General features: G+C 62.4%; 61 protein-coding genes and 1 riboswitch (1 of these 62 cut by a window edge). Of the genes, 32 read left to right on the plus strand and 29 right to left on the minus strand.

Annotated features, from left to right (window positions below):
- Both ABH939_RS19905 and ABH939_RS19910 read right to left on the minus strand, forming a co-directional pair.
- Positions 1-294, minus strand: the 5' portion of a protein-coding gene (locus ABH939_RS19905; RefSeq protein ID WP_003944339.1) for a MarR family winged helix-turn-helix transcriptional regulator. 150 nt of this gene lie to the left of the window's left edge; 294 of the gene's 444 nt are visible here — the first part of the coding sequence; its start codon is at positions 292-294; its stop codon lies off the left edge, out of view.
- A 33-nt stretch (positions 295-327) separates the two neighbouring features.
- Complete coding sequence (locus ABH939_RS19910; protein ID WP_007726755.1) at positions 328-891, minus strand: TetR/AcrR family transcriptional regulator; 564 nt, start codon at positions 889-891, stop codon at positions 328-330.
- A gap of 63 nt (positions 892-954) precedes the next feature.
- Here ABH939_RS19910 and ABH939_RS19915 point away from each other — a divergent pair, with 63 nt between their 5' ends.
- On the plus strand, positions 955-1635 hold the full coding sequence (locus tag ABH939_RS19915) for a 1-acyl-sn-glycerol-3-phosphate acyltransferase (RefSeq protein WP_003944312.1): 681 nt from the start codon (positions 955-957) through the stop codon (positions 1633-1635).
- 49 nt (positions 1636-1684) lie between these two features.
- On the plus strand, positions 1685-2398 hold the full coding sequence (locus ABH939_RS19920) for a lysoplasmalogenase (protein WP_007726757.1): 714 nt from the start codon (positions 1685-1687) through the stop codon (positions 2396-2398).
- 4 nt (positions 2399-2402) lie between these two features.
- Here ABH939_RS19920 and ABH939_RS19925 read toward each other — a convergent pair whose 3' ends face one another.
- Complete coding sequence (locus ABH939_RS19925; protein ID WP_007726759.1) at positions 2403-2846, minus strand: hypothetical protein; 444 nt, start codon at positions 2844-2846, stop codon at positions 2403-2405.
- 34 nt (positions 2847-2880) lie between these two features.
- Between ABH939_RS19925 and ABH939_RS19930 the strand changes: the two genes are divergently transcribed.
- The 5 genes from ABH939_RS19930 (at position 2881) to ABH939_RS19950 (ending at position 6920) form a co-directional block, all read left to right on the plus strand.
- On the plus strand, positions 2881-3663 hold the full coding sequence (locus ABH939_RS19930; RefSeq protein WP_003944309.1) for an SDR family oxidoreductase: 783 nt from the start codon (positions 2881-2883) through the stop codon (positions 3661-3663).
- Between the two features lie 67 nt (positions 3664-3730).
- Entirely contained in the window at positions 3731-4330 is a 600-nt protein-coding gene (locus ABH939_RS19935) for a DUF6636 domain-containing protein (protein ID WP_003944380.1), read from the plus strand.
- Positions 4330-5022, plus strand: coding sequence for a TrmH family RNA methyltransferase (locus ABH939_RS19940; protein WP_081557522.1), 693 nt, complete (start codon positions 4330-4332; stop codon positions 5020-5022). Before ABH939_RS19935 ends, ABH939_RS19940 begins: the two co-directional genes overlap by 1 nt.
- 57 nt (positions 5023-5079) lie before the next feature.
- Complete coding sequence (locus tag ABH939_RS19945) at positions 5080-6201, plus strand: glycoside hydrolase family 76 protein (RefSeq protein WP_003944321.1); 1122 nt, start codon at positions 5080-5082, stop codon at positions 6199-6201.
- 11 nt (positions 6202-6212) lie between these two features.
- Positions 6213-6920, plus strand: a complete 708-nt coding sequence (locus tag ABH939_RS19950; protein WP_064074648.1) for an alpha/beta fold hydrolase — start codon at positions 6213-6215, stop codon at positions 6918-6920.
- On the opposite strand, the gene ABH939_RS19955 is transcribed toward ABH939_RS19950, so the two are convergent.
- A complete protein-coding gene (locus tag ABH939_RS19955; protein WP_231915013.1) occupies positions 6883-7881 on the minus strand; it encodes a GNAT family N-acetyltransferase in 999 nt (332 codons plus the stop codon). The two genes, ABH939_RS19950 and ABH939_RS19955, sit on opposite strands and share 38 nt — an antisense overlap.
- Positions 7882-7972: 91 nt before the next feature.
- Here ABH939_RS19955 and ABH939_RS19960 point away from each other — a divergent pair, with 91 nt between their 5' ends.
- Positions 7973-9325 (plus strand): LLM class flavin-dependent oxidoreductase, encoded by a 1353-nt coding sequence (locus ABH939_RS19960; RefSeq protein ID WP_064074650.1) that lies wholly within the window; start codon positions 7973-7975, stop codon positions 9323-9325.
- 44 nt (positions 9326-9369) lie between these two features.
- On the plus strand, positions 9370-10497 hold the full coding sequence (locus tag ABH939_RS19965; protein ID WP_404650009.1) for a GTP-binding protein: 1128 nt from the start codon (positions 9370-9372) through the stop codon (positions 10495-10497).
- An 11-nt stretch (positions 10498-10508) separates the two neighbouring features.
- Here ABH939_RS19965 and ABH939_RS19970 read toward each other — a convergent pair whose 3' ends face one another.
- A complete protein-coding gene (locus tag ABH939_RS19970; RefSeq protein ID WP_003944306.1) occupies positions 10509-11171 on the minus strand; it encodes a DedA family protein in 663 nt (220 codons plus the stop codon).
- 29 nt (positions 11172-11200) lie between these two features.
- Positions 11201-11938, minus strand: a complete 738-nt coding sequence (locus ABH939_RS19975) for a VTT domain-containing protein (RefSeq protein WP_003944390.1) — start codon at positions 11936-11938, stop codon at positions 11201-11203.
- A gap of 181 nt (positions 11939-12119) precedes the next feature.
- Here ABH939_RS19975 and fbaA point away from each other — a divergent pair, with 181 nt between their 5' ends.
- Complete coding sequence (gene fbaA, locus ABH939_RS19980; protein WP_007726777.1) at positions 12120-13157, plus strand: class II fructose-bisphosphate aldolase; 1038 nt, start codon at positions 12120-12122, stop codon at positions 13155-13157.
- A 79-nt stretch (positions 13158-13236) separates the two neighbouring features.
- On the opposite strand, the gene ABH939_RS19985 is transcribed toward fbaA, so the two are convergent.
- Entirely contained in the window at positions 13237-14091 is an 855-nt protein-coding gene (locus tag ABH939_RS19985; RefSeq protein ID WP_064074652.1) for a nuclear transport factor 2 family protein, read from the minus strand.
- A gap of 125 nt (positions 14092-14216) precedes the next feature.
- Between ABH939_RS19985 and ABH939_RS19990 the strand changes: the two genes are divergently transcribed.
- From ABH939_RS19990 to ABH939_RS20000, 3 genes are all read left to right on the plus strand, one after another.
- On the plus strand, positions 14217-14633 hold the full coding sequence (locus ABH939_RS19990; RefSeq protein WP_007726781.1) for a DUF3151 domain-containing protein: 417 nt from the start codon (positions 14217-14219) through the stop codon (positions 14631-14633).
- On the plus strand, positions 14620-15765 hold the full coding sequence (locus ABH939_RS19995; protein WP_019749453.1) for an aromatic acid exporter family protein: 1146 nt from the start codon (positions 14620-14622) through the stop codon (positions 15763-15765). The genes ABH939_RS19990 and ABH939_RS19995 overlap by 14 nt, the downstream gene beginning before the upstream one ends.
- Positions 15766-15856: 91 nt before the next feature.
- Entirely contained in the window at positions 15857-16786 is a 930-nt protein-coding gene (locus ABH939_RS20000) for a cation diffusion facilitator family transporter (RefSeq protein WP_007726784.1), read from the plus strand.
- On the opposite strand, the gene ABH939_RS20005 is transcribed toward ABH939_RS20000, so the two are convergent.
- Positions 16776-17240, minus strand: a complete 465-nt coding sequence (locus ABH939_RS20005; protein ID WP_404650032.1) for a pyridoxamine 5'-phosphate oxidase family protein — start codon at positions 17238-17240, stop codon at positions 16776-16778. The two genes, ABH939_RS20000 and ABH939_RS20005, sit on opposite strands and share 11 nt — an antisense overlap.
- 64 nt (positions 17241-17304) lie before the next feature.
- Here ABH939_RS20005 and ABH939_RS20010 point away from each other — a divergent pair, with 64 nt between their 5' ends.
- Positions 17305-18258 carry a YafY family protein gene (locus tag ABH939_RS20010; protein WP_064074653.1) on the plus strand — a complete coding sequence of 318 codons (954 nt, stop codon included), beginning with the start codon at positions 17305-17307 and terminating at the stop codon, positions 18256-18258.
- On the opposite strand, the gene ABH939_RS20015 is transcribed toward ABH939_RS20010, so the two are convergent.
- Positions 18255-19196, minus strand: coding sequence for a DUF808 domain-containing protein (locus ABH939_RS20015; protein WP_007726787.1), 942 nt, complete (start codon positions 19194-19196; stop codon positions 18255-18257). The genes ABH939_RS20010 and ABH939_RS20015 overlap by 4 nt on opposite strands.
- Positions 19197-19436: 240 nt before the next feature.
- Here ABH939_RS20015 and ABH939_RS20020 point away from each other — a divergent pair, with 240 nt between their 5' ends.
- Positions 19437-20093, plus strand: a complete 657-nt coding sequence (locus tag ABH939_RS20020) for a class I SAM-dependent methyltransferase (RefSeq protein WP_042452162.1) — start codon at positions 19437-19439, stop codon at positions 20091-20093.
- A gap of 28 nt (positions 20094-20121) precedes the next feature.
- On the opposite strand, the gene ABH939_RS20025 is transcribed toward ABH939_RS20020, so the two are convergent.
- Positions 20122-21291: a thiolase family protein gene (locus ABH939_RS20025; RefSeq protein WP_404650010.1), complete on the minus strand. Its 1170-nt coding sequence runs from the start codon at positions 21289-21291 to the stop codon at positions 20122-20124.
- Positions 21288-22703 carry an MFS transporter gene (locus ABH939_RS20030; protein ID WP_042452157.1) on the minus strand — a complete coding sequence of 472 codons (1416 nt, stop codon included), beginning with the start codon at positions 22701-22703 and terminating at the stop codon, positions 21288-21290. The genes ABH939_RS20025 and ABH939_RS20030 overlap by 4 nt, the downstream gene beginning before the upstream one ends.
- Positions 22704-22761: 58 nt before the next feature.
- Here ABH939_RS20030 and ABH939_RS20035 point away from each other — a divergent pair, with 58 nt between their 5' ends.
- The gene (locus ABH939_RS20035) at positions 22762-23259 is read left to right on the plus strand and encodes a helix-turn-helix domain-containing protein (RefSeq protein WP_336504948.1); all 498 of its coding nucleotides are present in this window, start codon (positions 22762-22764) and stop codon (positions 23257-23259) included.
- A 92-nt stretch (positions 23260-23351) separates the two neighbouring features.
- Positions 23352-24590: a DUF222 domain-containing protein gene (locus ABH939_RS20040; RefSeq protein ID WP_404650011.1), complete on the plus strand. Its 1239-nt coding sequence runs from the start codon at positions 23352-23354 to the stop codon at positions 24588-24590.
- Positions 24591-24690: 100 nt separating this feature from the next.
- Here ABH939_RS20040 and ABH939_RS20045 read toward each other — a convergent pair whose 3' ends face one another.
- The 3 genes from ABH939_RS20045 to ABH939_RS20055 form a co-directional block, all read right to left on the minus strand.
- On the minus strand, positions 24691-25179 hold the full coding sequence (locus ABH939_RS20045; protein WP_003944410.1) for a GNAT family N-acetyltransferase: 489 nt from the start codon (positions 25177-25179) through the stop codon (positions 24691-24693).
- A gap of 70 nt (positions 25180-25249) precedes the next feature.
- Positions 25250-26020: a site-2 protease family protein gene (locus tag ABH939_RS20050; protein WP_003944319.1), complete on the minus strand. Its 771-nt coding sequence runs from the start codon at positions 26018-26020 to the stop codon at positions 25250-25252.
- The gene (locus ABH939_RS20055) at positions 26017-26691 is read right to left on the minus strand and encodes a hypothetical protein (RefSeq protein ID WP_080961056.1); all 675 of its coding nucleotides are present in this window, start codon (positions 26689-26691) and stop codon (positions 26017-26019) included. Before ABH939_RS20055 ends, ABH939_RS20050 begins: the two co-directional genes overlap by 4 nt.
- 282 nt (positions 26692-26973) lie before the next feature.
- Here ABH939_RS20055 and ABH939_RS20060 point away from each other — a divergent pair, with 282 nt between their 5' ends.
- A complete protein-coding gene (locus ABH939_RS20060) occupies positions 26974-28263 on the plus strand; it encodes an adenylosuccinate synthase (protein WP_003944351.1) in 1290 nt (429 codons plus the stop codon).
- Between the two features lie 52 nt (positions 28264-28315).
- On the opposite strand, the gene ABH939_RS20065 is transcribed toward ABH939_RS20060, so the two are convergent.
- Positions 28316-28786, minus strand: a complete 471-nt coding sequence (locus ABH939_RS20065) for a 5' nucleotidase, NT5C type (protein ID WP_042951097.1) — start codon at positions 28784-28786, stop codon at positions 28316-28318.
- A gap of 45 nt (positions 28787-28831) precedes the next feature.
- Positions 28832-29062, minus strand: a complete 231-nt coding sequence (locus ABH939_RS20070; protein WP_039972704.1) for a hypothetical protein — start codon at positions 29060-29062, stop codon at positions 28832-28834.
- Between the two features lie 61 nt (positions 29063-29123).
- On the opposite strand from ABH939_RS20070, the gene ABH939_RS20075 reads away from it, so the two are divergent.
- Positions 29124-30599, plus strand: a complete 1476-nt coding sequence (locus tag ABH939_RS20075; RefSeq protein WP_404650012.1) for a PLP-dependent aminotransferase family protein — start codon at positions 29124-29126, stop codon at positions 30597-30599.
- A gap of 47 nt (positions 30600-30646) precedes the next feature.
- Entirely contained in the window at positions 30647-31750 is a 1104-nt protein-coding gene (locus tag ABH939_RS20080; protein WP_404650014.1) for a class I SAM-dependent methyltransferase, read from the plus strand.
- Positions 31751-31810: 60 nt separating this feature from the next.
- Here ABH939_RS20080 and ABH939_RS20085 read toward each other — a convergent pair whose 3' ends face one another.
- The 3 genes from ABH939_RS20085 to ABH939_RS20095 all read right to left on the minus strand — a co-directional run bounded on the left by ABH939_RS20085 (position 31811) and on the right by ABH939_RS20095 (position 36815).
- On the minus strand, positions 31811-32911 hold the full coding sequence (locus ABH939_RS20085; RefSeq protein WP_042924245.1) for a CaiB/BaiF CoA-transferase family protein: 1101 nt from the start codon (positions 32909-32911) through the stop codon (positions 31811-31813).
- Between the two features lie 107 nt (positions 32912-33018).
- Complete coding sequence (locus tag ABH939_RS20090; RefSeq protein WP_003944426.1) at positions 33019-35085, minus strand: ABC transporter ATP-binding protein; 2067 nt, start codon at positions 35083-35085, stop codon at positions 33019-33021.
- Positions 35082-36815 carry an ABC transporter ATP-binding protein gene (locus tag ABH939_RS20095; protein WP_007726810.1) on the minus strand — a complete coding sequence of 578 codons (1734 nt, stop codon included), beginning with the start codon at positions 36813-36815 and terminating at the stop codon, positions 35082-35084. Before ABH939_RS20095 ends, ABH939_RS20090 begins: the two co-directional genes overlap by 4 nt.
- A 320-nt stretch (positions 36816-37135) precedes the next feature.
- On the opposite strand from ABH939_RS20095, the gene ABH939_RS20100 reads away from it, so the two are divergent.
- The 6 genes from ABH939_RS20100 (at position 37136) to ABH939_RS20125 (ending at position 41601) form a co-directional block, all read left to right on the plus strand.
- On the plus strand, positions 37136-37258 hold the full coding sequence (locus tag ABH939_RS20100) for a hypothetical protein (RefSeq protein ID WP_003944443.1): 123 nt from the start codon (positions 37136-37138) through the stop codon (positions 37256-37258).
- Between the two features lie 210 nt (positions 37259-37468).
- Complete coding sequence (locus ABH939_RS20105) at positions 37469-37591, plus strand: hypothetical protein (RefSeq protein ID WP_019749478.1); 123 nt, start codon at positions 37469-37471, stop codon at positions 37589-37591.
- A gap of 362 nt (positions 37592-37953) precedes the next feature.
- Positions 37954-38100 carry a hypothetical protein gene (locus ABH939_RS20110; RefSeq protein ID WP_007726811.1) on the plus strand — a complete coding sequence of 49 codons (147 nt, stop codon included), beginning with the start codon at positions 37954-37956 and terminating at the stop codon, positions 38098-38100.
- Between the two features lie 240 nt (positions 38101-38340).
- Positions 38341-39846, plus strand: a complete 1506-nt coding sequence (locus ABH939_RS20115) for a GGDEF domain-containing protein (RefSeq protein WP_223304638.1) — start codon at positions 38341-38343, stop codon at positions 39844-39846.
- 40 nt (positions 39847-39886) lie between these two features.
- Positions 39887-41122 (plus strand): formate-dependent phosphoribosylglycinamide formyltransferase, encoded by a 1236-nt coding sequence (purT, locus tag ABH939_RS20120; protein ID WP_404650015.1) that lies wholly within the window; start codon positions 39887-39889, stop codon positions 41120-41122.
- Positions 41119-41601 carry a DUF456 domain-containing protein gene (locus tag ABH939_RS20125; RefSeq protein WP_019749482.1) on the plus strand — a complete coding sequence of 161 codons (483 nt, stop codon included), beginning with the start codon at positions 41119-41121 and terminating at the stop codon, positions 41599-41601. The genes purT and ABH939_RS20125 overlap by 4 nt, the downstream gene beginning before the upstream one ends.
- Here ABH939_RS20125 and ABH939_RS20130 read toward each other — a convergent pair.
- Positions 41505-42344, minus strand: coding sequence for an amidohydrolase family protein (locus ABH939_RS20130; protein WP_223304639.1), 840 nt, complete (start codon positions 42342-42344; stop codon positions 41505-41507). The genes ABH939_RS20125 and ABH939_RS20130 overlap by 97 nt on opposite strands.
- A 109-nt stretch (positions 42345-42453) precedes the next feature.
- Entirely contained in the window at positions 42454-43851 is a 1398-nt protein-coding gene (locus ABH939_RS20135; protein ID WP_003944405.1) for an FAD-dependent oxidoreductase, read from the minus strand.
- Between the two features lie 230 nt (positions 43852-44081).
- Between ABH939_RS20135 and ABH939_RS20140 the strand changes: the two genes are divergently transcribed.
- Genes ABH939_RS20140 through ABH939_RS20150 form a run of 3 tightly spaced genes read left to right on the plus strand, consistent with a single transcriptional unit; the run spans position 44082 to position 46202 of the window.
- Complete coding sequence (locus ABH939_RS20140; protein ID WP_007726820.1) at positions 44082-44507, plus strand: hypothetical protein; 426 nt, start codon at positions 44082-44084, stop codon at positions 44505-44507.
- 46 nt (positions 44508-44553) lie between these two features.
- Positions 44554-44982 (plus strand): rhodanese-like domain-containing protein, encoded by a 429-nt coding sequence (locus ABH939_RS20145; RefSeq protein ID WP_007726822.1) that lies wholly within the window; start codon positions 44554-44556, stop codon positions 44980-44982.
- Positions 44979-46202, plus strand: coding sequence for an O-succinylhomoserine sulfhydrylase (locus ABH939_RS20150; RefSeq protein WP_404650017.1), 1224 nt, complete (start codon positions 44979-44981; stop codon positions 46200-46202). The genes ABH939_RS20145 and ABH939_RS20150 overlap by 4 nt, the downstream gene beginning before the upstream one ends.
- 43 nt (positions 46203-46245) lie before the next feature.
- Here ABH939_RS20150 and ABH939_RS20155 read toward each other — a convergent pair whose 3' ends face one another.
- The 8 genes from ABH939_RS20155 to ABH939_RS20190 all read right to left on the minus strand — a co-directional run bounded on the left by ABH939_RS20155 (position 46246) and on the right by ABH939_RS20190 (position 52715).
- The gene (locus ABH939_RS20155; RefSeq protein WP_054782213.1) at positions 46246-46842 is read right to left on the minus strand and encodes an alternate-type signal peptide domain-containing protein; all 597 of its coding nucleotides are present in this window, start codon (positions 46840-46842) and stop codon (positions 46246-46248) included.
- Positions 46842-48443, minus strand: coding sequence for a signal peptidase I (locus ABH939_RS20160; protein ID WP_404650018.1), 1602 nt, complete (start codon positions 48441-48443; stop codon positions 46842-46844). Before ABH939_RS20160 ends, ABH939_RS20155 begins: the two co-directional genes overlap by 1 nt.
- Before the next feature lie 5 nt (positions 48444-48448).
- The gene (locus ABH939_RS20165; protein ID WP_063314824.1) at positions 48449-49051 is read right to left on the minus strand and encodes a SipW-dependent-type signal peptide-containing protein; all 603 of its coding nucleotides are present in this window, start codon (positions 49049-49051) and stop codon (positions 48449-48451) included.
- A complete protein-coding gene (locus ABH939_RS20170; RefSeq protein WP_214514580.1) occupies positions 49035-49679 on the minus strand; it encodes a signal peptidase I in 645 nt (214 codons plus the stop codon). Before ABH939_RS20170 ends, ABH939_RS20165 begins: the two co-directional genes overlap by 17 nt.
- Positions 49676-50242: a hypothetical protein gene (locus tag ABH939_RS20175; RefSeq protein ID WP_404650019.1), complete on the minus strand. Its 567-nt coding sequence runs from the start codon at positions 50240-50242 to the stop codon at positions 49676-49678. The genes ABH939_RS20170 and ABH939_RS20175 overlap by 4 nt, the downstream gene beginning before the upstream one ends.
- A gap of 4 nt (positions 50243-50246) precedes the next feature.
- Positions 50247-50804, minus strand: a complete 558-nt coding sequence (locus tag ABH939_RS20180) for an alternate-type signal peptide domain-containing protein (RefSeq protein ID WP_047269467.1) — start codon at positions 50802-50804, stop codon at positions 50247-50249.
- A gap of 290 nt (positions 50805-51094) precedes the next feature.
- The gene (locus tag ABH939_RS20185; protein WP_003944345.1) at positions 51095-51910 is read right to left on the minus strand and encodes an HAD-IIA family hydrolase; all 816 of its coding nucleotides are present in this window, start codon (positions 51908-51910) and stop codon (positions 51095-51097) included.
- A 37-nt stretch (positions 51911-51947) separates the two neighbouring features.
- Complete coding sequence (locus ABH939_RS20190) at positions 51948-52715, minus strand: sulfite exporter TauE/SafE family protein (RefSeq protein WP_003944404.1); 768 nt, start codon at positions 52713-52715, stop codon at positions 51948-51950.
- 199 nt (positions 52716-52914) lie between these two features.
- Positions 52915-53009, plus strand: a riboswitch (SAM riboswitch).
- Between the two features lie 7 nt (positions 53010-53016).
- On the opposite strand from ABH939_RS20190, the gene ABH939_RS20195 reads away from it, so the two are divergent.
- From ABH939_RS20195 to ABH939_RS20205, 3 genes are all read left to right on the plus strand, one after another.
- On the plus strand, positions 53017-53094 hold the full coding sequence (locus tag ABH939_RS20195) for a putative leader peptide (protein ID WP_350318888.1): 78 nt from the start codon (positions 53017-53019) through the stop codon (positions 53092-53094).
- Positions 53095-53204: 110 nt separating this feature from the next.
- Entirely contained in the window at positions 53205-54179 is a 975-nt protein-coding gene (locus tag ABH939_RS20200) for an amino acid ABC transporter permease (protein WP_003944440.1), read from the plus strand.
- A complete protein-coding gene (locus ABH939_RS20205; protein WP_192712077.1) occupies positions 54176-54961 on the plus strand; it encodes an amino acid ABC transporter ATP-binding protein in 786 nt (261 codons plus the stop codon). The genes ABH939_RS20200 and ABH939_RS20205 overlap by 4 nt, the downstream gene beginning before the upstream one ends.
- Positions 54962-54968: the final 7 nt, after the last annotated feature.

Raw genomic sequence — 54968 nt, forward strand, 5'->3', positions numbered from 1 at the left:
GTCCGTCATGGCCACTCGAACTGCCCGGGCGTCTTCGGGGTCGGCGCGGCGTTCGACGTAACCGTTCTCGCCGAGTTTGCGCAGTAGTGCAGTGGCAGAGGGCTGCGAGCTTCTGTCGAGTCGAGCGAAGTCGCTGATCCGCATTTCGCCGTATTCCTCGAGTAACGAGAGTGCGCGCAGCCAGGCGCGTGGGTACTGATCGGACGCGAAGGAGCCTGCCAGCTTCGCGAAGCGGTGCGTATTGCTCACGAGGTCGACGAGTAGTTCGTGCAGTTGCTGTTCTTCGTCTGTCACGAAGAATATTATTGCATAGGTTAACTATGTAAATCAACGAGTCCGTGGAAGGTGGTCCGTCACGGCGGTGGCTACCAGCGACGGCACATCGAGGTCGGGTGCGACGAGTGCGAGGCTTCGATTTGCCGCCAGCACTGCGATGCCGTGGGTTCCGGTCCAGATGTTCAACGCAGATGTGGTGGGATCGGAGGCGTCGGCCTCTTCGGTCAGGGATTGCAGGGCGGCGAAGAGTGGGAGAGAAGACTCTCGGAGGTTGCTGCCTGCGCCCTCGAGGAGGTCGTGGCGAAACATCAACTCGAACATCGCCGGTCGCTCCTGGGCGAATGACACGTATTCGATTGCTGCCGAGATCAATCGGCTACGAGCGGATTGTTTGCCGGCGAGGACGGGATCGAGTCTGTCGGCGAGATCGCGCAGGCCGTGTGAGGCAATTGCGGCTAGCAGGCTGTTGTGGGTCGGAAAGTATCTCCGCGGGGCGCCGTGCGACACGCCCGCCCGACGCGCTATCTCCCGTAGCGTCAGTTCTGTGGCGCCGTCGGCATCGAGAATCTCGACGCCGGTGGCGACGAGTGTTTCGCGAAGGCTGCTGACAGTCATGGAAGACAGTGTCTACTATTCTTGTCGTAGACACTGTCTACTAGACGGAAAAGGTGATGCCCTGTGCTCTATTGGCTGTTCAAATACGTCCTGATCGGCCCGGTCCTCTGGCTGTTCGGGCGGCCGACGATCGAGGGTCAGCACCACATCCCCAAGAAAGGGCCGGTGATTCTCGCCGGCAACCATCGGGCAGTCGTCGACTCGTTCTTCCTGGTTCTCATGGTGCGCCGACGCATCACCTTCGTCGCGAAGAGTGAATATTTCACCGGGACCGGTGTGAAGGGCGCGATGCAGCGCTGGTTCTTCGGTGGGGCCGGTCAGGTGCCGATCGACCGTAGCGGCGCCGACGCCTCCCGTGCGGCGTTGGACACGGCCATCGGGATTCTCGACAAGGGTGGTGTCTGGGGGATCTACCCCGAGGGAACACGATCACCCGACGGTTGCCTGTACAAGGGAAAGACCGGAGCGATTCGAGTTGCCTTGGAAACCGGGGCGCCGGTCATTCCCGTCGTCGTACACGGCGGCGACGCAGTCAACCCGCCGGGTACGCGGATGTGGCGCTTCAGCAAGGTCCGGATCACGGTAGGGGAGCCGATCGACTTCTCTCGGTACCGCGAACTTCGTGGCTACCAGGCCGTCGTGCGTGCGGCGACGGACGAATTGATGGCAGTGCTCTGTGACCAGTCGGGGCAGGAATACGTCGATGTCTACGGCGCGGACGTCAAATCCGGCGATGCCGCCTGAGTGACCCAGTACGGTCGCTGTTGGACGTGTAACCAACAGGAGGATTGTGATGGCGGGCAAGTGGGGCATCGAGCACGCAGTTTTTGCGGCGGCGACGGCAGCGACAGTGGTCGGGGCAGTAGTCGGTAACGAGCGGGTTCAGCAGATCGCGAAGCCGTTGATCGCACCCGCTCTGGCCGCCCGAGTGCTGCGCAAGCGCTCGGAGACGGAAACTGCCGATACCGCACTGCTTCTGGCCGGTCTCGCCGCTGCAACTGTCGGCGACGTGTTCATGATCGACCCGGACAACGATGCTCGTCTGATCAAGGGCGCGTCCTCGTTCGCGGTGATGCAGGCCAGTTACTCGGCGCTCCTGCTGCGGCGCGGCGCTCGGCCGACCCGCGCTGCCCTGCGGCCCCGCATCAGCGGTTGGTCGACGGCGTCCGGACTGCTCCGTGCCAAGGCCCCGAGCGTGTCGACGCCGCTCACCGGATACGGATTGATGTTGGGAACCACCTCGACGTTGTCGGCGGACCCCGCTCTGGCACCGCAGTCAAAGGCCGTGCTCGACGTAGTCGTCCCGAACAAGGATCGACGCTCCTGGCTCGGATTGGGCGGAGTGCTCTTCACCGCATCCGACGGACTGATCGTGGTGCGTCGTCTGTTCATCCGCGGGACCGCCGGCCGCGCTGCTGCCGAGGGTGTGATCCTGGCGTCGTACGCGGGAGCGCAGCTGATGCTGGTGGAAGGCATGTTGGCGCTGGGACGCAAGAAGAGCGTCTAGTCTTTCACGGGCACAGCATGATTCGGTCTCGGTTCTTCGGGTCCACCATGACGGTGACCGTGGATCCGGGAGTGATCTTGTCTTTGTACTCGGGTCGGATCTCGTACTCGATCCGGCCCGAGTACGAATCGGAACCTGGAACCGTGAGGTGGAGTGCGAGCTTGGCCAATTCACCGTCGACGGTTCGGCGCAGGGGTGTGACGGTGTCGATTCGTGCCCACCCTTCGAGGCCGTGCTTTTCGAGTTTGCGCTCGGCGCGGGTCGGGCGGTTGGCCCATGCCATTCCGAATCCGAGAACCGAGCCGAAAGCGGCGAGCAGCCCGCCGATCTGATAGGGCAGCGTGCCAGGTGGGGTGTGCTCGACCAGCCATCCGAGCCACACGGCGAGCACGATCAGATACCCCACCGCGATGAAACACACGGTGTGTACGACGCGACGGTGATTCATCAGATTTCCTCCACATCCAGGATAGCCTGACCGGATGAGCGAACCGAACGTCTTCATCACCGGTGCTGCGGCTGGAATCGGGCGGGAGACGTCGCTGTTGTTCGCGCGCAACGGATACCGCGTCGGCGCGTTCGACATCGACGACGCCGGCCTTGCCTCCTTGAAGGCCGAGATCGACGGTTTCGGTGGGAGCGTCGTGACAGGTGTCCTGGACGTCACCGATCCGGCCGGATGGGCGCAGTGTCTGGCCGATTTTGCCGGGGAGTCCGGGCGTCTGGACATCCTGATCAACAATGCGGGCGTGCTCTCGTCGGGACGGTTCGAGGATATTTCTCTTGCGGCGCATCGCCGAATGGTCGACATCAACATCACCGGCACCCTCAACGGCACGCACACGGCTTTCCCGTACCTCCGCGATACCGTCGGCGCCCAGGTGGTCAATCTGTGCTCCGCTTCGGCGATCTACGGCCAGCCCGAACTGGCGACGTACGGTGCAACCAAGTTCGCGATCCGCGGCCTGACCGAGGCGCTCGATCTGGAATGGGCACAGCACGACATCCGTGTTCTCGCGCTCTGGCCGTTGTTCGTCCAGACCGCGATGGTCACTGGAATGGACACCGGAGCCACCAGATCGTTGGGTATCAAGCTGACTGCAACCGACGTCGCGCAGGAACTGTGGGCGGCCACACGCGGCGCCGGACGGATGCACAAGGTTCACTACCCGGTCGGAACTCAGGCGAAGCTCTTCCTCAGCGCGTCGCGGTTCTCGCCCGCGTGGCTCTCACGGCTGATGAACAAGCGCGTCACCAGCACTTAGTCGACCACACGATAGAGTGCACTGTCGGCTGTTGCTGGGCCAAGATGACGTGTGTGGAGGTAGTCGGGTGGTTCGTGTTCGGGTGGGGTTCGTCTTGTTGGGCGTCGGGTCGGCGCTCGTGCTCGCAGGGTGCAGCGGGGAGGCGGATTCAGCGCCGACCGTAGCGGCGCAGCCCAGTTCGTCCACCACTACCGCAGTGCCGACGACAACCACCACCGTCGCGCCCGTCGTCCCCACGACCACCGAACCACCGACCACGACGCTGCCACCGACGACGACGCTCACGGATGTGCAGTTCGAGCGCAACGAGTCGTACTACTTCACCACTCCCGACGGAAACTTCCAGTGCGGCATCATCAAGTTGCCCACCAGAATCGAAGCCGGGTGCGAGGGAACGACCACTCCCGTTCCGCCGCGGCCGGAGAGCTGCATGGTCAACTGGGGCAACGGTATTCGCGTCACCGACGAGGGTGAGGGTGCTTTCATGTGTTCGGGCGGAGAGGTGTACACCTCTGGCGGCCCCGACGCCGATCCGGTGTTGGCGGCCGGTCAACCGCTGAGCAAACTGGGTTTCACCTGTACGACCACCGCGACAGACGTCTCGTGTGTCAACGATCAGACCACGCACGGCTTCACCGTGGCTGCAGATTCCAACGAGGTGTTCTGATGACCGAAGTCGCAGCTGACGACGTGTCCGGCGGGGCCAGTGAACCGGGACCCACCGAGTGGGGCGAGAATCCCAACGGCGTCGGACCCTGGGCCGAGGAGCGCGACACGGAAGCGCCGACCGACGCGCGCTACGACCCGGTACTTCTGGCCGAGGGTGATCGTCGAAACGTCTTGGACGAGTATCGGTACTGGACGCGGGAAGCGATCGTCGAGGACATCGACTCGCGCCGTCACACGATGCATGTCGCCATCGAAAACTTCGCGCACGACGCCAACATCGGCACGGTGGTCCGCACGGCCAACGCGTTTGCCGCGGCCGCGGTCCACATCGTGGGGCGTCGGCGCTGGAATCGGCGGGGCGCCATGGTGACCGATCGATACCAGCACATCGTTCACCACGCAGACATCAGCGAGCTCGTCGAGTATGCCCGTGAGAATTCACTCACGATCGTGGCCGTCGACAACACCCCGGGGTCGGTGCCGCTGGAAACGGCAAGCCTGCCGCGGGAGTGCATCCTGCTGTTCGGTCAAGAAGGCCCCGGAGTGACCGATCATGCGAAAGAGGTTGCGTCCATGACGGTCTCGATCGCACAATTCGGTTCGACTCGCAGCATCAACGCCGGTGTCGCGGCCGGCATCGCGATGCACGCGTGGGTACGTGAGCATGCCGATCTCGCCGATTCCCGCTGATCTCGCTCGCGAATTCCGGCTAGCGTGTAGCGCCTCGACCAGACAGGATAGGTAGTTATGCAGGAAGTGTGGGCAGAGCGGGCCGATGCGGCTGAGGGCGCGATAGTCAGTCGTCACCTTCGGCGCCTGTGGGGAATGCCCCGGACAGCACTCGGCGTGGTTGCCTGGCCTGCTGTTCGACGCGAGCGGATGTTCAAGCCGTGGCACTACTGGTGGCAAGCGCACCTGCTCGATACTGCGATCGACGCACTCGAACGTGACCCGACCCCCAAGCGTCGTCGCCGGGTCGCGAAGGTTGCCCGCAGTGTGCGGGTCCGCAACGTCTCGGCGTGGACCAACAACTACTACGACGACATGGCGTGGCTGGGCCTCTCGCTCGAACGTGCGCAACGCATGTTCTCGGTCGATCACCGAACTGCGGTTCAGGCGCTCGAATCGCAACTCTTCGATTCGTGGTCCCCGGCCGACGGCGGCGGTATTCCGTGGTGCAAAGGCTCCGATTTCTACAACACACCGGCAAACGGACCCGCCGGAATCATGCTGGCGCGCACCGGAAAACTCTGGCGTGCGCAGGCAACGGCCGACTGGATCGACGAGACACTGCGGGATCCGGACTCCGGACTGATCTTCGACGGTATCCGCCGCGACGGCACCCTCGAGCGCGCGATCTATTCGTACTGTCAGGGCGTCACGCTGGGGTTGGAAACCGAGTTGTCGACGCGATTGGGCGAGCCGCGTCACCGCGAGCGAGTCCACAAACTCGTCGACGCGGTGTACGACGGAATGACCGAGTACGGAGTCATCACGGGCGGTGGCGGAGGGGACGGCGGACTGTTCAACGCAATCCTGGCTCGCTACCTCGCGTTCGTGGTGGTGAACCTGTCCTGGGAGACTCACGAGGACCTGCGAGCGCGCGAACTCGCAGCGCAGATCGTTCTCTCCTCCGCGGAAGCTGCCTGGAACAACAGACTGCAGATCGAAGGCCTGCCGCTGTTCGGGCACGACTGGACCAAGGATGCTCAGTTGCCGAGTCTGTCCGGCGACATCGCCACCTTCGCCGCCGGAACCGTGCGCTCGTCGAGCGTGCCCGAGCGAGACCTCTCGGTGCAGGTAGGTGGGTGGATGCTCATGGAGGCAGCCTTTGTCGTCTCGGCGGCTGGATACCCGCGTAAGCGTTAGGCTTTTTCCTCATGGAATCCCGGCACGTGGTCGACACGGACGGCGTACGTCTTCACATCGATGTCGGTGGGGCAGGGGCGGACGTTCTGGTTCTCTCCGGCGGCCCGGGATGCGTTCACTATCTTGCTCACGACGAGCTGGTTCCGGAAGGAATGCGCGCGTGGTGCCCTGAGCCACGCGGAGTCGGCCGGTCCGGTGGCGGCGCTCATACGATGGCGCAGGCCGTTGCGGACCTCGAACTCGTCCGACGCACGTTCGAGGTCGACAGCTGGGTCGTGCTGGGGCACTCGTGGGGATCCGACTTGGCGGTGCGGTACGCACTCGACTGTCCGGAATCGGTGTCCGGCGTCGTCGGCATCGCGGGGCACGGCCTCCACAAGGACCGGACATGGTCGAAGCAGTACGAAGCGGGAATCGAGCCGGACCCGCAGATACCTTGGGAACCTGTTGTCTGGCAATCGCTTCAAGAATCGTTCATCGAATGGATCCATGAACCACAGCTGTTTCGGCAGTTGGCCGACTCACCAGTGCCCATGACATTTCTCGCGGCGGCCGACGACATTCGCCCGTCGTGGCCGTTGCAGCAACTGGCCGAGCTCGTGCCTAACGGTAGTTTCGAGGTCGTCGACGGTGTCGCGCACAACTTCTGGCAGTCTCACCCGCTCCTGTGGAGGAAGATCGTCACCGAGGCTTGTGCTGCGCACTCTCGGCTCTCCTGATTTCCACCAGGATCCGCTCCGCGACGGTCTGGTATCCCAGGCTCCGATTGACGGTCAGCATCGGGTGATTCTCCGCGTTCACCGTTGTGTAAATCTTTCGCACGGAGGGAAATTCAGCTGCCAACACAGACGCTTGTTGCTCCTTGACCCACTGAGCGAGACCGTGTCCGCGGTGCTGGGGAAGTACCACGGTGTCGTGCTGCGATGCGTGGGTGCTGTCATGTTCGTCCACCGTCACCACTGTCGCTGCGGCTACTTCGCCGACGCTGTCGTCGACCGCGCAGCACACCAGGAGTACTTGAGAGCCACCCGTCATCTTCTGTTCCCACGATCTGACCTCGTCGGCTCCCCAATTACGTTCGGGCACCTGCAGTTCAGCGCCCGGCGCGTCGAGGAGTCGGTTCAATGCCTCCGAGAAGGAGTGGATCAGCTCGTCCGGGGTTCGGTTGCGCCAACTGACGATTCGATAGCCGGGGCGGGTGCTGTGTGCGGTGGGAGGGCTGAGGTGCTGAACCTGGTTGGCCAACCGAAGCAACACGCGGTGACCGTCGAACGATCGCAGGAAATGCTCGGCTGCGCTTCCGACGAGCGCCGTCACTCTGATTCTTCGCACGCCGAACCCGGCGATGTCGACTTCGACGAGTTCGGCAAGCGCTCGTCCTACCCCTCGTCGCTGCGCGTGGGGTGTCACGTACATCCGAAACTCTGCGAGATCGGCTTCGGCCGAGTTGCGTCGTGCCTGGGCGATGCCGAGGACCTCGTCGGTGCCGGCGTCGCGTGCAATCCAACGCCGTACATCGGCCGAATTGTCCTCGGCCTCGATCATTTCCATCAGCGCAGTCGCTGTCGGCGCAGTCCCGGACAGGTGACGCTGGCCTTCGGCGAACACCTCACACCACTGATGAAGAACAGTTGCTGTCGCTCCGGACGGTACGAACTCGGCTACAACTACGCGGCTCACCCATGTGACGATACCGACCTGCCCACCCTGAGTTGGAATCACGCGAACCCTAACCCTGTCGGACTGCGGCGGCAGTTGCCAGCATTCAGGCATGTCTGATTCTCCGCGCCAACTGAGCCTCAACGCGTTCATCCACCCCGCCGGTCATCACGAAGCGGCGTGGCGTCATCCGTGGACAACCCCGGAACGTCTGTTCGACGTCACGTATTTCCAGGAGATCGCTCGCACTGCTGAGGCGGCGAAGTTCGACGGAATCTTCTTCGCCGACGGTCCCGCGTTGCGCAGCGACGTCGAGCACGGTCCCGCAGGGACATTGGAGCCGATCACCTTGTTGACGGCCATTGCAGTGGTGACCGAGCGAATCGGATTGATCGCGACGGCGTCGACCACGTACTACGAGCCGTACAACCTGGCTCGGCTGTTCGCCTCGCTCGACCACATCTCGAACGGACGCGCGGGGTGGAACATCGTCACCACGGGTACGGATCTGGCGGCAGCCAACTTCGGGCTGGCCAAGCACCCGGATCACGGGGACCGGTATTCGCGTGCAAGGGAATTCGTCGACGCGGTGGTGCGGTTGTGGGACAGCTGGGAGGACGACGCGATCAGTCTGGACCGGGAGAACGGAATCTACGCGGACAGAAACAAGATTCACGAGATCAACTACGTCGGGCGGCATCTTCGGGTGCGGGGACCGTTCAACGCACCGCGAACGCCGCAGGGATACCCGGTGCTGGTGCAGGCCGGTGCGTCCAACGACGGTCGCGCGTTTGCCGGTCAGTATGCGGAGGCGATTTTCACAGCGCACCAGAGACTTTCCGATGCGCAGGCGTTCTACACCGACATCAAGTCGAGGGCTGCGCAGTTCGGGCGCAACCCCGATCATGTCAAGATTCTGCCGGGAATCAGCCCGTTCATCGGTGACACCGAGGAACAAGCCAAGGCGCTCGAGCGAGAATTCAACGAGTTGACCTCGCCGGAGTACGGGCTCGCGCAACTCGGTGCACTCACCGGGACCGATGTTCGGAATCTGGAACTGGATGCACCGGTTCCCGTCGAATTGTTCGCGGCGGCAGGTGATGTCACCGACAACAAGCAAAGTAGATTGCAGGTGATCGCCGGCATCGTCGAGCGTGAGCGTCCGACGGTTCGGGGACTGCTTCATCGTTTGGCGGGTGCGCGCGGACACCGGGTGTTTGCCGGAACCGCCGAGCAGGTGGCTGACACGATCGAGGAATGGTTCACCAGCGGTGCTGCTGACGGCTTCAACGTCATGCCGCCGTACTACCCGGGTGGGCTCGAGATCTTCACCGAGCGTGTGGTCCCGATCCTGCAGGATCGCGGTCTTTTCCGGACTGAATACACGGGTACGACCCTTCGTGATCATTTCGGTTTGCCGAGGCCCGAGAGCCAGTTCTCGGGTAGTGCCTCTGCAGCGCAGTAGGCCCGCCTGCTGTTGTCGATAATGACAATGGTTACCATTAAGGAATGAAGCAGCTACCGGTAACCGTGCTGTCCGGATTTCTGGGCGCAGGCAAGACCACACTCCTCAACCACATTCTCGCCAATCGCGATGGCCGTAGGGTCGCCGTCATCGTCAACGACATGAGCGAGATCAACATCGACGCGGCCCTCGTCGCGGGCCAGGGTCATCTCGACCGCACGGAAGAGAAGTTGGTCGAGCTGACCAACGGATGCATCTGCTGCACGCTGCGTGAGGATCTGATCGACGCCGTCGGCGCCCTGGCCCGAGAGGGGCGATTCGATCAGTTGGTGATCGAGTCCACCGGCATCTCCGAACCGATGCCGGTGGCGGCCACCTTCGACTGGGAATTCGAGGACGGTTTCAGCCTCGGCTCGCTCGCGAAGCTCGACACCATGGTGACCGTGGTGGACGCGTCGACCTTCCTCGGCGAGCTGGCAAAAGGCGAACGACTGGACGAGCGCAACCTCGAAGCCGGGGAGGGGGACGGACGCAGCATCTCCGATCTCCTGGTCGATCAGGTGGAGTTCGCCGACGTCATCTTGCTGAACAAAACCGACCTGGTGAGCCCGCGGGCGGCAGGAACCGTCGAGGCGACGCTTCGTAGGCTCAACCCCACCGCTCAACTGATTCGAACAGATCACGGCAACGTCACCCTCGACCGTGTCCTCGAAACCGGTCTCTACAACCCGGAACTTGCTGCGCAGGTACCCGGTTGGGACGAGGAACTGGCCGGTGGGCACACCCCGGAAACCGAGGAATACGGAATACGCAGCGTCACATACCGCGCCTCGCGACCCTTTCATCCGGCGCGACTCGAGGCCGCGCTCGGTCAGTTCGCCGGACTCCTGCGGAGCAAGGGATTCTGCTGGATCGCCAGTCGGCCCGAGTTCGCCGCGATCTGGTCGCAGGCAGGCCCCAACCTCGTCATCGAACCGGCTCAACTGTGGGCGTCGGCGGCGGAGGTGCCAGGGCAGGAGATCGTGTTCATCGGAGTGAAACTGGACCCGGCGGAGCCGTCACGAATCCTCGATCCGGCTCTGCTGACCGGTGACGAACTACGTGAAGGACCGCGGGCATGGACTCGCTACGAAGACCCGCTGCCGGCGTGGGACCAGAGCCACCTGCACTGAGCAGTCAGCTTCTAGTCGAGGACTTCTTCGACCTCGACGTCTTCGGCCGGTCGGGCCATCTCCTTGCGGTACTGCCAGATTCCCAGCGCAGTACCGATGACCAAGCTGACCATCATCACGATCAGCACGGCGGGCAGCAACCACGGCACGCGATCGAGGAACGAGCCACCGTAGAAACCGAGTAGCAGGAGCACGGGCGCCCAGATGATCGCGCCGATGGTGCTCGCGATGGTGTAGCGCGTGTGGTTCATCTTGGCTGCGCCCGCGACCATCGGGCACAGGGTGCGCACCCACGGAACCCAGCGAGCAATCAGGACCGCCCAGAACCCGTGTTTTTCCAACAGGATGTTCACGCGGTGCAGGTTCTTCTCGGTGAAGTACTTGCCGCCCTTACGGGCTTTGATGTGATTGCCGGTCCGGTGGCCGATGACGTACCCGACCTGGTTGCCGGCAATGGCCGCGATCATCGCACCGACAGACAACGCCCACACGTGGCCCGCGCCGGATTCGTGGCCGGCAAGAACGATTCCGGCTGTGATCAGAAGCGAATCACCGGGGAGAAACAACCCGAGGATGATCGCGCACTCGATGAAGACGAACGTGACGACGATGATCCAGACCAACAGAGGCCCGGCAGTCTCGAGCGGGGAGAAACTGCCGGATGCGAGCGTCATCGTCGTCAGTTCTTCGCCTCGTTCTGCAATCAGGGGGTGGGGTCTTCGGGGACTGTCACCGTCGAATTGTCCGTAGTGGAAGTATTCGCCGTTTCACCACGTCTCGACGCCAGAATTCGTTTCCCGATTTCGAAGACGATCGGCAGAACCGACACCAGGACGATCAAGATGAAGATGTAGTCGACATTGTCGCGGATGAATTCGATCTGCCCCAGGAGGTAGCCGAGCAAAGTCACGCCGGCACCCCACAGGATGCCGCCGACGATGTTGTACGTCAGGAACAGTGAGTACTTCATCTTCGAAGCGCCGGCGACAACCGGAGCAAAAGTACGCACGATCGGCACGAACCGAGCCAGGATAATGGTGATCGGGCCGTGCTTTTCGAAGAAGGCGTGTGACTCGTCGATGTACTTCTTCTTGAAGAACCGCGCGTCGTCCGTCTTGAACAGGGCAGTTCCGCCCTTGGCGCCGATGTAGAACCCGACTTGGTCACCCAGAATCGCGGCGATCGGAATGGTCACCAGGAGCACCCACAGCGGCGCGAACGGTTCGATCTCGGTGGACTTGGACGCCGCGATCAGCCCTGCGGTGAAGAGGAGCGAATCGCCGGGCAAGAGCGGAAACAGCAGGCCTGATTCGATGAAGACCACCAGAAGCAATCCCACCAGAACCCACGTTCCGAAGGAATTCAAGAGGTTCACGGGATCGAGGAAGCCGGGCAGCAAGGCCAGGTTCGTCACGGATTCAGTTGCTGCCTGCACATTCACGGTGGCCAGAGTACCGGCCGAATCTGAGTGTTTCCCACCACCGCAGGTCATCGCGTCGGTGGCGGCGGGCCGAGACCGCAAAGAGACGTGACGAGTCGGACTTGCCATACTGCTAGGACCACACGAAGCGCTTTCACATCGCCGAGCGCTCCGAACGACACGTATATGGAGGACTCCCGCCGTGCCTATCGCAACTCCCGAGGTCTATGCCGAGATGCTTGGTCGGGCCAAGGAGCATTCCTTTGCCTTCCCCGCCATCAACTGTGTCGGCTCCGAATCCATCAACGCAGCCATCAAGGGCTTCGCGGACGCCGGCAGTGACGGCATCATCCAGTTCTCGACGGGCGGCGCCGAGTTCGGTTCCGGTTTGGGCGTCAAGGACATGGTCACCGGCGCTGTTGCGCTCGCCGAGTTCGCACACGTGATCGCGGCAAAGTACGACGTCACCATCGCGCTGCACACCGATCACTGCCCGAAGGACAAGCTGGACACCTACGTGCGTCCGCTGCTCGCGATCTCGCAGGAGCGCGTCGACGCCGGTCGCAACCCGCTGTTCCAGTCGCACATGTGGGACGGCTCGGCTATCCCGATCGACGAGAACCTGGCCATCGCCAAGGAACTGCTCGCCCTCTCGAAGGCTGCACGCATCATCCTCGAGGTCGAGATCGGTGTCGTCGGCGGCGAAGAAGACGGCGTCGAAGCCGAGATCAACGACAAGCTCTACACCTCGAGCGAAGACTTCGAGAAGACGGTCGATGCTCTGGGCATCGGCGAACAGGGCAAGTACCTCCTTGCCGCCACCTTCGGCAACGTCCACGGCGTCTACAAGCCGGGCAACGTCAAGCTCAAGCCCGAGGTTCTCGAAGAGGGCCAGAAGGTCGCCGCCGCCAAGCTCGGCCTGGCTTCCGGTTCGCAGCCCTTCGACTTCGTCTTCCACGGTGGATCGGGATCGTTGAAGTCGGAGATCGAGGACTCGCTGAACTTCGGCGTCGTCAAGATGAACGTCGACACCGACACCCAGTACGCGTTCTCCCGTCCGATCGCCGGACACTTCTTCACCAACTACGACGGCGTCCTCAAGGTCGACGGCGAGGTCGGAAACAAGAAGGCATACGACCCGCGCAGCTACCTCAAGAAGGCCGAAGCCGGCATGACGGCTCGCGTCGTCGAGGCGTGCAACGACCTGAAGTCGGCCGGACGCTCGGTGTCGGCAGGCTGATCGGTTTCACAACTGCGCTTCACAGAACAAAATGCGCGCCGGCGAAATTCTCGCCGGCGCGCATTTTCTGTTCAGGTACCTACTTGCTGGGATCGCAGACCTTCCACGTGCCGTCCTGGCGCTCGAGGTCGAACGTGCGCCACGACTGCTCGCCCGTGCTCGGCAAACTCGCCTGGACCTGAGCGATCGCGGTGTCGTCGGTGATGCGCACCGCGTCGACGGCTCCGACCTGCGGGATCGTCTTCTGAGCGACGGCATTGTCGTGGACCTGAGCGAACGCTGCGTCGGGAATGGTGCGGTAGTACTCGCCCAACGCCCCACAGGTCGACGTTCGCAGCGTTGCCAGATCGCCGGTCTGCAGAGCGTCGACATACGTCGAGATGGCGGTCTGGACCTGAGCTTCGGGTGAGCTTTCACCGCTACCGCTGTTGGACGAGACGAATACGGCGACGCCGATCGCCGCGAGGACGGCGACGCCGGCCGCTGCTGCCGCGATGTACCAGCCCTTGCCGCTGCGCTTGGTCTTCTCCGGCGCGGCGGGCTCGATGCGAGTCGGCATCGGCTGAGCCGGCGGTGGGGTCGCTGCGACACCCACACGTTGAGGCGCGGCGCGCTGCGGTGGTTGAGGCGCGGCGCGCTGCGGTGGTGGTGGGGTCGGAGCCTGCCGGGGTGGTGGTGTCGGCTGCGTGGCTTTCGGAATCGCGACGGTGGCAGGCTCCGGCTTGGGCCGGGGTGTCGGTGCTGCTGTGGTTGCCTGAGTTGCCTTGGGGATCGCGACGGTTGGTGCGCTGGCAGTTTTGGCGTCGCCGTCCGCTTTCGAGGCCTTGTCTGTCTTCTGGATCGCCACAGTCGCAGGTTCGGTCGGGGCCGACTTCTCGGGCGCACCCTTCGGTGCTGCGCTCTTTTTCGAGTTGTCGTCTTTCGAGTCCGGCACGGGTAACCCTTCGGTCTTATGCAGCAATGACCATGTCAGGGTAACGACCGGTATGTAGCCTGCATAACTCCGACCGTCGGCGAGGCGGTCCTGTGGCAGAAAGGCGTAGCGGGCACAATGAGCGCATGACCCAATTCGGTGACCTGCTCGGACCCAAGCCCACTCTGCTTCCCGGCGACGACGACGCGGAATCGGCACTGCTCAACCACGCTGAACCGGCCCAGGTAGCGGCCGACCACCCCACTGCCTCCATTGCGTGGGCCTACCTGGCCGAGGCTGCCCTGGACAAGGGCGAAACCATCACGGCCTACGCCTACGCGCGTACCGGATACCACCGCGGACTCGACCAACTGCGTCGCAACGGTTGGAAGGGTTTCGGTCCCGTGCCCTACAGCCATGAACCGAACCGTGGTTTCCTGCGTTGCGTCGCAGTCCTGGCAAAGGCCGCGAAGACGATCGGTGAAGCCGACGAGTACGCGCGTTGCCTCGATCTGCTCGAAGACTGCGATCCCAACGCCGCCGAAGCGCTTGGCCTCGGTTAGCAGTTTCCGTCCGAGCCGGGCCGGCATCAAGGACCGGGCTCGCAAATCGGTGCGTCGGCTTCAGACGTCGGCGCTACCGATCATTCAATGTGCCTTGGCGGCCGGATTGGCGTGGTGGGTTGCCACCACGGTGATCGGGCACCACGCGCCGTTCTTCGCGCCGATTGCCGCTGTGGTCTCGCTCGGTCTGTCGTTGGGTGCACGACTACGACGCTCGTTCGAGTTGGTTGCGGGAGTCACGGTCGGTATCGGAATCGGTGATCTGATCATCTCCGGTATCGGGAGCGGACCGTGGCAGATCAGTTTGGTTGTCGTGCTGGCGATGTCCGTCGCGGTGCTTCTCAACAGCGGGCCGATCTTCTCCATGCAGGCGGGAAACTCGGCTGTGCTGGTGGCGACGCTGATCCCGCCGGGCGGCAGCGGCGGTCCCGATCGCATGATCGATGCCCTTGTCGGTGGTCTGGTGGGTATCGCGGTGGTCGCGATCATCCCCACCCACCCGGTACGACGCGCGCGCAAGGATGCTGCATCGATCCTCGGAACAGCTTCCGAGGTACTGCAATTGGTGGCAGACGGCCTCGTCGCGAATGACCCGGACCCGATCGTCAAGGCACTGCAGAAGGCGCGCGCAACTCAGGGTGCCATCGACGGGTTGCGCAGTAACCTTCTCGGCGGTCGCGAGATCAGTCGAATCTCCCCGCTGTACTGGAACAGTCGGCCTCGCCTCGAAAGGCTCATGGCGACAGCCGATCCCATCGACAACGCGATGCGCAACATTCGAGTGCTCGCGCGTCGTTCGTTGACGTTGGTCAGGGACGACGAGATCCTCGATCCGCGTCTGGTGGCTCAGGTCGAGCGCTTGTCGAAAGCCGTCGAAGTTCTCAAGGACATGATCCTGGCGGAGCCGGGGGAGCAGCCTGATCAGGCCGAAGCAGCGCGCGTCCTGCGCTCGGTCGCGAAGGAACTGAAACCGGCGATAGTGGAGAACGCGGGCTTGTCCTCGACGGTGGTGTTCGCCCAGATTCGATCGCTGGTCGTCGACCTGTTGCAGGTCGCGGGCATGAAGCGAATCTCGTCGATCGCCACTCTGCCGCCCACCGTGCCTCATCCCGCCTACGAGCCGGATCACTGACCTCTGCCGTTTCCCGCTCACTGAGCAACTCATTGTATGTATGCGAATGTATGCATATGCTCTGAGAAGGACTTGGGAGGGAACAGGACAAATGGGAGCAGGGCACGGTCATTCACATGGCCACTCGGCAGCAGATTCGGTCGGCGTAGGACCGTCACCGCAACGCATCAGAAAAATGGCGATCGCGCTTGCGATCCTCGTTGCGTTCCTCGTACTCGAGGCCACGGTCGGTATCCTGATCAACTCGTTGGCTCTGCTTGCCGACGCCGGTCACATGCTCACAGACGTGGTGGGTATGGCCATGGGACTGACGGCGCTGCTGCTCGCGAAGAGGGGCAGCACCACCGCGGCCAGGACCTTCGGTTGGCACCGCGCCGAAGTGCTGACCGCCATGGCCAATGCGGTGATGCTGCTGGCCGTCGCCGCCTGGGTCTTCTACGAGGCAATCGGCCGCATCGGTAACGAACCCGAGATCCCGGGCGGCGCCCTGATCATCACGGCGGCTGCCGGATTGGCCGCGAACATCGTCGTGATGCTGATGCTGCGCGGCGATTCCAAGGACAGCCTGGCCGTGCGTGGCGCCTACCTCGAGGTGCTTGCCGACGCCGTCGGTAGCGTCGGCGTTCTGATCGCCGGTGGCCTTGTCCTGCTGTTCAACTGGACGTGGGCAGACGTCGTCGTCGGTGTTCTCATCTCGCTGTGGGTGGTGCCGCGTGCGATCAAACTGGCCGCAGCATCGCTGCGCATTCTGACGCAGGCTTCGCCGGCCGACGTCGACGTCGAAGCGGTCGAGGCCGACCTGGCGGCGCTGCCGAGCGTGATGGGTGTTCACGACCTACACGTCTGGACGCTCACCACCGGCATGGATGTCGCGACAGTCCACCTGACCAGTGACGCGAATTCGTCGAACGTTCTGGAATCCGCGCGCACCGTCCTCGAGAGTCACGGTCTTTCCCACGCCACCGTTCAGGTGGAATCGTGTGCCAACGGCGAGCACTGCGAGAAGAACGTCACTTGGTGAAGCGGGTGATCTCCTTGCCCGGCTTCCAGAGATCGACATACATGTGTTCGTCGTCGATGGTCGTGTGCACCACCTCGTCGATGTCGAGGACAAAGAGGTGCAGAGGCTTCGGAACTTCGTAGGTGTAGCTTGCGAGCACGGCTTCGAACTCGTCGCCGGTCACCTCGCGTGCGAGTCCGGCGATCTTCGCGTCACCGCCCTCCATGGTGTGCTCGCCGGGATTGCTGTGGAGGGCGTAGCGCCCGTCACGGATGAGATCCTTCGCCTTGAGTGCGCCGAACATCGAACCGAGCACCAGACGCCCGTCGAGGATTTCGACTTCGGTGCCGCTGACCCGTGGTGAGCCGTCCTTGCGCAGCGTTGCGAGGACGTGATGCTTGTGGGCTTTGAACCGCGCTAGGACCGCGTCGGCAAGAGCGGGTACTTCTTCGGAGAACTGCTTCCAGGTGACCATGACGGTCATTGTGCACCCCTATTCCTGACAACTTCTGTCAGTGATTCTCGGTAATGTTCGGTCCATGAGATCCGCGCGGTTACTCCAACTCATGCTGCGTTTGCAGGGGAGTCGCGGCGTCGTCGCCGAGCAGTTGGCCGACGAGTTCGGTGTGTCAGTGCGGACGATCTACCGCGACGTGGCCTCGTTGTCGGCTGCCGGTGTGCCGATCTGGACCGAGAGCGGCCCCGGTGGTGGCATCCGTCTGCTCGACGGTTGGCAATCCAAGTTGTCCGGCATGACGGACGACGAGACGTCCGCACTCATGCTGTTGGGTGTGCCGTCCATCGCTGCAGATCTCGGACGATCAGACGCCGTCGGTTCGGCGGGCGCCAAACTGCTCCGCTCCCTGCCCGGTCCGCTGCGCGAGAGCGCACGGTTGTGGCAGGACCGCATTCTCGTGGACGTTCCGGGTTGGTTCGGCGGCGTCGACGACATCTCTGCGCTTCCGATCGTCACATCCGCTGTGCTGGACTCGCGTCGACTGCGCTTCGCCTATCGCGATCGCGAGCGGACGGTCGATCCGCTGGGTCTGGTCATCAAAGCCGGTGTTTGGTATCTGGTGGCGGGGATGAACGGTCGAACGCTGTCGTTTCGAGTCGGGCGCATCAAAAATGCCGTGGTAGAAGATGATTCGTTCACTCGGCCGGTGGATTTCGACCTGCCGTCGTGGTGGGCGGCGTCGATGGCCGAGTTCGACCGGTCGCTGCTTCGCTTCGAGTGTCGCGTGCGATTGACACCAGAGGGCAGGCGCCGGCTCCCCGATGTGGTGGGCGAGCTTGCCGCTGCAGTCGAAGTGGGGCCAGAGGACAACGACGGATGGGTCAGTGCCGAGCTGAAACTCGAGAGCGAAGCTGTCGCGCTCTCGCAGCTGATCGGGCTGGGAGCCGACGTCGAGGTGCTCGAACCCTCGTCTTTGCGTGACGGGATACGCACCGTGGCGGAGCAGATGGTGCTCCGCCACGGGCACGACAGCTAAGCCGTCGCAGAACGCTTTGCGAGCATGCGGGTGATACCCAGTTGAGCGGCGACGATAACGGCGCCAACCACCAGGCCCAGTGCTGCCGAGGCAAGTGTGTTGACGATCCACGCCAGCACGCCACCGACTCCGGCGATGTCACTGACTGCTTCTTCGCCGTGATGAACGGCGTCGTAGAGCGGGTGGAAGCCCAGTTCGTCGATGCCGACCAACAGGATGTGGCCACCGACCCACAACATCGCGGCGGTTCCCACGACCGAGAGCACTGACATCACGTGAGGCATGCCGCGAACGAGGCCTCGGCCGACCTTGTGGGTGAAGCCAGACGACGTCTCGGCGATCTTCAATCCGATGTCGTCCATCTTCACGATCAGTCCGACGACGCCGTAGACGACCACGGTGATGACGACCGCCACGACGGCAAGGATCACCAATCGGCTCCAGAAGCCTTCGCCTGCGATGGTGTTGAGTGCGATCACCATGATCTCGGCGGACAGGATCAGGTCGGTGCGGACGGCGCCCGAAACCACTGCTTCTTCGTCGCGAGGATGCTCGTCAGCGGCCTCGTGGTGGTCACCGTGGCCGAAGATTGCACCCCAGATCTTGTGAACCGCTTCGTAGCTGAGGTAACAGCCGCCGACCATCAACAGTGGCGTCAGCAGCCAGGGGAGGAACTGACTCAGCAGCAGAGCGATCGGAAGGATGATCAGCAGCTTGTTGCGCAACGATCCGATGGCGATGCGCTTGATGATGGGCAACTCGCGTTCGGCTGCGAGCCCACGGACGTACTGCGGCGTGACGGCTGCGTCGTCGATGACGACGCCGGCCGCTTTGGCGGTCGCCTTACCGGTTGCGGCGGCAACGTCGTCGATCGAGGCGGCAGCCATACGAGCCAGGGCTGCGACGTCGTCGAGCAGGGCGAAGAGTCCGCCGGCCATCACAGACCTCCAGTGGAATCAGTGGAAAAAGGTGGCCGGACCGAACCGGTGACGCAGTTACTTGATCGCACGAGGTCTCTATCCATGATCGTCGTAGGTGAGGTCAGGTCACCTGGAACGATACCGGGGGCATCCGTCAGGGACGACCTCGCGAGGTCGGTTGCCCTTCGTCACGAAAGGTCTTCCCGACCCGGTGCCCGCGTGTAAGACTGCACAGAAGATCGATCGAAACGGGGCACTATGCGTGAACCAGACACTGCACAGGTCGCCAAGACTTTCGACGCAATGGCGGCGCACTACGACCGACAGATCGGGCGCTTCGAACGCTTTGTGCTCGGTGACGCCCGGAAATGGGCCGTGGACCAGGCGCATGGCCGCGTGGTCGAGATCGCCGTGGGTACCGGACTGAACCTGCCTCTCTACGGAGACGACGTCGATTACGTCATCGGCGTGGACATCTCGACTGCGATGCTCGATCAGGCCAGGCTCAAGGTCTCCGAGGGAGTGAAGACCGAAGTCGACCTACGACTCGGAGACGTGCAAGCACTCGATGTTCCCGACGAGTGCGTGGACACGTTGGTCTCGACCTACGCCTTTTGCACGATCCCCGATCCGGACCGAGTTGCGAACGAAGCATTTCGAGTCCTGGTACCCGGTGGTCGATTCGTCCTCGCCGAGCACGGACCGAGCAAGAACGTTGTTGCTCGAACGTTGATGAAGGTCGTCGAACCGCTTTTTGTTCGGTTCGGTGCCGATCATCTCACCCGTGAACCGGTTGAATACCTCGAAAACGCCGGTTTCCTGATCGACGAGGTGCAGCGCAGCGGCCGGGGCGGAATCGTGTTTCGGGTCGTTGCGCGCAAGCCGGATCCCGAATGGACGGCACTCGGTCACTGATGTCGGAATGCCGTCCATCGGGGATTGCTCAGCCCAGGCGCTCCAGGATGGTCGCGTTGGCCAACCCACCTGCCTCACACATGGTCTGGAGTCCGTAGCGCGCGCCGCGCTGCTCCATCGCGTTGACCAGGGTGGTCATGATCCGCGTTCCGCTGCCGCCCAGTGGGTGGCCGAGCGCGATGGCGCCGCCGTGGACGTTGACCTTGGACAGGTCGACGCCGGTGTCCGCTGCCCACGAGATGACGACGGGGGCAAAGGCCTCGTTGACCTCGAACAGATCTATGTCCGAGACCGTCAATCCCGCACGGGCCAGGACCTTCTGCGTAGCCGGGATGACCGCGGTGAGCATGTAGAGCGGATCGTCGCCGGCAACTGCGAAGCTGTGCAATCGTGCCTTCGGGGTGAGGCCGAGTTTCGCGGCGATCTCACTGGTCGTGATCATCACCGCCGAACTGCCGTCCGAAAGCGGGCTGCTGTTGCCCGCGGTGATGGACCAGTCGATCTGTGGGAATCGCTGTGCGTAGTAGTCGGATTCGAAGGCGGTCCGTAGGCCGGCCAGGGTCTCGACCGTGGTGCCGGGGCGGATGGCCTCGTCGACCGACAGCTGCGGGAGCGTGGCGAGTTCCTTGGTGAAGTACCCACTCTCGGTTGCCAGCGCGGCTTTCCGATGACTCGACGCCGAGAACTCGTCGAGTTGGGTGCGGCTCAGTCCCCACTTGGAGGCAATCAATTCGGCGCTGATGCCCTGCGGTACCAGACCATCCGGATAGCGCTCTTCGAAACCCATGCCGAGTGATTCGCGCCCGATGCTGCTCGAGCCCATAGGGACTCGGCTCATCGACTCGACTCCGGCAGCGACAACGATGTCGTACGCACCGGCAATGACGCCCTGAGCGGCAAAATGAACTGCTTGTTGGCTACTTCCACACTGTCGGTCGACGGTGGTTCCCGGTACCGACTCAGGGTAGCCGGCGGCGAGAAGGGCAGTGCGAGTGACATTCTGGCTCTGTTCACCGACTTGGCTTACCGCTCCACCGATGACGTCGTCGATCAGTGCTGCATCGATTCCAGTGCGTTCGACTACCGCCTTGAGGCTGTGGGCGAGGAGGTCGACGGCGTTGATGCCGTGCAGGGCGCCGTTCGCCTTTCCCTTGCCGATCGGAGTGCGAACGGCTTCGACGATAACTGCGTCTCTCATGACAAATTCCTTTCAGGGATGGCGGATTCAACAGGGACAACCGGGGTGGGTGTGGTCGCAGGCGTCATTCCCAGTGATGCCAGGGCAGACACAAGCGCGACGGCAAAGATCACCCACCAGGCCTGGCGGAAGGTGTCGTAGTCGACAGCAGAGCCGAGAACCGCGATCAGAACGCTCACGCCGAGAACGGTTCCGATCTGTCGGCTCATGCTGACGATTGCGCTACCGGTGGCCGATCTGGCAGGTGCCAGATCCGCCGTGGCCTGCGACAGAATGGTCGGCAGGGCAAGACCGACACCGATCCCGGCGATGATCCAGCCTGGTAGGAGTCCGGTCGCGTAGTTGGGCGTCGTATCAACCGAGACGAGAACGAGTACGGTTCCGACTGCCCACAGAAGGCTGCCGAGTGCGGCGACGCGTCCCGCCGAGTACCTGCGCGTCAGCGATCCGCCGGCGATGGCGAACAGCGGAACGAGAAGTGGACCCGGTGAGACGGCGAAACCGGTTCGCAGAGCCGAGTATCCCCAGGCTTCCTGGAGCCACAGGATGTTCGAGAGAAGACCCGCGGCGAATGCTGCGCTGAACAGGATGGCGGTGACGTTGGACCAGGCAAACGAGCGGATCTTCAGAAGATCCGGAGCAATCAACGGAGTCCGGTGACGAGAGTTGCTCCACCAGAACGAGAGTAGTGTCACGGCGGCCACGGCGAAGGCGATCAGAACGCGATTGTCGGTCCATCCCCAGTCCGGACCCTGGACGAGTGCCAGGGCGAGAGAGCCGATTCCGACGGTGAGGAGGGCAGCGCCGACGAAGTCGATACCGGCATCGGGGTCCTTGTGTGTTGTATCCGGTACGAGTCGGACTGCGAAGTAGAGCAACACGATGCCCACTGGAACATTGATCAGGAAGACCCAGCGCCACGAGGCCTCTACGAGGATGCCGCCCACGACAGGGCCGAATGCAGCTGCTGCAGCGCCGGCGGCTGCCCAGATGCGAACGCCGGATTGACGTTTCGCGGCGGGAAGCGCATTGATCAGAAGCCCGAGGCTGGCCGGGGTGAGCGCAGCGGCGCCGACTGCCTGGACGATACGGAAGGCCACCAGTGCCCACAAGGACGGGCTGAAGGCACAGGCGGCGCTGGCGAGGGTGAACAGTGCGAGGCCGGCGATGAAGGCGCGCTTGTGCCCGATCCTGTCCGCCCAGCGTCCGAGGGGTATCAACAGTGCGGCGTAGACGATCGCGTAGCTGTTGAGGATCCAACTGAACTCGCCCAGCGAGTGACCTGGGTAGCTCTTGGCGATGTCGCCGAAGGCCACGTTGACCACAAAAAGATCGAGGCTGGCGACAAACGGCGCCCCCGACAGTATCGCGAGCAGGGGTCCGGTCCGCACCGGCTGGCTATGAAGTTCCATAGTCAGCAATCTAGACTCTGGCTATGGTTATGGCAAGCCAGGGGGTATGGTGAATTGCATGGACGCTGTACGACTGACCGGAGTGCTCGAAGATCGCGACGCCTGGCGGGCCACGCACTGTTCGATCGGGCGGGCCATGGAAGTGGTCGGCACTCGATCCGCGATGCTCATTCTGCGAGAGGCCTATTACGGCACAACGCGTTTCGACGACTTCGCGTCGCGAGTCGGCATCACTGAGGCGGTTGCGTCGGCGAGGCTGAAAGAACTCACTGAGGCGGGACTGTTCGAGCGTGTGCCGTACAAGGAGCCTGGAAAGCGGACGCGGCACGAGTATGTGCTCACCGAGAAGGGCCGTGACCTGCTGCCGGCGGTTCTCGCGCTGATGCAGTGGGGCGACAAGTATCTGCACGGCGGAAAAGGTGGACCGTTGGAGGTGGCCGACGACGCTACTGGTGAGCGCGTTCGCGTCGAGGTGCGCAGTGAGTCGGGTCGTGAAGTGCCTTTGGGGGGGTTGCGAGTCTCTGTCAACGAATCGCGTCGGCGGTTGCGCGAATAGCGATGCATCTCAACAGCTCTCGAGTGTAGGTCTTCTTGAAGTTGTCCGGTTTGTCTCTGGTTATCGAAAGTATGTTCGATTAAACTTTGAGCATGGACAGTCGGGAAGCATGGCAACTGGATAGCGAGGACCTCAAGGGTGAGGTTCTGGATCTGGTGCGCGCCCGACACGAGTTGCAGTCGCGGATGGTGTTGCTGATCGTGGAGATGTTTTCCCGTGAGGTTCTCGGCGGGAAGGGTTTTCGGGCGATCGCACAGTGGTTGCATGGTTCGACGAATCTGGAGATCGGTGAGTGCAGTCTGCTGGTCGGGTTGGCGCGGTTGTTGATGCTCGAACCTGTTGTCGGCGATGCGTTTCACCGTGGTGACGTGGATGCGTTGAAGGCGCGGCAGGTGGCGTCGTTCTGTCAGCATCCGCCGAAGAACATGACGCCGGCGGACGTGGAGACGGCTCGCGGGATCCTGTTGGGCCTGGCGTCGAAGAACATTGCGGATTGTGATGCGGTGCGAGTGGCGATCCGGCGGATCGAGAAGCAGTACGGCAGGCGTGAGGACGGCGTCCCGGTGGGTGAGGATTCGGAGCGCAACGAGTTCTACGCCTCGAAAGGCTTGTACGGGCGGGTGACCGTGAAGGGTGATCTGGATGCTGTGAACGGGGCCCGGTTGATCACGTTGTTGTCGAGCCTGTCTGCGCCGACACCGGAAAAAGACGGCGTGAAGGACACACGCACGCCTGCATTACGGCGTGCGGATGGGTTCTGCGATTTACTGCAGCGGTACGAGCGGGCGGGGTTGGGTCCGATCGAAGGCGGAGTGAAACCGCACATCACGGTGACCGCGTCGGCAAAAGATATGACGGACCTTAAAGTTCTGAAAGACCTGTTGCCGTCCACCGAGGAACTGGGTTTCGCGTGGGCGGATTGGGTGGGCCCCATCAGTATCGATACCGCGCGGATGTTGGCGTGCGACTGCACCGTGACGCGGATTTTGTTGGACGAGAATGGTGTTCCGCTCGACTGCGGCAAGGAAGCGAGAACGGCGACGGTTCCGCAGCGGCGGGCGTTGGCGGTTCGTGATGGTGGTTGCGCGTTTCCGGGGTGCGGGACACCGTCGGGGTGGTGCGATGCCCATCATATTGTTCACTGGAACGATGGTGGCCCAACAGATCTCGACAATCTGATCTTGTTGTGCGGTCATCATCATCGAACGCTGCACCACACCGAATGGCGGGTCGAGATCGGCCCCGACCGAAAAACAGTGTTCTATCCACCGATGTCGATTGATCCGTTCCAGCGGCCCATCGGCGGGAACAGTCCGCCCACCGCGGCGTGAATCGCGACAACTGAAGACGTGAGCACCGGGGCACAACCATGCCCCGGTGCTCGAGCTCGCGTTTGGGAGTCCCCGCGTTTGGGAGTTTTGTGGCAGGGCGTCAGCTCAGTGACTTCTTGAACCCGACATGGGAGGCCACAAATCCGAGTCGCTCGTAGAAGTCGTGAGCTTCCTTGCGAGTTTGATCCGAAGTGAGCTGCGCCAGGAACGCGCCGCGCCGGGCACCTTCTTCGCAGGCCCAACGGATCATCGAACTGCCGATGCCTTTACTTCGGTATTCCTCGTGGACGCGAACAGCTTCGATCTGCAGTCGCGTGGCACCCATCCGGCTCATACCCGGAATGAAGGTCAATTGCATTGTGCCGACTACCGCGTCGCCGACCAGAACGGTGACGAGAAGTTGAGCCGGATCCTCGTCGATTCGCTTGAACGCGTCCTCGTAGATCGTTCGGGCTTCGGGGTTGGTCGTCTCCCGGGTGCTGCCGATCGGGTCGTCGGCGAGCAAGTCGATCAGTGCCTCCACGTGTCGAATCTCGGCCCGCGTGAGGGTGTACTCCACTCCGCCGGACTGAAATGACGTCGCAATCATCGATGCTCCCCTGAAGAAGAATGAATGTCTGAAATGTCAGACTCTCACGAGTCTCCTCCAGCGCACTCGATCACGTCCAAAAACGCATGAGGGCGTTACCGAGCATGGCGTAGTAGTCGGACACACCGCTCAATTCGAAGATCCAGTAGATCGCGTCGAAGAAGACGACATTGATCTGTGGGACGAACAGGAGCGCAACCAGCAGGAGCAGTCCGTACGGCTTGAACTGGTCGAGTTGGTGCCGTGTATTGGGTGCGAGGTAGGGCTCCAGCGCGTTGTAACCGTCCAGACCCGGGACTGGGAGCAGGTTCAAAACTGTTGCCATGACCTGCAAGAAGGCCAGGAAACTGAGGCCGGCCCAGAACGTCAGATGCTCGGCCGATGAGCCGTACGTACGTATGACGACGAGGAGGATCACGGCGGCGACGGCATTCGTGAACGGACCGGCGAGCGATATTCGGGCCTGCACCTTGGGCGGGAACATCCCGGTGCGCAGGTACACGGCGCCGCCGGGAAGCCCGATGCCGCCCAACGCGATGAACAGCACCGGCAGACCGATCGAGAGCATCGGATGGCTGTACTTGAGCGGGTTGAGCGTCAGGTAGCCACGAGCCTCGACGTCGGTGTCTCCATGACGCCACGCCAGATAGGCATGCGCGAATTCGTGCAAGCAGAGCGTGACCACCCAGCCGGCAACCACGAGGACAAAAACACCCGCGCGGCCCGCGATGGAACCCCACGTCGAGTTCCAAGCGACGATTCCGGCGATGACAGTGATCGCAACGACGCCGAGGAAGACAGGGCTCGGCCGAACCGCCGACCGTGCTGCTCCGGTTCTCACCTGACCAACAACCAAGTCTTGTCGTGCCGGTAGAAGGTCGAACGCTTCAGATCGCGTGGGTTGGCCACCCCGTCGCGAACCAGTCGCGCTGCCGGCGAGCCCAGTTGAATGGCTCGGCCTTCCAGCCAGCGTCGCCCGCTCCAGCGGCTCTTGCGGTCGACTGATGCCTTGATCCCGGGGAGCTTGGGGCTCGGCACTATCCGGATGCCGGGGACTGTGCCGGAGAACAGCTTGTTGTCGTCGACGTAGGCCTCGCCGATCAGTTCGTCTGCATCCGCCGGACCCGTGACAGTTGCTGCACCTACCAGCGCGATTCCAGCGTCGTCGCGAATGAGCGGCACGGTGTGGACTGTGCCTTTCAAGGCCGTGCGCGCAGCTCGTGCACCGGTCGCGAGTTTGTACGCGTCGGTTGCGTCGGACCTGTTCTCGGTGACGTAGGCGAGTTCGACGTTGAGTCGCTCCAATCGCATCAACCGCGTCAATGCCGCGGCAAACGCGCCGTCGTTGCCCACGACGATCAAACGCGGCTCCGTCACGACCTGCAGTTGGGACAGTGCCTCGTCGAAGTCTTGCTTCTCCGGAAGCTCGGGGACAGTGAACGACGTGAGTTCACCCAGGGGGAGTGGAACCGGCGAATCGCCACATTTGAGCACCACAGGGGTCAAAGCCACTCCTAGCTCGATCAGACTTCTTCTCGGGTAGTGGGACCTCGCCACCCTTCCCCGAAATGGCCGTCCGAATCACTGCCGACGATCTTAGTGCGAGTCTCTGTGTCGACTCGCAATCGTGATGGTCACCGGCCAAATTCTGGACCGTCAGGTCTGGTCTGATGCTCTGGGCTAGACTGCTCCTTCGGTCACTGCAACAGTTCGGCGCTGCATCATGTGCGCGGAAGCCAGGCAGTACCAATGCGGCGGGACAACTGCTGCACGTCGACCGTAGGAGACAACGTCATGCCGGCAATCGTCCTGATCGGCGCCCAGTGGGGCGACGAAGGTAAGGGCAAAGCTACAGATCTACTGGGCGAGCAGCTTCAGTGGGTCGTGCGATACCAGGGCGGTAACAACGCCGGACACACCGTGGTTCTGCCGAACGGTGACAAGTTCGCACTGCACCTCATCCCGTCCGGAATCCTCACCCCCGCCGTCAACAACGTCATCGGTAACGGTGTCGTCGTCGACCCGGGTGTGTTGTTGACCGAATTGGCAGGCCTGGAAGAGCGCGGCGTGGACACGTCCCGCCTGCTGCTTTCTGCTGATGCGCACCTGATCATGCCGTACCACGTGGCCATCGACAAGGTCACCGAACGCTTCCTGGGAGCGAAGAAGATCGGCACGACCGGCCGCGGTATCGGCCCGTGCTACCAGGACAAGATCGCCCGTGTCGGTGTCCGTGCCGCGGACGTCCTTGACGAGAAGATCCTGACCCAGAAGGTCGAAGCAGCACTCGAATTCAAGAACCAGGTGCTGGTCAAGATCTACAACCGCAAGGCACTCGACCCGCAGCAGGTCGTCGAAGAGGTACTGACGCAGGCCGAGGGTTTCAAGCACCGCATCTCGGACACGCGCCTGGAGCTCAACCTCGCCCTCGAGCGCGGCGAGACCGTTCTGCTCGAAGGTTCGCAGGGCACTCTGCTGGACGTCGACCACGGCACGTACCCGTACGTGACCTCGTCCAACCCCACTTCGGGTGGTGCGGCGGTCGGTTCGGGAATCGGTCCCACCAAGATCACCACAGTGCTCGGCATCCTGAAGGCGTACACGACGCGTGTCGGTTCCGGTCCGTTCCCGACGGAGCTGTTCGACGATCACGGCGCATACCTGGCGAAGCAGGGCGGCGAGGTCGGTGTCACCACCGGACGCGCTCGTCGTACGGGATGGTTCGACGCTGTCATCGCGCGTTACGCGACGCGCGTCAACGGCATCACCGACTACTTCCTCACCAAGCTGGACGTGCTGAGCAGCCTCGACACCGTGCCGATCTGTGTCGCGTACGAGGTGGATGGTGTCCGCCACGACGAAATGCCGATGTCACAGAGCGACATTCACCACGCCAAGCCCATCTACGAAGAGATGCCCGGCTGGTGGGAAGACATCTCGGAGGCTCGCACCTTCGAGGAACTGCCGCAGAATGCGCAGAACTACGTGCTTCGTCTCGAAGAGCTTTCGGGTGCGTTCATCTCCTGCATCGGTGTCGGCCCCGGCCGCGACGAGACGATCGTCCGGCGCGAGATCGTCCGCTAGTTTGTTCCCTCGAAATCCCCGCTCATGCAAGCATGAGCGGGGATTTCGTATTTCAAGCCAGCTTCGACAAGTGTGCGGTGACGGTCTTCCAGTCGGGAAACTTGGTGCTGCCGAACTTGATCCACTCACCCTCGAATCGATCTGCTCCGTTTGCTCCGCGGTCGTCGACGAGGTAGTCGCCTCGATTGAGGTGCTTGTGGTGCGAGAGGATCAGTCGTTTGTACGCGACGCTGCCTTCCTCCATTCCGAGGTGCTCTTGGACCCACAGAACCTTGTCGTGCCAGGCTGTGGCGTTCTTCCACGGCGCTGTCGAGAGGATGTAGGTGTCGAACTGCTGTGCCAGTTGGTGGTAGGCGTCGATAGCGCCGTCGAGAGGATCCATGCGAGAGAAGATGTGCGGCGCTTCGTCGAGGTCGTTCTTGTACTTCTCTCGGACGCCGTCGGTCAGGCGATCGATGCCCGACTGGAAGTTGACCAAGGTGTTGTCGAGATCGATATAGAGAATCTTTTTGGAAGCCGGCATGGGAACCCTCTCTGGAGACTTTCTGAGTGCGAAAAGAGTCCAGTTTTACGCAACTGGACTGAGATCAGTGAATTCTTCCCCCTGATCACAATCGCACGGGGATCTGACAGCGTCGTTCTCGCGGTCTGATGTCTTGTCGTGGAAGATGCCGCCGAGGGGTGCTGCCAGGCGAAACTGCTCCAACCGAATGTATGTACCTTCACCTTCGGCGGGCGCGAAGAAGTAGACGAGTGCCACGAAGAGTCCGATGCCGATCAGGGTTGCGAAGGTAGTCATGGACATATGATCAACTCGACTGGTATTGAGTTACATAGCCAAGTTGTCGATACTGGACTGCATGATGACTCGAGTTCTCGGTGCCCGTTCGCTCGCGCGCGATCTGGGATCCTGGCAGGAAGAGTCCGGACGCAGGCCCGCGTACCGTGCGCTTGCCGACGGTATCCGCCTGCTCGTGCACGACGGTCGCGTTCCGCTGGGAGTCGCACTGCCGAGTGAGCGTGAACTTGCGGCGGTACTCGAACTCAGTCGAACCACGATCACGTCGTCGTACTCGGTGCTGCGAGACGAGGGGTACCTGATCAGCAGGCAGGGGTCGCGAAGCACCGTGGCATTGCCTGCCGGCGCGCGGCCGAACGGGTTGATGTTCCGCTCCCATCAACCCGGGCCGAGTGGACCCGTCGTCGACCTAAGTTACGCGGCGATGGCAGCTCCCGCCGCTCAGGTCGAACTGGCGTATGCGTCTGCGCTGCAGGAACTTCCGAACTTCCTTCCCACACACGGGATGGAACCGGTCGGGATCGCCGACTTGCGTGACGTGATCGCGCAGCGCTACACGGCGCGGGGTCTTCCCACCACCGCCGAACAGATCATGGTGACCTCGGGTGCGCAGCACGCGCTTCGATTGTTGCTGTCGGTGCTCACCTCACCCGGCGAGCGAGTGCTGGTCGATCATCCGACGTACCCCAATGCGCTGGAAGCGATTCGGCGAAACGGCGCTCGGCCCGTACCGGTTCCGGTCCGACCGGAGTTCGCGGCAGCCGGAGCCTGGGATCTCGACGGGATTCGTAGTGCAGCAAGGCAAACCGCTGCCAGAATGGCATACCTGATCCCCGACTTTCACAACCCGACCGGCCTCTGCATGGACTCTTCCGGCCGCGCCGAGCTTGCGAAGATTGCGCACGAAACGCGAATGACTCTGGTCGTCGACGAGACGATGGTGGATCTGTGGCTCGACACACCACCGCCGGCGCCGGTCGCCTCACATGGGCGAGGCGCAGCGAAAACCGAAGTGGTGACGCTCGGTTCGACCGCGAAGTCGCTGTGGGGCGGGCTACGTGTCGGTTGGATTCGCGCCGATGGCGCGCTCATCACCCAGTTGGTGGGGGCGCGTGCCGCGGTCGACCTCGGTACTCCCGTCATGGATCAGTTGGCAGCCGCCTACTTGCTCGCCGACGACCGCTCGTTGCTCGAACAGCGTCGCGAAGTTCTGCGAGAACAGCGTGCGGTACTCCTCGGTGCGGTGGCCGAGCATCTGCCGGACTGGCGTCCCACCATCGGTTCCGGCGGAATGTCGGTCTGGATGCGAATGTCCGCGCCCGTCTCGACGGCGTTGGCGGCGGTGGCACCCAACTTCGGCGTACTCCTTGCTGCCGGCCCCCGTTTCGGCGTCGAAGGTGCGTTCGAACGATTCATCCGCGTGCCGTACGCACGTTCTCCCGAGGACCTCATTCGCGGCGTTGCGTCCATCGCCGCTGCGTACGACACTCTCGCGACGGATCGCGACACGGCAGACCAACGAATGGTCGTCGTCTGAGAACTGGGTACACACCCTGAAAGTGGTGTGAAACCAGGAGGTAGGGCATGACGGCGGTAGACGGTACAGGCGCAGCGGGAACCAGTGCGGCGGAAGCGCTCGCAGAACGATTGTTCGCGGCCACGCTCGGGGCATCGGAGCTGCAGGCCGTGTATCTGGGCGACCGGTTGGGCTGGTACCGCGCGCTGAGCGATCACGGCCCGCTCACGTCGACGGAGCTGGCGGACCGGACAGGGACCGTCGAAAGATATGCGCGGGAGTGGCTCGAGCAGCAGGCCGTCGCCGGTTATGTGGACGTCAATTCGGATGCCGATTGCCGGTACAGCCTGCCGCAGGCCCACGCCGATGTTCTGGTCGACGACGAGAACCTACTTTTCCTGGCGCCGCTGGCCAGGCTGTTCGTCGCGACGACATCGTCGATGCCACGTCTACTCGACGCTTATCGTCACGGTGGGGGAGTCACGTGGGAATCGATGGGCCCCGATGCTCGCGAGGGTCAGGCGCTACTGAATCGGCCGATGTATCTCCATCAGCTCTGTCAGCAGTTTCTGCCGGTAGTCACCGACCTGCACGCCACACTTTCGGACGGCGGGCAGGTCGCTGATCTCGGGATGGGGGAGGGCTGGTCGTCGATCGCGCTCGCCCTCGGATACCCGAAGATCGAAGTGCACGGCTTCGACGTCGACGCGGCGTCGGTGAATGCTGCCCGTCGTAACGCTCATGATCGGGGGGTGGACGACCGCGTGCATTTCTCGTTGGTCGACGTCGCCGGACAGGCTCCTGAGGCCGGGCGAGCCGATGCCGGGACCTACGATGCCGTCTTCGCTTTCGAGTGCCTTCACGACGTTCCGGATCCGGTGGGTTTTCTTTCCACGGCTCGGGCGATTGCCCAGCCGGGCGCTCCGGTGATCGTGATGGACGAACGAACGGCGGATGAGTTCGATCCCGAGGCGGGCCCGATCGAGCAATTGCTGTACGGATTTTCGCTGACCTGCTGCTTACCGGACAGTCTTTCGCATCCGGGGAGCATTGCCACCGGGACGGTGATGAGGCACTCGACACTCGAAAGCTATGCCAAGGCGGCAGGTTTCGAGCGGGTGGACGTGCTGCCGATCGAGCACGAGATGTTCAGGTTCTACAGGTTGGGCTGACGCCCCGTGCGCCTTTTTGGTTGCAGTAACTACCAAAAAGGCGCACAGGGGCCGAAGGCCCTAGGTCCAGACCGTATCGATATCCGTCGCCTCACGCGCCGGCGCAGCAGGCGTTGTGGTGGGCGTGCGCGAGAAGCGCGGTGCGGGAGCATGCTGGGTGACGCCGTCCAGTTCGATGAGCGAACCGCGAGCCGCGATGTGTTCGTTGGACGGAGCCTCGGCGAAAGTCAGGACAGGGGAGACGCAGGCGTCGGTGCCGAGGAAGATCTTGGCCCACTCGTCGCGAGTCTTGGACAGGAACTTTTCGGTGAAGAGCTTCTTCATGTCGTCCCACTTGGACGTGTCCATCTGGTGAGGGAGCGTCGCGGGATCGAGTTCGAGGCCCTCGAGCAGCAATGCGTAGAACTGGGGTTCGATGGATCCGACGGCCATGTACTTGCCGTCGGAGGTCTCGTAGGTGTCGTAGAACGGAGCGCCGGTGTCGAGGAGATTGACGCCGCGCTCGTCGGACCAGACGCCGCGACCGCGGAATGCCCACATCATGTGGGAGAGCGCGAGGGTTCCGTCAACCATTGCCGCGTCGACGACCTGGCCCTTACCGGACGTCGAGCGCTCGACGAGAGCCGACAGAATGCCGAAGATCAGGAACATGGAACCGCCGCCGAAATCGCCGACCATGTTGAGCGGCGGGACGGGACGTTCACCCTTGCGTCCGATGGCGTTGAGGACACCGGTCAGTGAGATGTAGTTGATGTCGTGACCGGCGGCGTTGGCGAGCGGTCCTTCCTGTCCCCAGCCCGTCATACGGGCGTAGACGAGGCGCGGATTGCGCTCCGAGACCACGTCGGGTCCGAGTCCCATGCGTTCCATGACGCCGGGGCGGAAACCCTCGATGAGGACGTCGGCGCGGCCCAGGAGATCGAGCACTTTCGCGACGTCGGCCGGGTCCTTCAGGTTGGCCTCGACGATGCGGCGGCCGCGCTTGATCTGGTCGGTTGCGTTCGAGTCCTGCGGAATCTGCCCTGCGCGCTGCACGATGACGATGTCGGCGCCCATGTCCGCCAACAGTGTCGCGGCGTGCGGGCCCGGTCCCAATCCAGCGAATTCCACGATCCGAATGCCCGCGAGCGGGCCCTTCTTCTCCACAGCTTCTGCAGACACACGCACTCCCAATTCAGACGGTGACAACACTTCTGACCCGACGGTAACGTGTCGAATCGATCAGGTGTGCTCCGGGGCACTGTGTCCGCCGAGGGAGGCGCCGATCACTAGACGGCGGCACCCTCGAACTGAGCGTTGTAGAGACGGAAGTACGCGCCCGCCGCTGCGATGAGTTCGTCGTGTGTGCCCTGCTCGACGATCTTGCCCGCCTCCATCACGACGATCAGATCGGCGTTACGGATGGTGGAGAGCCGGTGCGCGATGATGAAGCTGGTCCGCCCGACGCGCAACGCGGACATTGCTTGCTGCACAAGCTGTTCCGTACGTGTGTCGACCGAGCTCGTCGCCTCGTCGAGAATCAGCAGCGACGGCTCCGACAGGAATGCACGAGCGATCGTGATGAGCTGCTTCTCGCCGGAGCTGATGTTCGACGCCTCCTCGTCCAGCACGGTGTCGTACCCGTCCGGGAGGGTGTGGATGAAGCGGTCGACGAAGGCAGCGCGTGCGGCTTCGTGAATCTCGTATTCGCTGGCGTCGAGTCGGCCGTATGCGATGTTGTCGCGGATCGTGCCGCCGAAGAGCCAGGTGTCCTGCAGAACCATGCCGACGTGCTTGCGCAAGTCGGAGCGGCGCATCTGCGAGATGTCGACGTCGTCGAGAGTGATTCGGCCGGAGTCGACTTCGTAGAAGCGCATGAGCAGGTTGACCAAGGTGGTCTTGCCGGCACCGGTGGGCCCGACGATGGCGACCATCTGCCCGGGCCGGGCCGTGAGGTACACGTTCTCGATCAACGGCTTGTCCGGCTCGTACCGGAACGAGACGTTCTCGAACTCGATGTGACCGACGTTGCGATGACGTCCGGCGGGCTCGGGGAGGAGCGGCACGTCGATGTCGGGCGACTGCTCGGGTTCGTCGAGAAGCTCGAAGACCCGCTCCGCCGACGCGGCTCCGGACTGCAGGCTGGTCGACATGGACGCGATCTGCGTCAGTGGCTGGCTGAACTGGCGCGAATAGACGATGAAGGCCTGAACGTCACCGAGTGACATGTTGCCGCTGGCGACCTTGAGAGCGCCGACCACAGCGAGCAGCACGTAGGTGATGTTTCCGACGAAGTTCATGACCGGCATGATCAGGCTGGAGAGGAACTGTGCGCCGAAGGACGCGTCGAGGAGCTTCTTGTTCTGCTCGGCGAATTCACGCTCGGCTTCGGCCTGATGCCCGTACACGCGTACCAGGTCGCGACCGCTGTAGTTCTCCTCGATCTGCGCGTTGATCTTGCCCGTCTCGGTCCACTGAGCCTTGTACAACACCTGTGCTCGCTTGGCGACCCTGGCAACGAGGAGCACCGATACCGGCACCGCGATCAGTGCGATCAGGGCGAGCATCGGAGAGATGACGAACATCATCGTCAGGACGCCGAGGACGGTGAGCACCGACGTCAGGAGCGAGGTCAACGTCGACGACAGCGTCGACGAGATGTTGTCGATGTCGTTGGTGACGCGGCTGAGGATCTCGCCGCGCGGTGTCTTGTCGAAATACGGAAGGGGGAGACGGTGAAGCTTCGCCTCCACCGAGGCACGCAGGTTGTAGATGGTCTTCTGGACGATGATGTTGAGGAGGAATGCTTCCAACCAGGCAAGCAGCGACGAGAGCAAGTACACGCCGATCGCGAGCATGACGACTTTGCCGATGGCGTCGAAGTTCAGACCCACACCGGGAACGACGTCGGTCGAGTTGGCGACAAGATCGGCGAACGTCGAATTCCCTGATGCCCGGATGGCGTCTGCGGCCTGCTCGCGGGTCAGTCCGGCGGGCAGGCTCTTGCCGATGAACCCGGCGAAGATGAGGTCTGTCGCGTGACCGAGGATTTTCGGCACTGCGACCGACAGCGCGATGCTGGCGATCGTCGCAACGACGACACAGAAGACTGCAAACTTGTGCGGCTGCAGAAGCGAGAGAAGCCGCTTCATCGTCGCCTTGAAGTGGCGAGGTTTGGTGTCCGTCGCGGTCAGCGCGGGCTTCGGCTCTTTGTCGGGGGTCTCGGGGTTACTCGACTTCGCATCCCCGTCCGCGGATTCAGGTTCGCTCGGGATCTTGGCGAACACCACCGTCGGGGCATCGTCGAAGTACTGGCTGTTGGGGCCGCCCCATGTCGGGTCCTGCGGGCTGGTCATGCGCTCATCTCCGCGGGAATCTGGGAAGCCACGATCTCTTGGTACGTCGGACAGTTGGCCAGAAGGAACTGATGGTCGCCGAGGCCGACCGGCGCACCGTCTTCGAGGACCATGATCTGGTCGGCATCGATGATCGACGCGACGCGCTGAGCCACGATGATGACCGTCGAATGAGTCGAAACCGTCCGGAGTTCGCGTCGGACCGCGGCGTCCGTATGCATGTCGAGAGCGGAGAACGAATCGTCGAAGACGAAGATCCGGGGTCTGCGGACCACCGCTCTGGCGATGGCGAGACGTTGTTTCTGTCCGCCCGAGAGATTGCCGCCGCCCTGCGCGATCGGTGACTCGAGACCGTCGGAGAGTTCCCGGACGAAGTCGTCTGCCTGGGCGATGGTGAGGGCTGCCCAGATGTCGTCGTCGGTGGCGGTCGGGTTTCCGTAGCGGATATTGCTCGCGATCGTGCCGGCGAACAGATAGGCCTTCTGGGGCACGTATCCGAAGTTGGCGAAGAGTTCGTCCTGATCCCAGCCACGGACGTCCAAGCCGTCGACCAGGACGGCGCCGGCTGTGACGTCGAAGAGCCGGGGGATGAGTGAGACGAGGGTCGATTTGCCACTGCCCGTACTGCCCACGATCGCGGTGACCGTGCCTGGCATGCATCGCATCGAAACATTCGACAGAACCGGCGTTTCTGCTCCCGGATACGTGAATCCGGCTCCACCGAACTCGACCACGCCGTATGGGCTGGTCGGGCGAAGGGGCTGGGCCGGCGCGGGCACGGTCGCCTCGGTGTCGAGTACTTCGGTGATGCGGTCGGCGCACACGGCGGCGCGGGGGATCACGACGGCCAACATGGTCGCCATGACCACCGACATCAGGATCTGCATGACGTAGGCGAGGAAGGCGCTGATCTGTCCGATCTGCATGTCCCCGGTGTCGACCAGATGCGCGCCGAACCACAGGACCGCCACGCTCGACAGGTTGGCGATCAACATGACGGTGGGCAGCAGAACCGCCTGGTACCGGCCGATGAGGAGCGAAGTGTCGGTCAGTTCCTTGTTGGCCTTGTCGAAGCGGATCGTCTCGTCGGGTTCGCGAACGAAGGCGCGAATGACACGCATACCGGTGAGCTGTTCGCGCAGTGATCGATTGATGTTGTCGATCCGCGTCTGCATCGTCCGGAAATGCGGGATCAGCTTGGCCACCACGACCGAGACGGTGATGCCGAGCAGTGGTACCGAAATCGTCAGGAGCCAGGACATCTGCAGGTTCTCGCGCAGAGCCATGATGATGCCGCCGATGCACATAAGTGGGGCGCTGACGAGCATCGAGGACGTCAGCATGACCAGGGCCTGGATCTGCAGGACGTCGTTGGTGTTGCGTGTGATCAGCGTCGGCGCACCGAAACTGTTGAATTCGCGATCCGAGAAACTGCCGACTGCCTTGTAAAAGGCGCCTCGAACGTCGTGGCCGAAGCCCATCGACGATTTTGCAGCCAGATAGGTCGATGCGACCGACGCGATGATCGACGCAAGCGAGACCAGGAGCATGATCCCGCCGGTGGACATGATGAATCCGGTGTCGCCTCGGGCGACGCCGTCGTCGATGATCCGCGCGTTGAGTGTGGGGAGGACCAACGACGCGATGGCCCCGAAGAGTTGCAGTGCGAGGACCCCGGCAAGCAACCAGCGGTACGGCGGCAGGTACGTCTTGAGGAGTTTTGCTAGCACGACGGTTCCCGGTGAGTTGCCTCGGTTGCCGCTCGTTCGCGATTGATCACACGCACACGGTATGACAGATCGCGGTCGAGGTTGGCACCGACTCTGACGATTGCATCCTTTTGTCCTAATTGACTGTGATCTCGAACACACTCGAATTCGAGATTGGATTCAGGTCACAGCACCTGAACTGCAGGTTTACATATTAATCCAATGTGTCACGTTTTCGCTTGGACAGAAACAAACTGGACGTACGTATTTAGCTTGGCTACAAAGACGTGGAGCGAACAAAACGTGCGCCGCGTCATAGATATTCATGCAAGGAGTCACATATGGGATCCCTCGGAAACCTCCTCAAGGCCAACGGTATGGGCTGGGGCATTCTCCAGCTTCTGCCCCTGGTCAACATGCTCAAAACCCTTCAGGGGCTGGACACCGCGAGCTCGAACTCCTGACGTTCGACCTCGAGAAATCTTCCGAAACAACACAGGAGTAGTCGCATGACCTCGATTCAGAATCTCGACGCCTTCCTCAAGAGTGTTCTTGCATTCGTGACCAAGTTGAACGCGGGATCGGCAGACGGCTCGGGTTCGGCCGGTTCGGCCGCCGAGTAGTTCTCGGTCCTCACTTCATCTCAACTGCATTCCGACAAAAGGAGGCCCGACATGGGTTCATTCGAAGACTTCAGCGGCGTCGTCAAGACGTTCATTCCGGTGCTCAAGGACCTGTTCACGGCACTCGGTGGTGGCTCTCTCACCCCTGGGACGGGATCGGCGGCCGATAAGTAAGTCCAGTTTGTCCGAAAGTGTGGCTCGCAGTTGTCTGCGGGTCACACTTTTCGGCTTTTCACTGTGAGCTAAATCACATTATGGGACATTCTAGAGGGTGGATTTGCCCTTTGAACTGCAATTATCCGTAAGGGTGTGACCGAAAGTCCGCATTGATAGCTATTAGGTAGCTAGACAAGTGTGGAAAGCCGGTCTATAAATGCAGGCAGCGCCAAGTAAGTGCGCTACATCACAGCTCGGGATGTTGTTCGGGGGGCGGTTCAGCCATCCGTGCGGCAGAAGTTCCCGAACCATCTCGGCCACCGCCTGCGGCCGGAATGGCGCTGGAACATCACATCACCTCACATACAGGAGAACCTCCTATGTTCGGATCACTCAGCACCCTCGGACCCCTGCTCACCGCGCTCGGAGCTTTCCTCAAGTCCGTTCCCACCGAATCGCTGTCCGGCAAGGGCGAGGGCTCGTCCACCGGTTCACTCTCGGGTCTGTCCAGCGGATCCGCCGAGTAGTCATCCCTTCCGGCAGGTCCATTCGGCTCTGCCGATCGGATTGCATGCAGGTGCCCTCTGTCCACTGTCGTGGCCGGAGGGCACTCGCGTTTGCGGAGATGGTCGCAGCTGCCGTTTTGGCATGTGAACACAGAACTGCGAGTGGCAGCACCTGCGTACGATGGTTCGACGACATCGGCATACGGTCACCGCGACGTCCGGTGCTCCCGAATTCAGAGGTAGCCGACCGCGAGGTGACGCATGGTAGGGACGAGTCGCTTTCTGCGCCTTCTCCTAGTGCTGGCCGTCGTACTTGCGGCATCGTTGATCGGCATCCTCACGCGCCCACCAGGTTTGCTCGCGACTTTCTGGTGCGCCAACGCCATTCTGCTTGGAATGATGGTCAGATGGCCGGTCCTGATCGAATGGCGGACGTGGATCGCCGCGGCCGTCGGATACGTCTGCGCTGACCTGATTACGGGCAACTCGCTGTCGCTTGCCCTGCAGCTGAACGGGGCCAACCTCGCCGGAGTGACGCTCGGTGTTCTCGTTCTGTACTACTTGAAGCGCACACCGTTCCGATTGGTCGATTCGCAGTCGCTGGTATGGATGGTCTTTGTTTCGTTCGTCGCGGCGACTGGTACCGCGGCCACGGCCGGCGCCTTGGACCGGCTCTTACGCGGTCAGTCCTTTGCCGACACGTTTTTCCACTGGGGTGCCACCGAGGTCATGGCGTACCTGCTGGTCCTTCCTCTCATTCTCACTCTCACCATCCCATCGAGTCTTGCCGAGTTCCGCAGGAAACTGACCGCCAGAACTGTCGCCGCTCTGAGCGTTCCGCTACTCGCCACTGCAGCCTGCGTGCCGATCGCCCTCAGTATCGAAGGGCCGATTGCGCTGGTCTTGCCGATTCCAGCTCTCCTCTGGTGTGCCACTCGCATCTCGGTTCCGAGCACTGCCTTCGTTTCAGTGGTCTGGTCGGTGTGGTCACTCATGATGGCGGGTAGCGGTCGACTCGACATCGGAGATCAAGCCGCCTCGACGTGGAACGAGGACGTCATCACATCCATAGCGGTCACCCTGATCGCGTTGGGGCCGATAGCGGTTGCCTGTGCGACCGAGGAACGCCGTGCTGCCGAGCGTGAGCTCTTCCTTGCCGTCGAATTCGACCATCTGACCGGGGTCCTCTCGCGCGGTGCGTTCCTCGGCCACGCGGAAGCGGAACTTGCCGACGCGACTCGCACACAATCTCCGGTCGGCCTGCTGATGCTCGACCTGGACCACTTCAAGAGCATCAACGACACGCATGGACATATGACCGGTGACAGCGTTCTCGCGAACTTCGCCGAGCGGGCCGCTGACCGATTGTCGGACGGCGATCTGATCGGAAGGCTCGGCGGCGAGGAGTTCGCCGTTCTGCTTCCGGACTGCAGCTACGCGCGAGCAATCGATGTCGCCGAGGCGGTCCGCGGCGCGCAAGTCGAGTACTCGGCCGAATCAGATGTGACGAGCACCGTCAGCGTCGGCGTCGCGTGGGTCGATCATGCGACGCCGGCGCTGTCGACCCTCATGAGCGTCGCAGACGAGGCTCTGTACGACGCCAAGCGTGCTGGGCGCAACCTCGTGAAAGTGCACCGCGTCGGCAACGACACCGTGCCGCAACGGAATTCCGAGCCGGACACTGCCACCCACACCTATCGCAAACCTGCGCTACCCCGAACGATCCGGCGAGGATTTGGCCGCGAAGGTGTGGTGGACGGCCGATAACCGCGCTGACCTGCATCGGGATTGGCATATAGTCGCACCCATGCAGCTTGATTCGACGCCTTCGCCCCTGCCGACGCTTCCGCTCCGATTCGGAACCCCACTGACCGAGAACTCCATCCGCGTGATGATGTTGGGATCAGGCGAGTTGGGTAAGGAAGTTGTCATCGCGCTGCAGCGTCTGGGCGTCGAAGTGATTGCGGTGGATCGGTATCCCGATGCCCCTGGGCACCAGGTGGCTCATCGTGCTCATACCGTCGACATGACCGATCCGGAAGCACTGCTTGCCGTCATCGAGTTGGAAAAGCCTCACTTCGTGGTTCCCGAGATCGAGGCCATCGCGACGGATGCGCTTGCACTCGTCGAAGAACGCGGGGGTGCGGTGGTCATTCCGACCGCCCGAGCCACCCAGCTCACGATGAACCGTGAGGGAATCCGTCGGCTCGCGGCCGAGGAGTTGGGCCTGCCCACTTCGCCGTACGCTTTCGCGGACTCGCTTGCCGAAGTGCAGGCAGCGACAGACCGAATCGGTTTCCCGTGCGTCATCAAGCCAGTCATGTCCTCGTCGGGGAAGGGACAGTCGACGGTTCGATCCGCCGAAGATCTCGACGCCGCATGGGATTACGCGATGGCCGGAGGTCGTTTGAATCACGGCCGGGTGATCGTCGAAGGCTTTGTCGATTTCGATTACGAGATAACGCAATTGACAGTTCGAGCCGTCGGTGAGAGCGGTCAGGTCGAGACGTCGTTCTGCGAACCGATCGGGCACCTGCAGGAGGCCGGAGACTACATCGAATCGTGGCAGCCGCAGCAGATGTCCGCGGTTGCCCTCGCCTCGGCCCGAGACGTCGCCGAGAAGGTGACCACGGCTCTGGGCGGGCGAGGCATCTTCGGCGTCGAGCTATTCGTGAAGGGCGACGACGTCTTCTTCTCCGAAGTGAGCCCACGGCCGCACGACACCGGATTGGTGACTCTGCGGACGCAGCGACTTTCGGAGTTCGAACTGCATGCCCGCGCGATCCTGGGCTTGCCGGTCGACACGACGCTCACTTCTCCGGGAGCGTCGGCAGTGATCTACGGCGGAGTGGAGGCAAAGGGGATCGGATTCGAGGGCGTCGCCGAGGCGCTCGCGGTTCCCGAGACGGACCTGCGACTCTTCGGCAAGCCGGAGAGCTTCACGCGTCGTCGCATGGGTGTTGCAGTGTCGACGGCCGCCGATGTGCCTACTGCACGCGACCGTGCTCGCGAAGCCGCGTCGAAGGTGCGTCCCGTCGGATGAGTCCTGTGGCCGAGGTCCTCGTCGGGCTGGTCATCCTGGTCGGTCTGATCGGTGTCGTCGTTCCGATTCTCCCGGGGACGCTTCTTGTTTTCGGTGCAATTCTAGTGTGGGCGATCATGACCGGTGGCGCGACGGCGTGGACGGTGTTCGCGCTGTCCACGCTGGCACTGGTGGTCACCGGGATCGTGAAGTACACGTGGCCGGGCAAGCGGATGAAGTCCGGGGGAGTGCCCAACCTGTCGGTGGTGGTCGGCGGCGTCGTCGGCATCATCGGGTTCTTCGTGATTCCGGTCGTGGGGTTGTTCCTGGGATTCATCGTCGGAACGTATTTCGCGGAACTAGCGCGGCTGCGCCGTTACGACATCGCTTGGTCGTCGACGCTTCACGCGGTGAAGGCAGTCGGATTGTCCATGCTGGTGGAACTGTTCGGAGCGCTGATCGCGGCGGGGCTGTGGCTGGGAGCCGTTGCGTTCACCTGAGCGCAGCGGTACCAGGAGCGGGCGTTGTCGCACATGACCGCGGGCAGGTCGTCGCCGACAGCGTCGGCGATCACGTCCAGGTCGTGGACCTCGAACGCTCGACGTGCCCGTGTACCGGGTAGATCGGTGCCGAACATCAGCGCAGCGGGATTGACCGCGTGGATCTGGCGCAGCACATCGCTGACGTCGGAGATGGTGGTGCGGCCGAACCCGGTGGCTTTGACGCGCACTCCGCGGTCGACGAGGTTGAGGAGATACGGCAGTCCGCGGGTGGACATTCCCAAGTGGTCGATGCTCACCGCGGGCAATTTGGCGAAGACCGGTTCCAACGACAGCAACAGCGTGGCATCGACGTAGAACTCGGCGTGCCAGCCGACCAGATCGAATGCGCGGTTGGCGAGATCGGCGAGCAGACGCAGGTCGGTGGCGCCGCGGCGCAGGTTGAACCGGACGGCACGTACTCCCAGTGCGTCCAGGGCAACGATGTCTTCATCCGTCGCATCGAGCGGCAAAGCAGTGACGCCCACCCAGCCTTCGCCGAGTTCGGACAAGGCAGCTTTCAGGTATTCCTGGTCATTGCCCTGGTACGACGCGGTCACCACCGCGCCGCCGTCAACGCTGAGGCCCTTCAGCGAGGCAATCCGGGCCCGGTAATCGGCCACGGTGAAGGGCTCAGGCAGGTACCCGTGATTCTCGACCAGCGGGAAGCGCGGGTCGATGATATGCACATGGGCGTCAAACACGGGGTCTATTTTGCCCTGTTGCCCTGGGTCCCTGCACACACCACCGGCCCGATGTGACCTGGGTCGCGTCGGGCCGGTGGAGGGCTTCTGTTCAGTTACTTCCGCGCACTCAGTTCGCGCGGTCGGGCTCGGATGCCTTCAGCATGTCGTGACGCTCGACGACCTTGATGCGCTCACGGCCCTCGGGCTCGCCCAGGCTGCGCTCGTGCGCGTCGAGGCGGTACCAGCCCTGCCAGGTCGTGTACGGAACCTGCTTGCCTTCGAGGAACTCGATGACTGCGTTCTCGTCGGGGTTCGCGGCGCCCGCGAAGTCGACGGAATCCTCGAGAAGATTCGCGACGGTTTCGTTGGCGTCGCCCTTGGTGTGGCCGATGAGGCCGACGGGGCCGCGCTTGATCCAGCCGGTGACGTAGGTGGCCGGCATGAACCGGGCTGCGCCCTCGGCGTTGTCGTCGGCGACGACGCGTCCGGCGTCGTTGGGGACGGTGCCGGCCTGGTCGTCGAACGGCAACTGCGTGATGTTCTGCGAGAGGTAACCGACGGCGCGGTACACGGCCTGGACATCCCAGTCCTTGTACGTGCCGGTGCCCTTGACGTTGCCGGTGCCGTCGAGCTGAGTGCGCTCGGTGCGCAGGCCGACGACCTTGCCGTCTTCACCGAGGATCTCCGTGGGAGATTCGAAGAAGTGCAGGAACAGCTTGTGAGGACGGGCTCCGACGTCGCGAATTGCCCAGTCCTGCAGCGTATTCGCAACCATGTCGACCTGCTTGGAGTTGCGGCGAGCCTGCTCGGAACCCTCGTCGTAGTCGATGTCCTCGGGGTCGACGATGACCTCGATGGTCGGCGAGTGGTCGAGTTCGCGCAGTTCGAGAGGGGTGAACTTGGCCTGGGCCGGGCCGCGGCGTCCGAAGACGTGAACCTCGACGGCCTTGTTGTTCTTGAGGCCCTCGTAGACGTTGGCGGGGATCTCGGTCGGCAGCAGTTCGTCGCCGGTCTTGGCGAGAACGCGGGCGATGTCGAGCGCAACGTTGCCGACGCCGAGGACGGCGACCTTCTCGGCTTCGAGCGGCCACGTACGCGGTACGTCGGGGTGGCCGTCGTACCAGGAGACGAAGTCGGCCGCGCCGTAGCTGCCGTCGAGTTCGATACCCGGGATGCCGAGCGCACGGTCGGCGTTGGCGCCGGTGGAGAAGATGACCGCGTCGTAGAACGACTGCAGGTCGTCGAGGGTGATGTCGGTGCCGTAGTCGATGTTGCCGAGCAGGCGTACCTGAGGCTTGTCGAGCACCTTGTGCAGGGCGGTGATGATGCCCTTGATGCGCGGATGATCGGGCGCGACGCCGTAACGAATCAGGCCGAAGGGCGCGGGCATGCGCTCGAAGAGGTCGATGCTGACGCCGCGGCCGGAAACTGCGGTGTCGGATTTCATGAGGGCGTCGGCGGCGTAGATGCCGGCGGGGCCGGCGCCGACGATCGCGACCCGGAGTGGGCGGTTGGAGTCAGTCATCGTGAGGACAGCTACCTTCTTCGAAGTTCGGACAACATATCGACAAGTATCCAATTTAGCCGAACCTAAGCACAGTGCCTCGGTTGCGGCCGAACGGATCCACACTCTCACTCGATCGGTTGTGGGTAAACCTATTCTTTCCTCCCATTCTCCTGTTGTCTCGGGTATCCGGGGTAGGGGCCTGATCCTTGACGGGCCACAATTTCTAGTTGTGGGGGACTATTGGCGTTATGAGTGACGAGCTGCGCGAATCCGACAACATCGATGGCAAGAAGGCGTCTGCGGGGCCGTTCCTCTTGGCTGTCGCCATCGTCGCCTTGATCCTGGGTGGAATCTTCGTCGCATCGTGGATCTCGCCGGCCGAGGAGAACGTCACCGAGTCGGACCGCGTGAGCCGCTCCGTCACCGACTACGTCGATGCCGAGAATCGGAATGACGCGGAGACGATCAAGACCCTGACCTGCGCGAGCTTCAATTCGAGCAACGGTCCTATGGCCGGCGTCGACGGGACGGTCGAGCTGAAGGGTGTGGACGGGGTCGCGGTCAACGGCGATCGCGCCCGGGCCGACGTGACGATCACCGGTGGCGGAGCGGGCGAGCGAGTCTCGACCTGGGCCCTGACCCGTGACGGCAACCGTTGGGTCGTCTGCAACTGACGGCCCGCTCAGGCGCTCACGGCAGTCTTGTGAAAACATGGACTACGTGAGTTACGCAGGCGATCTGACGCCGGAGCAAGCCTGGGAGCTGCTCCGCGAAAACCCCGACGCCGTGCTGGTCGACGTGCGGACCGATGCGGAGTGGAAGTACGTCGGTGTCCCCGATGTGTCCTCCCTCGGCAAGCAGGCTGCACTGATCGAATGGGTGAGCCACCCGACCGGCGCGCGCAATGACAACTTCGTCGACCAGTTGAAGGAAGCCGGCATCACTGCTGATTCCTCCGGGTCGGAGCGTCCGGTGATTTTCCTGTGTCGATCCGGACAACGTTCCATCGGTGCGGCGGAAGCTGCGACTGCGGCGGGCATCGGCCCGTCGTACAACGTGCTCGACGGGTTCGAAGGCGCATTGGGTGCCGACGGACATCGCGGACTTGTAGGTTGGCGGGCCATCGGCTTGCCATGGAGGCAGCAGTGAGCGGAATTCCCCAGGGTGGCGCATTTCAACGAGCGCTGCCGGACGACGTCGGTCTCGGCACCCTCGGTGTTCGCGGCGGACTGATGCGTACCGGGTTCGAGGAGACTTCCGAAGCGCTGTTCCTCAACTCCGGATTCGTCTACGAGAGTGCAGAAGCCGCCGAACAAGCCTTCACCGGCGAGGTGGATCATTTTGTCTACTCCCGCTACGGCAACCCGACCGTCAAGATGTTCGAAGAGCGTCTGCGTCTCATCGAAGGTGCAGAAGCCTGCTTTGCGACTGCCAGCGGAATGTCGGCAGTCTTCACGGCGTTGGGCGCACTGTTGGCCAACGGCGACCGATTGGTGGCTGCGCGCAGTCTCTTCGGATCCTGCTTCGTGGTGTGCAACGAGATTCTTCCGCGCTGGGGAGTCGAGGTCGTCTTCGTCGACGGTGAGGACAACGCGCAGTGGGAAGAGGCGCTGTCCGTGCCTACCACGGCAGTGTTCTTCGAGACGCCGTCCAACCCGATGCAATCTCTCGTCGACGTTCGACGGGTGTCGGAGCTTGCTCATGCAGCCGGTGCAAAGGTAGTGCTGGACAACGTCTTCGCGACGCCGCTTCTGCAGCGCAGCCTCGATCTGGGGGCCGACGTCGTGGTGTACTCCGGCACCAAGCACATCGACGGTCAGGGACGCGTGCTTGGTGGCGCGATTCTCGGTACCGAGGAATACATCAGCGGTCCCGTTCGAGAACTGATGCGGCACACCGGTCCTGCGCTCAGCCCGTTCAATGCGTGGACTCTGCTCAAGGGCCTGGAGACGATGCCGGTTCGTATTCGGCACTCCGTGGCTTCGGCACTCGAGATCGCCGAATTCCTCGAAGGACACTCCGGCGTCAAGTGGGTCAAGTATCCGTACCTGACGTCGCATCCGCAGCACGAGCTCGCGAAGTCTCAGATGAGCGGTGGCGGAACGGTTGTCACGTTCGAGCTCGATGCGCCTGACGGAGAGGGCAAGAAGCGGGCGTTCGAGGTTCTCAACGGCCTGCGCGTCATCGACATCTCCAACAACTTGGGAGATTCCAAGTCGTTGATCACTCACCCCGCCACGACAACGCACCGGGCCATGGGGTCGGAAGGCCGTGCAGCAGTGGGTCTTACAGACGGCGTTGTCCGTCTGTCCGTCGGGCTCGAAGACACGGCTGATCTGTTGGCTGATCTGAAGCGAGCACTCGGCTGAATCGCTGGAGCGCCTTGCCTCGAACTTCCGACGGCAAGGCGTTCTACGGTGCGGGCGTGAGACCCAGTTGTTTGACGTCGATCGTCAACGCCGTCGTATTCAGTGTGAGACCTGAGCTTGTCGTGTCGGTGGGGTAGATCGTGAACAACACCTGCGCCGTCAGATTGGTGTTGTTCAGGGCCGACGTGACCGCGATGAGGTTCGGCGTCGGTGCTGTGCTGTCGTACAGCAGATTGTTGCTCTGATCCGTGACGTACGTGCGAAGGTCGATGTTGGCGGCTGCGAGCCCGCCGCTCAACTTGGTCTTGTCGACTGTCACGTTCGCTTTCAGACGTGGGCCGGTGGCCATCACCTTCGAATCGCAGAAATACGTGTAGTTGAATCCGGGCTTGAGCCGGTAGGTAGTGATGTCCGGGATATATACGAGTGGATTCGGATTGGTGGGCGCGTTGACGTAGACCTGCGAATACCAGCCCCCGCCGTTCGTGGTCACGCATGCTCCCAGATCCAGGGTCCCGGACTGGACAGCGGCGCTTGTCAGGGTCGCACTGTCGGTCCATTTCGCCAATGTGCCCGAGCCGCCGAGCAATACAGCTCCGGCCGCGGCGACTGCCATTGCAGCCTTCGTCGTCTTCTTCATCACGGCACCAGTGCCTTGATTTCGTCCGGAAGTTCGCTCGGGGTAGGAGATTCGGCCCAGACTCCCGTTGACGTGTCGATGACGGTGACTCCGGAAGGGGTGATTACGTATAGCTGATCGGTACCGGTGAGCCAATGCAGGACAGCGTCGCTGTCAACGGGACCTCGATATACCTCAGCGCCCGATGAATTCGACACGGACACAACCGTTCCGCTGGCAGTCGAGAGCTTCTGGGCGCTGAGACCGGTCGTGGTCGCCGGGGCGTCGACGGGAACCTCGCTCGGGGTGGTCGTAGTTGGTGGCACCGTTGTCGTTGTCGTTGTCGTTGTAGCGGTCGTCGTCTGGGGCGCCGTAGTTGTAGCCGGTGACGAGGTGGTTGTCGACGGTGCAGTTGTGCTGGTGGTTGTCGACGGTGCAGTTGTGCTGGTGGTTGTCACAGCCGGCGCCAATGTCGTGGTGGGCGTGGTGGATGAGGCGGTCGTGGAAGTGACGGCCGTAGTAGGAGTGCTCGGAGCGTCTGCCGCCAGTGCCGGCGCTGCCGATCGACTGAGAGCAGATGTCCCGCTGATCGGACCGCCACACGAGTAGAGCAGGCCGACGAGAATGCTGAATTGGTAGCCGGAGTACGACGGCGTGACCGACGTGCCGCTCAGTCCATGGATTTCGATGTTGTAGGTGCCGACTATGAGCGGGAACGCGACTGTTGTACCGCCCGAGCCGTATCTCATGGAGCCTGTAGTAGACGTTGCGGTGTAGTCGTTCGACCCCAAAAGGTTTCCGCTGGCGTCGCGAGCGATGAGGCGGTATGAGCTTCCGACAGTCGCGGGCCAAGTGATCGTTACTGCGACCGGAACAACGAGCGCAAAATTCACCGCGCAACTGGCTGTGCTTGGCGACGTGGGAAAGGTTGCAGCAGTGCCGAACTGAATGCTTGTTGCCGCGGCTGTGTCGGTGTACCCCGCCTTGGTACCACCGATCTGGGACACACCGACCACCGTGAGACCGACCGTAGCCAAGGCGACGATGGCCTTGAGGGCATGGGAGTCGCCGCGTATGTCCTGACGATCCCGCTGAGGTTCCTCCGCGTCGGAAGCCTCACGTCGACGGAACGCGATGTACAGGAGCCCGCCGACGGCAATCGCACCAAGCACAAGCCCACTCGGTCCGGACAGCCAGACTGCCACGTATCCGAGGCGGTTGATGCTGAAGAAGACGCGATCGGCTTCGGTGATGACGTAGGGATCGGGATCGGCGATCGGATTTGCATCACCACGCAGTTGTGCGACGGCAAGGTTGTTGCCCTGCTGATCTATTGATTTCACACGATGGGTGATGCGCGTGCCTTGGCTGTCGGAGACGCTGACGATGTCACCGACCAGCACTTCCGAAGCAGGCACGGTGCGCGCGAATGCGAGAGCACCGGTATCGATCGTGGGTGACATCGATCCACTCCGAAAGATCAGCGGGGTGATACCGAAAGCCAGACCGGCGATGAAAATGATGATGGATACCAAGCCTGCGAGGGCTCCCAGGCTGAGCAGGACTTCCCGTACCCGGTTCTGCATCGAGGCCTTTGCATGTTTTTTCGTGTGTCGAGCCATTGCCATCACACCTTTGCCGTGAAGGTCAGGACGATGTTCGACGTGCTGTTCGTCGGCGGTGTCGGTGTTGTCGGAAGCTGCACCGAGACACATAAATTCTCGGTAGCCCCGACCGCCAGTGGGCGGTCGGGGCTACCGATGGCTTGATTCGCGGTGAGTGTCAGCGCGAGCGAGGACACAACGTTGGCGCCGTCAGTGCACTTGTTGGCAACAGTTCCGTTGGAGGAAACCGTCATTCGTAGAGAAGTCGTCAACGCACCGCTACTCGTAGACGTGATCGTGTACTTCAGTGGGACAGTTGCCGCTGTGCCCAGGTTGTTGACCTTGATCAGAGCGGTGTTCGAATCACCGGGAATCATTCCGGACTTGCCAAGCTCACTGAAATTCAGGGACTTGGTCAGGGTGGGCTGGGCGGTGCTGTTCAACTGCAGATTGATAGAACCCGTCGTGATGTTGCCCGAGGTTGCCGTGGCGGAAGACGTCCAGGCCGCGAGCGTGGTCACTCCGCCGACACCAAGCACCATCCCCAGCGCGAGCAGCGCGCGAAAACGCGTGCTGGTCAACAGGTGACGAATCCGATGGGCCGGACGGTCAGGGCGCGAGGGCATCGTGCTGGCCTTTCTCGATCTGGGCGGAGTCTGCGGGCGCGAAAGTTGCAGGGTCAGGAGCCAATCGGGCTCGAGCTCGCTCCTTCCGGCCGTCACGGATGCCGCTGATCATCATGTACGACGCGTACAGCAGTAGAGCGGTCACTACGATCACCACGATCACGGTGCGCTGCTCTCCCGTCAGCCAGGTGTTCACGTAACCGAGATAAGGCAGGCTGTACCAGACCTTTCCCCGGATCTGCACCGGCCGTACTTCCTTCTCGTCAGGCTCACCGTTCGCATCGCCCTGGGTGATGAAAGTTCTTTCACCCTTCTGGTTTTCACTTGTGGCGATGATCCGGTGCGTGACGACGGTCGGCTGACCCGATTCCAGCTGGTACGTAATAGGTGTACCGATCCCCAGTTCGGACGGATCGACAGGTTTGACGACTACCAGTGATCCAGGGTTGTACGTCGGGCGCATCGAACCGGTCAGAATCGTGAAGCGCTGTGCTCCGGCAAAGAAGGGAACGACAATGGTTGCGACGATGACTGCCGAAATTGCCAGCAGCAGTGTCCAACTGACGATAGAGGTGACCCACCACAGAGGGCCGGTACGTTCACCGCGTTTGGTCGAGTGTTTTGTCATACCGGACCTGCCTGGAACGTGAAGGTGGCCTTGTTCGTTTGACCGGAGACCGCACCAGAGTCCACCGCGAGCCGCAGACACAAGACGTAGGTGCCGCCAGGCACGAGCGGATCCGGCATGTACGCCGGTGAAACCGGGTGCTGCAGCGACGCGGTCATCGGTGCTGACATCAGGGATGGAACGGCAGGAGCTGCCGTGTTCACGCCGGTCGGGCAGGCGCCTTCGTTGGCGACTCCGTACGTGGTCAACGTGAATCCCGTAAGTGCGGTCGTCGACTGCATTCGCCATTGCAGAGGATCAGTCCCCGAATTCTTGACGGTGAGCGGTGCTTGCACCGTGTTTCCCGGGACAACGGGCGTCGCGGCCGTCGTCAAGTTCGCCAGGGTGTACGCCGCACTGGTTCCGGCAGATGTACCAACCGTGAGGTTGACGCTGGCGGCTGTCGCCGTACCGCCATTCGCGCTCGCCGAATCGGACCACAGCGCGAGCGACTGCTGCGACGATGCGAACACCGCTACAGCAGCCACCGCGACTGCGATCGCTCCCCAGACCTTTTTCCTCATGAAATTACGGGGCCGGTGTCAGTGCTGTCTGAGTGACGACCAACTTCATCGCCGACAAGTTCAGCGACTGGTTCTGCGCGACCTGATTGGCCACCTCGTTGAAGTTCAGCCGGACTCCGACGTGGACGATCGTTCCGTTCTGGGCTTTGGTGATCTGCGAAATCGGGTTGCCACCAGTGTCCTTGATTGTCGTCACGGGCACGACAGCAGCGGCAAGCTCGGCGCTGTTCGCACCCGGAACGATTCCGGCCGTATCAGCGGTCAGAACAGCCGCGAGACGATCGCCCACTGCGGTCACAGTGACGTCGCAGGTGTATTCGATGCTTTCGGTCGTGACGATGCGGTAGGCCGAGATGTTGGTGATCGCGGTCTTCGTCGGGTTGAGGGAGTTCCAACCCCCGCCGACCGGTGCGCAAGAGCTCAGGTCGAGGGCGCCGGACGTGACGGGCCCGCCGCCACTGACGTCGGCCGAATCGCTCCAGACTGCGAGCGAGCCGGCACCGCCGAGGAGGAGGGCACCGGCCGCCGCAGCAGCGATCGCACCCTTGGTCTGCTTCTTCATGAAAATCTCATTTCATGTCTGGGACCCGAAATGGGGCCATTCAGACATGAGTATCAGACACGGCAAACGATTCGTTACCACTTTTCGAAAAATCAATTTTACGACTGGAGTCCAACTGTCACTCGGTGTCGAAATGATCTTTGACCTGCGTCTAACTACTCGTTTGTAAGTTTGGTGCGAATAAAACCGTTGGTTTGTTCAGTTGGACAAAGCGGACGAGTCGGAACCTGGCAAATCTGCTGTTTTTTACCAGTTAATTACCGAGTTTCGGTTTTGTTTTGCAATTTGAATCAATTGTTTGTGTTGCTACGGAATGGATCGGTTGTTGTTCCCACAAGATCGGCGACCGACTCGAGGACGATGGTCGGGCGGTAGGGGTAGAGCTCTACCGACGCGCGGGTCGAGATCCCGGTCATCACCAGAATCGTCTGCAGTCCGGCTTCGAGGCCACAGACGATGTCGGTGTCCATGCGGTCGCCGATCATCAACGTATTGGCGGAATGAGCGCCGATGGACCGCAGGGCTGAGCGCATCATCAAGGCGTTGGGCTTGCCGACGTAGTAGGGATCGCGTCCGGTCGCCTTGGTGATGAGTGCCGCGACAGAGCCGGTGGCCGGCAGCGAGCCGTCTCGCGACGGTCCGGTGGCGTCCGGGTTGGTGGCGATGAACCGCGATCCACGCTCGACCAGGCGAATAGCGGTGGTGATCGCTTCGAAGGAGTACGTTCGCGTCTCGCCGAGGACGACGTAGTCGGGGTCGCTGTCCGTCAGGACGTAACCGATGTCGTGCAGGGCGGTGGTCAGGCCCGATTCGCCGACCACGTAGGCGCTGCCGCCCGGCCGCTGGTTGGCCAGGAACGTCGCGGTTGCGAGCGCTGACGTCCAGATCGACTTCTCCGGGATGTCGAGTCCCGAATTGAGCAGGCGTGCTCGCAGGTCACGCGGGGTGCGGATGGAGTTGTTGGTGAGCACCATGTACGGGATGTCGTTCGACGCCAGCTCTGCCAGGAACGTGTCCGCTCCAGGTATCAAGTGCTCCTCGTGGACGAGAACCCCGTCCATGTCCATGAGGTAGGTCCAACCGGTCTGATCTTCTGTACTGGTCATTACTCCAGTATGTGCGGGTGGCGCCCGATGTGGGCGGTCAAGCGAGAAGGCGCCACAGTCCGATCAGGCCGACGACGACAATCGTGTAGCGCAATGCAGTGGGGGACAGGCGCCGTCCGTAGCGGGCACCGAGAACGCCACCACCGAGTGAGCCGACGGCGATCAAACCGGCTGCTGCCCAATTGATCTGATCGAATGCCAGAGTGATGTACATCCCTGCTGCAACGATGTTGACGAGCAGCGACAGCAGGTTCTTCGCGCCGTTCATGCGCTGGAGGGTTTCCGGGAGGATGGCACCCATCACACCGATGAGAAGGATGCCCTGCGCGGCAGTGAAGTACCCGCCGTAGATGCCGACTGCAAAAGTGCCGGCGGTCAGGAGCATCAGCCTCTTGGTGGACAGCGTCGTTTCTTCGGTGGAACGCTTCTTGGCCCACGCCTGGATGCGTGGTTGGAGGAGGACGAGCGCGAGAGCGAGGACCAAGAGCACCGGAACGATGGTCTCGAACAGTTTCTCGGGTAGGTGCATGAGCAACCACGAACCGAGTAGTGCTCCGGCGAGGGACGCCGGAATCTGCCACTTCAGTCGGTCCCACTGTCCGGACAGCTCACGTCGGTAGCCCCAGGTACCCGAAACTCCGCCGGCGACGAGCCCGACCGCGTTGGACATGGTTGCGGTCACGGGCGGCATGCCGAAGGCGACCAGGGTGGGAAACGTGATCAGCGTTCCACTGCCGACCACGGCGTTGATCGCGCCCGCGCCGATACCGGCCAACAAGATGAAGAAAGCGTCGAGTCCACTCACTCCGCAGACGGTACGGCAGAGGAAAAGTCAGTCCGGACGGCGGTCCCGGTCTTCATTCGAACGCTCCATTCAACACGCCGAACGCGGCTTCGGACACCGTTGAAATCAATGCGATTTCAACATCGCAACCACTTCATTTCCCTTGCAGTGCAGGGAAATACAACATTTGACGACTCGACATTTCGCGTCTAGTCTTTGCTCACCATCCAGAGCGACCGAGAGACCTGGCTCGTCGACGTCGCAGCAACCCCCCGAGTGATCGGGAGCGGGTGCTACCGCCAGGACCGATGGAAGGCATCACATGGGTACCACTTCGCACGCTGCGCACAAGCGACGTCACATCGATCTGTGCCGCACCGCTTCGTGTCACTGTCGCTGACCGAACTCTCGTCGTCTTCGCAACTCGAGCGCACCAACTCGAGGACACAGCTGCGTTCCCATTTCCCCGAAAGGTCTATTCGTGATGTCCACTCCGTCAGGTAGCGCGCCGTGAGCGCGCCCACCGATGTCCGCCCCGAAAAGTCGGTGTCCGAGTCGCAACTTCCCGACTCGGAGCTTGTCGTCGCTCGCACCTGGCACCCGCTGCGCTGGGTGATCAGTGCGGTCGTGCTGGTCCTGCTTGCTCAGTTCATCCACGGGCTCGTCGTCAACCCCGGCTGGGACTGGCCGACGTTCGCGCAGTACTTCACCGCGAAATCAGTGCTCGCCGCGTTGTGGATGACGATCAAACTGACCCTGTGGGGGACGATCCTCGGGTTCGGTCTCGGTGTTTTCCTGGCACTCGGTCGGTTGTCGAAGAATCCGGTCCTGCAGGTGATCGCCTGGACCTACATCTGGGCCTTCCGCTCGATTCCACTCATCGTGCAGTTGCTCTTCTGGTTCAACATCACTTACCTGTACCAGACACTTTCTCTCGGAATACCTTTCGGTCCCGAGTTCTTCACCTTCCAGGTCAGCGGTGTGATCGGCGGATTCACCGCGGCAGTCATCGGTTTGGCGCTGCACCAGGCTGCATACTCGGCCGAGATCATTCGCTCCGGAATCATCTCGGTGGATCACGGTCAGATCGAAGCTGCTCACTCGCTCGGCATTCCGCGCAGTCGCCAGTTCTTCAAGATCGTTCTCCCGCAGGCAATGCGGGCGATCCTCCCCAACGCCGCCAACGAGGTCATCGGACTCTTCAAGGGAACGTCGATCGTCTCCACCATGGCAATCGCCGAACTGTTCTACCAGGTGCAGGTCATCTTCGGACGCAACGGACGAGTCGTGCCCCTGCTGATGGTCGCCACGATCTGGTACATCATCCTCACGACGTTGCTCTCGATCGGTCAGTACTACGTGGAGCGCCACTATGCACGAGGATCCGCCCGTGCTCTTCCGTTGACTCCGGTACAGAAGGCGCGCAAGAAGTTCGAAGAGATTCGCGATGCGCGTCTCGATATTCCGAGAGGTGCGACCCGATGACCGCAGAACTGGCCGAAGATACGGTGTACGCCGTCGAAGCACGCGGAATTCACAAGTCCTTCGGCACGCTGGAAGTACTTGCCGGCGTTGATCTCCTGGTCCGCAAGGGCGAAGTGACCGTCATTCTCGGTCCGTCGGGTTCCGGTAAGTCCACCTTGCTGCGCACCCTCAATCACCTCGAGAAGGTCGACCGCGGGACCGTACGGATCGACGGAGAGCTGATCGGATACCGGCGCAAGGGAAATCGACTCCACGAACTGCGTGACCGCGAGATCCTGAAACAGCGTTCGCACATCGGTTTCGTGTTCCAGAACTTCAACCTGTTTCCGCACCTGACCGCGTTGGAAAACGTGGTGGAAGCGCCGCTCTCGGCCCAGAAGCGTGATCGTGACGAGGTGTACCGCGAGGCCCGCGCACTGCTCGAGCGAGTGGGAGTGGGGGACAAGGCGGACGAGTATCCCCGCCAACTCTCCGGTGGCCAGCAACAGCGCGTCGCGATAGCGCGAGCGCTGGCACTGCGGCCGGCGGTCATTCTCTTCGACGAGCCGACGTCGGCGCTCGACCCGGAACTGGTGGGCGAGGTTCTCGAAGTCCTGGCTCAGTTGGCCCGTGACGGCGCCACCTTGGTGATCGTCACACACGAGGTCGGATTCGCTCGGGAAGTGGCGGACACTGCGGTCTTCATGGACGGCGGCGTCATCGTCGAACAGGGCCCGCCTTCGCAGGTGATCGACAATCCGGTCCACGAACGGACCAAAGCCTTTCTCTCCCGCGTCCTCTGACGCGACC

This window comes from Rhodococcus sp. 27YEA6 (assembly GCF_044908235.1).
GTDB lineage: Bacteria > Actinomycetota > Actinomycetes > Mycobacteriales > Mycobacteriaceae > Rhodococcus_F > Rhodococcus_F qingshengii.

Excerpts from the sequence above, each read along its gene's own strand:
- ABH939_RS20125 (WP_019749482.1), top strand. The coding sequence starts at position 41,119 with ATGAGTCCTGTGGCCGAGGTCCTCGTCGGGCTGGTCATCCTGGTCGGT.
- ABH939_RS20070 (WP_039972704.1), bottom strand. The coding sequence starts at position 29,062 with ATGACTACCTTCGCAACCCTGATCGGCATCGGACTCTTCGTGGCACTC.
- ABH939_RS20165 (WP_063314824.1), bottom strand. The coding sequence starts at position 49,051 with ATGCCCTCGCGCCCTGACCGTCCGGCCCATCGGATTCGTCACCTGTTG.
- ABH939_RS20045 (WP_003944410.1), bottom strand. The coding sequence starts at position 25,179 with ATGATTGCGACGTCATTTCAGTCCGGCGGAGTGGAGTACACCCTCACG.
- ABH939_RS20040 (WP_404650011.1), top strand. The coding sequence starts at position 23,352 with ATGGACAGTCGGGAAGCATGGCAACTGGATAGCGAGGACCTCAAGGGT.
- ABH939_RS20075 (WP_404650012.1), top strand. The coding sequence starts at position 29,124 with ATGATGACTCGAGTTCTCGGTGCCCGTTCGCTCGCGCGCGATCTGGGA.
- ABH939_RS19910 (WP_007726755.1), bottom strand. The coding sequence starts at position 891 with ATGACTGTCAGCAGCCTTCGCGAAACACTCGTCGCCACCGGCGTCGAG.
- ABH939_RS20020 (WP_042452162.1), top strand. The coding sequence starts at position 19,437 with ATGCGTGAACCAGACACTGCACAGGTCGCCAAGACTTTCGACGCAATG.
- ABH939_RS19920 (WP_007726757.1), top strand. The coding sequence starts at position 1,685 with ATGGCGGGCAAGTGGGGCATCGAGCACGCAGTTTTTGCGGCGGCGACG.
- ABH939_RS20205 (WP_192712077.1), top strand. The coding sequence starts at position 54,176 with ATGACCGCAGAACTGGCCGAAGATACGGTGTACGCCGTCGAAGCACGC.
- ABH939_RS20155 (WP_054782213.1), bottom strand. The coding sequence starts at position 46,842 with ATGAAGAAGACGACGAAGGCTGCAATGGCAGTCGCCGCGGCCGGAGCT.
- ABH939_RS19940 (WP_081557522.1), top strand. The coding sequence starts at position 4,330 with ATGACCGAAGTCGCAGCTGACGACGTGTCCGGCGGGGCCAGTGAACCG.
- ABH939_RS20140 (WP_007726820.1), top strand. The coding sequence starts at position 44,082 with ATGAGTGACGAGCTGCGCGAATCCGACAACATCGATGGCAAGAAGGCG.
- ABH939_RS20015 (WP_007726787.1), bottom strand. The coding sequence starts at position 19,196 with ATGGCCGGCGGACTCTTCGCCCTGCTCGACGACGTCGCAGCCCTGGCT.
- ABH939_RS19950 (WP_064074648.1), top strand. The coding sequence starts at position 6,213 with ATGGAATCCCGGCACGTGGTCGACACGGACGGCGTACGTCTTCACATC.
- ABH939_RS20115 (WP_223304638.1), top strand. The coding sequence starts at position 38,341 with ATGGTAGGGACGAGTCGCTTTCTGCGCCTTCTCCTAGTGCTGGCCGTC.
- ABH939_RS19925 (WP_007726759.1), bottom strand. The coding sequence starts at position 2,846 with ATGAATCACCGTCGCGTCGTACACACCGTGTGTTTCATCGCGGTGGGG.
- ABH939_RS20065 (WP_042951097.1), bottom strand. The coding sequence starts at position 28,786 with ATGCCGGCTTCCAAAAAGATTCTCTATATCGATCTCGACAACACCTTG.
- ABH939_RS19960 (WP_064074650.1), top strand. The coding sequence starts at position 7,973 with ATGTCTGATTCTCCGCGCCAACTGAGCCTCAACGCGTTCATCCACCCC.
- ABH939_RS20160 (WP_404650018.1), bottom strand. The coding sequence starts at position 48,443 with ATGGCTCGACACACGAAAAAACATGCAAAGGCCTCGATGCAGAACCGG.
- ABH939_RS20030 (WP_042452157.1), bottom strand. The coding sequence starts at position 22,703 with ATGGAACTTCATAGCCAGCCGGTGCGGACCGGACCCCTGCTCGCGATA.
- ABH939_RS20005 (WP_404650032.1), bottom strand. The coding sequence starts at position 17,240 with ATGGTCACCTGGAAGCAGTTCTCCGAAGAAGTACCCGCTCTTGCCGAC.
- ABH939_RS20100 (WP_003944443.1), top strand. The coding sequence starts at position 37,136 with ATGGGATCCCTCGGAAACCTCCTCAAGGCCAACGGTATGGGCTGGGGC.
- ABH939_RS20035 (WP_336504948.1), top strand. The coding sequence starts at position 22,762 with ATGGACGCTGTACGACTGACCGGAGTGCTCGAAGATCGCGACGCCTGG.
- ABH939_RS20080 (WP_404650014.1), top strand. The coding sequence starts at position 30,647 with ATGACGGCGGTAGACGGTACAGGCGCAGCGGGAACCAGTGCGGCGGAA.
- ABH939_RS20135 (WP_003944405.1), bottom strand. The coding sequence starts at position 43,851 with ATGACTGACTCCAACCGCCCACTCCGGGTCGCGATCGTCGGCGCCGGC.
- ABH939_RS20025 (WP_404650010.1), bottom strand. The coding sequence starts at position 21,291 with ATGAGAGACGCAGTTATCGTCGAAGCCGTTCGCACTCCGATCGGCAAG.
- ABH939_RS20175 (WP_404650019.1), bottom strand. The coding sequence starts at position 50,242 with ATGAGGAAAAAGGTCTGGGGAGCGATCGCAGTCGCGGTGGCTGCTGTA.
- ABH939_RS19990 (WP_007726781.1), top strand. The coding sequence starts at position 14,217 with ATGACCCAATTCGGTGACCTGCTCGGACCCAAGCCCACTCTGCTTCCC.
- ABH939_RS20195 (WP_350318888.1), top strand. The coding sequence starts at position 53,017 with ATGGGTACCACTTCGCACGCTGCGCACAAGCGACGTCACATCGATCTG.
- ABH939_RS20180 (WP_047269467.1), bottom strand. The coding sequence starts at position 50,804 with ATGAAGAAGCAGACCAAGGGTGCGATCGCTGCTGCGGCGGCCGGTGCC.
- purT (WP_404650015.1), top strand. The coding sequence starts at position 39,887 with ATGCAGCTTGATTCGACGCCTTCGCCCCTGCCGACGCTTCCGCTCCGA.
- ABH939_RS19945 (WP_003944321.1), top strand. The coding sequence starts at position 5,080 with ATGCAGGAAGTGTGGGCAGAGCGGGCCGATGCGGCTGAGGGCGCGATA.
- ABH939_RS20110 (WP_007726811.1), top strand. The coding sequence starts at position 37,954 with ATGTTCGGATCACTCAGCACCCTCGGACCCCTGCTCACCGCGCTCGGA.
- ABH939_RS20170 (WP_214514580.1), bottom strand. The coding sequence starts at position 49,679 with ATGACAAAACACTCGACCAAACGCGGTGAACGTACCGGCCCTCTGTGG.
- ABH939_RS20185 (WP_003944345.1), bottom strand. The coding sequence starts at position 51,910 with ATGACCAGTACAGAAGATCAGACCGGTTGGACCTACCTCATGGACATG.
- ABH939_RS19930 (WP_003944309.1), top strand. The coding sequence starts at position 2,881 with ATGAGCGAACCGAACGTCTTCATCACCGGTGCTGCGGCTGGAATCGGG.
- ABH939_RS20105 (WP_019749478.1), top strand. The coding sequence starts at position 37,469 with ATGGGTTCATTCGAAGACTTCAGCGGCGTCGTCAAGACGTTCATTCCG.
- ABH939_RS20000 (WP_007726784.1), top strand. The coding sequence starts at position 15,857 with ATGGGAGCAGGGCACGGTCATTCACATGGCCACTCGGCAGCAGATTCG.
- ABH939_RS20090 (WP_003944426.1), bottom strand. The coding sequence starts at position 35,085 with ATGACCAGCCCGCAGGACCCGACATGGGGCGGCCCCAACAGCCAGTAC.
- ABH939_RS20060 (WP_003944351.1), top strand. The coding sequence starts at position 26,974 with ATGCCGGCAATCGTCCTGATCGGCGCCCAGTGGGGCGACGAAGGTAAG.
- ABH939_RS19970 (WP_003944306.1), bottom strand. The coding sequence starts at position 11,171 with ATGACGCTCGCATCCGGCAGTTTCTCCCCGCTCGAGACTGCCGGGCCT.
- ABH939_RS19965 (WP_404650009.1), top strand. The coding sequence starts at position 9,370 with ATGAAGCAGCTACCGGTAACCGTGCTGTCCGGATTTCTGGGCGCAGGC.
- ABH939_RS20010 (WP_064074653.1), top strand. The coding sequence starts at position 17,305 with ATGAGATCCGCGCGGTTACTCCAACTCATGCTGCGTTTGCAGGGGAGT.